Annotated in this window: 57 protein-coding genes, 1 pseudogene and 1 riboswitch (2 of these 59 running past the window's edge); of the genes and pseudogenes, 31 read left to right on the top strand and 27 right to left on the bottom strand. The window is 55.8% G+C overall.

The window, feature by feature from the left end; genetic code table 11:
• The 6 genes from rhtA to ybiO all read left to right on the top strand — a co-directional run.
• Positions 1–368: the final stretch of a threonine/homoserine exporter RhtA gene (gene rhtA, locus WM95_RS07935; RefSeq protein WP_023334998.1), read on the top strand. It extends 520 nt beyond the left edge of the window; the window shows 368 of its 888 coding nt (coding positions 521–888); the start codon falls outside the window, past its left edge; its stop codon occupies positions 366–368.
• A gap of 299 nt (positions 369–667) precedes the next feature.
• Positions 668–1,171, top strand: coding sequence for a DNA starvation/stationary phase protection protein Dps (dps, locus tag WM95_RS07930; RefSeq protein WP_063408106.1), 504 nt, complete (start codon positions 668–670; stop codon positions 1,169–1,171).
• Between the two features lie 362 nt (positions 1,172–1,533).
• Positions 1,534–2,277, top strand: a complete 744-nt coding sequence (glnH, locus tag WM95_RS07920; protein WP_013097464.1) for a glutamine ABC transporter substrate-binding protein GlnH — start codon at positions 1,534–1,536, stop codon at positions 2,275–2,277.
• Between the two features lie 84 nt (positions 2,278–2,361).
• Entirely contained in the window at positions 2,362–3,021 is a 660-nt protein-coding gene (glnP, locus tag WM95_RS07915) for a glutamine ABC transporter permease GlnP (protein WP_014169254.1), read from the top strand.
• Positions 3,018–3,740 carry a glutamine ABC transporter ATP-binding protein GlnQ gene (glnQ, locus tag WM95_RS07910; RefSeq protein ID WP_088544718.1) on the top strand — a complete coding sequence of 241 codons (723 nt, stop codon included), beginning with the start codon at positions 3,018–3,020 and terminating at the stop codon, positions 3,738–3,740. Before glnP ends, glnQ begins: the two co-directional genes overlap by 4 nt.
• 124 nt (positions 3,741–3,864) lie before the next feature.
• Positions 3,865–6,078 (top strand): mechanosensitive channel protein, encoded by a 2,214-nt coding sequence (ybiO, locus tag WM95_RS07905; protein ID WP_063408108.1) that lies wholly within the window; start codon positions 3,865–3,867, stop codon positions 6,076–6,078.
• Positions 6,079–6,126: 48 nt separating this feature from the next.
• On the opposite strand, the gene rlmF is transcribed toward ybiO, so the two are convergent.
• A complete protein-coding gene (rlmF, locus tag WM95_RS07900) occupies positions 6,127–7,038 on the bottom strand; it encodes a 23S rRNA (adenine(1618)-N(6))-methyltransferase RlmF (protein WP_029739808.1) in 912 nt (303 codons plus the stop codon).
• A 243-nt stretch (positions 7,039–7,281) separates the two neighbouring features.
• Here rlmF and mcbA point away from each other — a divergent pair, with 243 nt between their 5' ends.
• The 3 genes from mcbA (at position 7,282) to ybiJ (ending at position 8,483) form a co-directional block, all read left to right on the top strand.
• Complete coding sequence (gene mcbA / locus WM95_RS07890; RefSeq protein ID WP_023310876.1) at positions 7,282–7,548, top strand: DUF1471 family periplasmic protein McbA; 267 nt, start codon at positions 7,282–7,284, stop codon at positions 7,546–7,548.
• 122 nt (positions 7,549–7,670) lie between these two features.
• Positions 7,671–7,937 (top strand): DksA/TraR family C4-type zinc finger protein, encoded by a 267-nt coding sequence (locus WM95_RS07885; RefSeq protein ID WP_023310875.1) that lies wholly within the window; start codon positions 7,671–7,673, stop codon positions 7,935–7,937.
• A 285-nt stretch (positions 7,938–8,222) separates the two neighbouring features.
• Entirely contained in the window at positions 8,223–8,483 is a 261-nt protein-coding gene (gene ybiJ, locus WM95_RS07880; protein ID WP_023310874.1) for a DUF1471 family protein YbiJ, read from the top strand.
• Positions 8,484–8,598: 115 nt separating this feature from the next.
• Here ybiJ and ybiB read toward each other — a convergent pair whose 3' ends face one another.
• Positions 8,599–9,561: a DNA-binding protein YbiB gene (gene ybiB / locus WM95_RS07875; protein ID WP_023310873.1), complete on the bottom strand. Its 963-nt coding sequence runs from the start codon at positions 9,559–9,561 to the stop codon at positions 8,599–8,601.
• A gap of 266 nt (positions 9,562–9,827) precedes the next feature.
• Between ybiB and WM95_RS07870 the strand changes: the two genes are divergently transcribed.
• The 5 genes from WM95_RS07870 to WM95_RS07850 all read left to right on the top strand — a co-directional run bounded on the left by WM95_RS07870 (position 9,828) and on the right by WM95_RS07850 (position 15,189).
• On the top strand, positions 9,828–10,364 hold the full coding sequence (locus WM95_RS07870; protein ID WP_023310872.1) for a fimbrial protein: 537 nt from the start codon (positions 9,828–9,830) through the stop codon (positions 10,362–10,364).
• Positions 10,365–10,432: 68 nt separating this feature from the next.
• Positions 10,433–11,107: a fimbrial biogenesis chaperone gene (locus WM95_RS07865; protein ID WP_045355734.1), complete on the top strand. Its 675-nt coding sequence runs from the start codon at positions 10,433–10,435 to the stop codon at positions 11,105–11,107.
• Between the two features lie 25 nt (positions 11,108–11,132).
• A complete protein-coding gene (locus WM95_RS07860) occupies positions 11,133–13,676 on the top strand; it encodes a fimbria/pilus outer membrane usher protein (protein ID WP_081247921.1) in 2,544 nt (847 codons plus the stop codon).
• Positions 13,677–13,696: 20 nt separating this feature from the next.
• On the top strand, positions 13,697–14,689 hold the full coding sequence (locus WM95_RS07855) for a fimbrial protein (protein WP_063408113.1): 993 nt from the start codon (positions 13,697–13,699) through the stop codon (positions 14,687–14,689).
• Entirely contained in the window at positions 14,686–15,189 is a 504-nt protein-coding gene (locus WM95_RS07850) for a fimbrial protein (RefSeq protein WP_023310868.1), read from the top strand. Before WM95_RS07855 ends, WM95_RS07850 begins: the two co-directional genes overlap by 4 nt.
• On the opposite strand, the gene dinG is transcribed toward WM95_RS07850, so the two are convergent.
• Positions 15,176–17,353 (bottom strand): ATP-dependent DNA helicase DinG, encoded by a 2,178-nt coding sequence (gene dinG / locus WM95_RS07845; protein ID WP_063408110.1) that lies wholly within the window; start codon positions 17,351–17,353, stop codon positions 15,176–15,178. The two genes, WM95_RS07850 and dinG, sit on opposite strands and share 14 nt — an antisense overlap.
• A 97-nt stretch (positions 17,354–17,450) precedes the next feature.
• Positions 17,451–18,836: an ATP-dependent RNA helicase RhlE gene (rhlE, locus tag WM95_RS07840; protein WP_059446389.1), complete on the bottom strand. Its 1,386-nt coding sequence runs from the start codon at positions 18,834–18,836 to the stop codon at positions 17,451–17,453.
• 207 nt (positions 18,837–19,043) lie between these two features.
• On the opposite strand from rhlE, the gene cecR reads away from it, so the two are divergent.
• The 5 genes from cecR to WM95_RS07815 are packed head-to-tail and all read left to right on the top strand — an operon-like array spanning position 19,044 to position 24,684.
• Entirely contained in the window at positions 19,044–19,721 is a 678-nt protein-coding gene (gene cecR / locus WM95_RS07835) for a transcriptional regulator CecR (protein ID WP_088544717.1), read from the top strand.
• Entirely contained in the window at positions 19,718–20,713 is a 996-nt protein-coding gene (gene hlyD, locus WM95_RS07830; RefSeq protein WP_045355736.1) for a secretion protein HlyD, read from the top strand. Before cecR ends, hlyD begins: the two co-directional genes overlap by 4 nt.
• Positions 20,706–22,445, top strand: a complete 1,740-nt coding sequence (locus WM95_RS07825; protein ID WP_088544716.1) for an ATP-binding cassette domain-containing protein — start codon at positions 20,706–20,708, stop codon at positions 22,443–22,445. The genes hlyD and WM95_RS07825 overlap by 8 nt, the downstream gene beginning before the upstream one ends.
• Complete coding sequence (locus WM95_RS07820) at positions 22,435–23,568, top strand: ABC transporter permease (protein ID WP_088544715.1); 1,134 nt, start codon at positions 22,435–22,437, stop codon at positions 23,566–23,568. The genes WM95_RS07825 and WM95_RS07820 overlap by 11 nt, the downstream gene beginning before the upstream one ends.
• 9 nt (positions 23,569–23,577) lie before the next feature.
• Entirely contained in the window at positions 23,578–24,684 is a 1,107-nt protein-coding gene (locus WM95_RS07815) for an ABC transporter permease (RefSeq protein WP_023310860.1), read from the top strand.
• Here WM95_RS07815 and WM95_RS07810 read toward each other — a convergent pair.
• On the bottom strand, positions 24,646–25,056 hold the full coding sequence (locus tag WM95_RS07810) for a YbhQ family protein (protein ID WP_014883088.1): 411 nt from the start codon (positions 25,054–25,056) through the stop codon (positions 24,646–24,648). The genes WM95_RS07815 and WM95_RS07810 overlap by 39 nt on opposite strands.
• 133 nt (positions 25,057–25,189) lie before the next feature.
• On the opposite strand from WM95_RS07810, the gene WM95_RS07805 reads away from it, so the two are divergent.
• Genes WM95_RS07805 through WM95_RS07795 form a run of 3 tightly spaced genes read left to right on the top strand, consistent with a single transcriptional unit; the run spans position 25,190 to position 28,148 of the window.
• On the top strand, positions 25,190–25,951 hold the full coding sequence (locus WM95_RS07805; protein ID WP_063409436.1) for an endonuclease/exonuclease/phosphatase family protein: 762 nt from the start codon (positions 25,190–25,192) through the stop codon (positions 25,949–25,951).
• Positions 25,948–27,186 (top strand): cardiolipin synthase ClsB, encoded by a 1,239-nt coding sequence (gene clsB, locus WM95_RS07800; RefSeq protein WP_045355739.1) that lies wholly within the window; start codon positions 25,948–25,950, stop codon positions 27,184–27,186. Before WM95_RS07805 ends, clsB begins: the two co-directional genes overlap by 4 nt.
• Positions 27,186–28,148, top strand: a complete 963-nt coding sequence (locus WM95_RS07795) for a lysylphosphatidylglycerol synthase domain-containing protein (protein WP_033144983.1) — start codon at positions 27,186–27,188, stop codon at positions 28,146–28,148. Before clsB ends, WM95_RS07795 begins: the two co-directional genes overlap by 1 nt.
• 105 nt (positions 28,149–28,253) lie before the next feature.
• Here the strand turns inward: WM95_RS07795 and WM95_RS07790 are convergent, their stop codons facing one another.
• The 6 genes from WM95_RS07790 to moaA all read right to left on the bottom strand — a co-directional run bounded on the left by WM95_RS07790 (position 28,254) and on the right by moaA (position 31,733).
• Positions 28,254–28,961: a Bax inhibitor-1/YccA family protein gene (locus WM95_RS07790; protein WP_023310856.1), complete on the bottom strand. Its 708-nt coding sequence runs from the start codon at positions 28,959–28,961 to the stop codon at positions 28,254–28,256.
• A gap of 64 nt (positions 28,962–29,025) precedes the next feature.
• Positions 29,026–29,478, bottom strand: coding sequence for a molybdopterin synthase catalytic subunit MoaE (moaE, locus tag WM95_RS07785; RefSeq protein WP_023310855.1), 453 nt, complete (start codon positions 29,476–29,478; stop codon positions 29,026–29,028).
• A gap of 1 nt (position 29,479) precedes the next feature.
• On the bottom strand, positions 29,480–29,725 hold the full coding sequence (gene moaD, locus WM95_RS07780) for a molybdopterin synthase sulfur carrier subunit (RefSeq protein WP_023310854.1): 246 nt from the start codon (positions 29,723–29,725) through the stop codon (positions 29,480–29,482).
• Complete coding sequence (gene moaC / locus WM95_RS07775; protein WP_063409437.1) at positions 29,718–30,203, bottom strand: cyclic pyranopterin monophosphate synthase MoaC; 486 nt, start codon at positions 30,201–30,203, stop codon at positions 29,718–29,720. Before moaC ends, moaD begins: the two co-directional genes overlap by 8 nt.
• 3 nt (positions 30,204–30,206) lie before the next feature.
• On the bottom strand, positions 30,207–30,719 hold the full coding sequence (gene moaB / locus WM95_RS07770) for a molybdenum cofactor biosynthesis protein B (protein ID WP_024908761.1): 513 nt from the start codon (positions 30,717–30,719) through the stop codon (positions 30,207–30,209).
• A 24-nt stretch (positions 30,720–30,743) separates the two neighbouring features.
• Positions 30,744–31,733: a GTP 3',8-cyclase MoaA gene (moaA, locus tag WM95_RS07765; RefSeq protein ID WP_063409438.1), complete on the bottom strand. Its 990-nt coding sequence runs from the start codon at positions 31,731–31,733 to the stop codon at positions 30,744–30,746.
• Positions 31,721–31,854, bottom strand: a riboswitch (molybdenum cofactor riboswitch). It overlaps the preceding gene by 13 nt.
• Before the next feature lie 225 nt (positions 31,855–32,079).
• Here moaA and yvcK point away from each other — a divergent pair.
• Positions 32,080–32,988, top strand: a complete 909-nt coding sequence (yvcK, locus tag WM95_RS07760; RefSeq protein WP_023310851.1) for a uridine diphosphate-N-acetylglucosamine-binding protein YvcK — start codon at positions 32,080–32,082, stop codon at positions 32,986–32,988.
• Positions 32,989–33,454: 466 nt separating this feature from the next.
• Here yvcK and uvrB read toward each other — a convergent pair whose 3' ends face one another.
• Entirely contained in the window at positions 33,455–35,470 is a 2,016-nt protein-coding gene (gene uvrB, locus WM95_RS07755) for an excinuclease ABC subunit UvrB (protein WP_029742168.1), read from the bottom strand.
• Positions 35,471–36,222: 752 nt separating this feature from the next.
• Between uvrB and WM95_RS07745 the strand changes: the two genes are divergently transcribed.
• Entirely contained in the window at positions 36,223–36,945 is a 723-nt protein-coding gene (locus WM95_RS07745) for an ABC transporter ATP-binding protein (protein WP_063409439.1), read from the top strand.
• Here WM95_RS07745 and bioD read toward each other — a convergent pair.
• The 4 genes from bioD to bioB are packed head-to-tail and all read right to left on the bottom strand — an operon-like array spanning position 36,908 to position 40,535.
• Positions 36,908–37,609 (bottom strand): dethiobiotin synthase, encoded by a 702-nt coding sequence (gene bioD / locus WM95_RS07740; RefSeq protein WP_063409440.1) that lies wholly within the window; start codon positions 37,607–37,609, stop codon positions 36,908–36,910. The genes WM95_RS07745 and bioD overlap by 38 nt on opposite strands.
• Positions 37,602–38,357 (bottom strand): malonyl-ACP O-methyltransferase BioC, encoded by a 756-nt coding sequence (gene bioC / locus WM95_RS07735; RefSeq protein ID WP_063409441.1) that lies wholly within the window; start codon positions 38,355–38,357, stop codon positions 37,602–37,604. The genes bioD and bioC overlap by 8 nt, the downstream gene beginning before the upstream one ends.
• Positions 38,341–39,498 carry an 8-amino-7-oxononanoate synthase gene (bioF, locus tag WM95_RS07730; protein ID WP_063409442.1) on the bottom strand — a complete coding sequence of 386 codons (1,158 nt, stop codon included), beginning with the start codon at positions 39,496–39,498 and terminating at the stop codon, positions 38,341–38,343. The genes bioC and bioF overlap by 17 nt, the downstream gene beginning before the upstream one ends.
• The gene (bioB, locus tag WM95_RS07725; RefSeq protein WP_033144975.1) at positions 39,495–40,535 is read right to left on the bottom strand and encodes a biotin synthase BioB; all 1,041 of its coding nucleotides are present in this window, start codon (positions 40,533–40,535) and stop codon (positions 39,495–39,497) included. The genes bioF and bioB overlap by 4 nt, the downstream gene beginning before the upstream one ends.
• Before the next feature lie 86 nt (positions 40,536–40,621).
• Here bioB and bioA point away from each other — a divergent pair, with 86 nt between their 5' ends.
• Positions 40,622–41,911: an adenosylmethionine--8-amino-7-oxononanoate transaminase gene (gene bioA, locus WM95_RS07720; RefSeq protein ID WP_074166172.1), complete on the top strand. Its 1,290-nt coding sequence runs from the start codon at positions 40,622–40,624 to the stop codon at positions 41,909–41,911.
• A gap of 48 nt (positions 41,912–41,959) precedes the next feature.
• Positions 41,960–42,436, top strand: coding sequence for a kinase inhibitor (locus tag WM95_RS07715; RefSeq protein ID WP_063409444.1), 477 nt, complete (start codon positions 41,960–41,962; stop codon positions 42,434–42,436).
• A 110-nt stretch (positions 42,437–42,546) separates the two neighbouring features.
• Here WM95_RS07715 and hutH read toward each other — a convergent pair whose 3' ends face one another.
• The 5 genes from hutH to hutI all read right to left on the bottom strand — a co-directional run bounded on the left by hutH (position 42,547) and on the right by hutI (position 48,792).
• Complete coding sequence (gene hutH, locus WM95_RS07710) at positions 42,547–44,067, bottom strand: histidine ammonia-lyase (RefSeq protein ID WP_023310843.1); 1,521 nt, start codon at positions 44,065–44,067, stop codon at positions 42,547–42,549.
• Positions 44,067–45,752, bottom strand: a complete 1,686-nt coding sequence (gene hutU / locus WM95_RS07705; RefSeq protein WP_045355747.1) for a urocanate hydratase — start codon at positions 45,750–45,752, stop codon at positions 44,067–44,069. Before hutU ends, hutH begins: the two co-directional genes overlap by 1 nt.
• Before the next feature lie 127 nt (positions 45,753–45,879).
• Positions 45,880–46,614, bottom strand: a complete 735-nt coding sequence (locus WM95_RS07700; RefSeq protein WP_023310841.1) for a histidine utilization repressor — start codon at positions 46,612–46,614, stop codon at positions 45,880–45,882.
• A 19-nt stretch (positions 46,615–46,633) separates the two neighbouring features.
• On the bottom strand, positions 46,634–47,572 hold the full coding sequence (gene hutG, locus WM95_RS07695; protein WP_063409445.1) for a formimidoylglutamase: 939 nt from the start codon (positions 47,570–47,572) through the stop codon (positions 46,634–46,636).
• The gene (hutI, locus tag WM95_RS07690; RefSeq protein ID WP_063409446.1) at positions 47,569–48,792 is read right to left on the bottom strand and encodes an imidazolonepropionase; all 1,224 of its coding nucleotides are present in this window, start codon (positions 48,790–48,792) and stop codon (positions 47,569–47,571) included. The genes hutG and hutI overlap by 4 nt, the downstream gene beginning before the upstream one ends.
• A gap of 226 nt (positions 48,793–49,018) precedes the next feature.
• Between hutI and WM95_RS07685 the strand changes: the two genes are divergently transcribed.
• The gene (locus tag WM95_RS07685; RefSeq protein ID WP_033144970.1) at positions 49,019–50,302 is read left to right on the top strand and encodes a putative acyl-CoA thioester hydrolase; all 1,284 of its coding nucleotides are present in this window, start codon (positions 49,019–49,021) and stop codon (positions 50,300–50,302) included.
• A gap of 77 nt (positions 50,303–50,379) precedes the next feature.
• Here WM95_RS07685 and pgl read toward each other — a convergent pair whose 3' ends face one another.
• Positions 50,380–51,375 (bottom strand): 6-phosphogluconolactonase, encoded by a 996-nt coding sequence (gene pgl, locus WM95_RS07680; RefSeq protein ID WP_023310837.1) that lies wholly within the window; start codon positions 51,373–51,375, stop codon positions 50,380–50,382.
• Positions 51,376–51,515: 140 nt separating this feature from the next.
• On the opposite strand from pgl, the pseudogene WM95_RS07675 reads away from it, so the two are divergent.
• The 3 genes and pseudogenes from WM95_RS07675 to WM95_RS07665 all read left to right on the top strand — a co-directional run.
• Positions 51,516–51,728: pseudogene (locus WM95_RS07675) on the top strand (HAD-IIB family hydrolase); the annotation flags it as partial.
• A gap of 162 nt (positions 51,729–51,890) precedes the next feature.
• Positions 51,891–52,727 (top strand): pyridoxal phosphatase, encoded by an 837-nt coding sequence (locus tag WM95_RS07670; RefSeq protein ID WP_045331297.1) that lies wholly within the window; start codon positions 51,891–51,893, stop codon positions 52,725–52,727.
• Positions 52,728–52,749: 22 nt separating this feature from the next.
• Positions 52,750–53,610 carry a hypothetical protein gene (locus WM95_RS07665; protein WP_023292977.1) on the top strand — a complete coding sequence of 287 codons (861 nt, stop codon included), beginning with the start codon at positions 52,750–52,752 and terminating at the stop codon, positions 53,608–53,610.
• 29 nt (positions 53,611–53,639) lie between these two features.
• Here the strand turns inward: WM95_RS07665 and WM95_RS07660 are convergent, their stop codons facing one another.
• From WM95_RS07660 to WM95_RS07645, 5 genes are all read right to left on the bottom strand, one after another.
• On the bottom strand, positions 53,640–53,900 hold the full coding sequence (locus tag WM95_RS07660; RefSeq protein ID WP_023292978.1) for a hypothetical protein: 261 nt from the start codon (positions 53,898–53,900) through the stop codon (positions 53,640–53,642).
• 191 nt (positions 53,901–54,091) lie between these two features.
• Positions 54,092–54,394 carry a hypothetical protein gene (locus tag WM95_RS07655; protein WP_023292979.1) on the bottom strand — a complete coding sequence of 101 codons (303 nt, stop codon included), beginning with the start codon at positions 54,392–54,394 and terminating at the stop codon, positions 54,092–54,094.
• A 3-nt stretch (positions 54,395–54,397) separates the two neighbouring features.
• Positions 54,398–54,721, bottom strand: coding sequence for a hypothetical protein (locus tag WM95_RS27155; RefSeq protein ID WP_049222753.1), 324 nt, complete (start codon positions 54,719–54,721; stop codon positions 54,398–54,400).
• Position 54,722: 1 nt separating this feature from the next.
• Positions 54,723–55,331 (bottom strand): hypothetical protein, encoded by a 609-nt coding sequence (locus tag WM95_RS07650; protein WP_023292980.1) that lies wholly within the window; start codon positions 55,329–55,331, stop codon positions 54,723–54,725.
• A 1-nt stretch (position 55,332) separates the two neighbouring features.
• Positions 55,333–55,788, bottom strand: a complete 456-nt coding sequence (locus tag WM95_RS07645; RefSeq protein ID WP_023292981.1) for a hypothetical protein — start codon at positions 55,786–55,788, stop codon at positions 55,333–55,335.
• 42 nt (positions 55,789–55,830) lie between these two features.
• Between WM95_RS07645 and WM95_RS07640 the strand changes: the two genes are divergently transcribed.
• A protein-coding gene (locus WM95_RS07640) for a glycoside hydrolase family protein (protein WP_032668324.1) crosses the window boundary here: on the top strand, positions 55,831–56,112 show its 5' portion. 165 nt of this gene lie beyond the right edge of the window; only the first 282 of its 447 coding nucleotides appear in the window; it begins with the start codon at positions 55,831–55,833; its stop codon lies beyond the right edge, outside the window.

Here is a 56,112-nt window from a genome sequence, read left to right as displayed (position 1 = left end):
ACGGTCCGGCAACGGTGGCGTTGGGTTCTCTGATTGCGGCCATCGTCTTCGTGCCTATCGGCATGGCGCAGGCAACTGAATCTATCTGGCAATGGTCAGTCATGCCCATCGGACTGGCAGTCGCGATTCTCTCTACCGCACTCCCGTATTCTCTGGAGATGATTGCCCTTACGCGTCTGCCGACACGCATATTTGGCACCCTGATGAGCATGGAGCCTGCCCTTGCCGCCATTTCCGGAATGGTGTTTCTCGGCGAAACCCTCACGTTGACCCAGACGCTGGCGCTCTGCTCGATTATCGCGGCTTCAATGGGCTCTACGCTCACTATGCGCCCGGAACCTAAAGTTGAAAAGGTGGATATCAGCTAAGGCCATATATTCTGCATGGCTTCCACGCCATGCAGAATAAAGGCCAGAAAGGCAGACGTTATAATTTCTTACACACTTTGCTCTATTTTCGAAATATCCCTCTACGTTTCCGTCCCCATCCAGCAATTAAGATTGATCTGTATAAATTTAAAAATTATTCATTAATTTCAATAAATTAAATTCTCAACCCACTTCTCGCTATTAAACCGATAGGCACAGCCAAACCGCAGAGAAAAAATCCGGTGCTATACTTAGTTTCGTAATTACCTGGGACATAAACATCAAGAGGATATGAGATTATGAGTACCGCTAAACTGGTGAAAACGAAAGCGTCTAATCTGCTTTATACCCGTAACGATGTACCGGACAGCGACAAAAAAGCGACCATTGAGTTGCTGAATCGCCAGGTGATCCAGTTCATCGATCTTTCGCTGATCACCAAACAGGCCCACTGGAATATGCGCGGTGCAAACTTTATTGCCGTTCATGAAATGCTGGATGGCTTCCGCACAGCACTGGTTACCCACCTCGATACGATGGCTGAGCGTGCCGTTCAGCTAGGCGGCGTGGCGCTGGGAACCACACAGGTCATCAACAGCAAAACGCCTCTGAAGAGTTATCCGCTCGATATCCATACCGTTCAGGATCACCTGAAAGAGCTGGCGGACCGCTACGCGATTGTGGCAAACGATGTACGCAAAGCGATTGGCGAAGCCAAAGATGAAGATACTGCAGATATCTTTACCGCCGCGTCCCGCGACCTGGATCAATTCCTGTGGTTCATCGAATCTAACATCGAATAATTCATACGAAATTTCTATCCAACCCTCGCCTTCCGGTGAGGGTTTTGCACATCTATGGTGCACGTTTTTTGCCTGAGACAGTGCAAAAGTGAAAAAATTGTAATAATCACCTCACACAACCGTTAACGGAAGATTGTTTTTTCGTCAGAATTTACGCTAAATATCTCCCCGTCAGTTGAGCCAAACGAAGCGCACCAAAACAGTGCTCCACTTTGGTGCAATAAAACCTCATTGCCCCATTAATTGTGCAATGCATGACATCATCCCCTTTGCAAAACAATAGCTTGTAAAGTTGGCACGATTTTTTCATTGTGCCAGCTGTTCTCGCAGGGGATCGCCCCGTGGATATAAAAGGAAATGCTATGAAGTCTGTATTAAAAGTTTCACTGGCTGCACTTACCCTGGCTTTTGCAGTGTCCTCTCAGGCTGCCGACAAACTGGTTGTGGCGACCGACACGGCGTTCGTTCCGTTTGAATTCAAACAGGGTGATAAATACGTTGGTTTTGATGTGGATCTGTGGGCCGCTATCGCAAAAGAACTCAAACTGGATTACACCCTGAAGCCTATGGACTTCAGCGGCATTATCCCGGCACTGCAAACCAAGAACGTTGATCTGGCGCTGGCAGGTATCACCATTACCGATGAACGTAAAAAAGCGATCGACTTCTCTGACGGCTACTACAAAAGCGGCCTGCTGGTCATGGTCAAAGCCGATAATAACGACGTAAAAAGCGTGAAAGATCTCGACGGCAAAGTGGTTGCGGTGAAGAGCGGCACCGGTTCTGTTGATTACGCGAAAGCAAATATCAAAACCAAAGACCTGCGCCAGTTCCCGAACATCGACAACGCGTACATGGAACTCGGCACCAACCGTGCTGACGCTGTTCTGCACGACACGCCTAACATCCTGTACTTCATTAAGACAGCCGGTAACGGCAAGTTCAAAGCCGTTGGCGAGTCTCTGGAAGCGCAGCAGTACGGTATCGCGTTCCCGAAAGGCAGCGACGACCTGCGCACGAAAGTTAACGGCGCGCTGAAAACGCTGAAAGAGAACGGCACCTACAACGAAATCTACAAAAAATGGTTCGGTACCGAGCCTAAATAATAAGACGTAAAAATGACGTTCACTCGGGGGCGACCTTTCGCCCCTGCTATTTTTGAAACACGGTAACAGTAACAGGAAATTATCATGCAGTTTGACTGGAGCGCCATCTGGCCTGCCATTCCTATCTTGCTTGAAGGCGCTAAAATGACCCTCTGGATTTCGGTCCTGGGTCTGGTTGGTGGGTTGATTATCGGTCTTGTCGCCGGTTTCGCTCGCACCTACGGCGGCTGGATCGCAAACCACATCGCACTGGTTTTCATCGAAGTGATCCGCGGCACACCTATTGTCGTGCAGGTCATGTTCATCTACTTCGCCCTGCCAATGGCATTCACCGACCTGCGCATCGACCCGTTCAGCGCAGCCGTTGTCACCATTATGATCAACTCAGGTGCCTATATTGCGGAAATCACCCGCGGTGCGGTGCTGTCGATTCATAAAGGTTTCAGTGAAGCCGGTCTGGCGCTAGGTCTTTCTCGTCGCGAAACGATCCGCCACGTTATTCTGCCGCTGGCGCTGCGTCGCATGCTGCCGCCGCTCGGTAACCAGTGGATCATCAGCATTAAAGATACGTCGCTGTTCATTGTTATCGGCGTGGCCGAGCTGACCCGTCAGGGGCAGGAGATCATTGCTGGCAACTTCCGCGCGCTGGAAATCTGGAGTGCGGTAGCCGTTGTCTACCTGATCATTACTCTGGTTCTGAGCTTCGTTCTGCGTCGTCTTGAAAGAAGGATGAAAATCCTGTGATTGAATTTAAAAACGTTTCCAAGCACTTTGGCCCAACCCAGGTGCTGCACAATATCGATCTGAACATCAAGCAGGGTGAAGTGGTGGTGATTATTGGGCCATCCGGCTCCGGTAAATCCACCCTGCTGCGCTGCATCAACAAGCTGGAAGAGATCACCAGCGGCGATCTGATCGTCGACGGCCTGAAGGTAAACGACCCAAAAGTGGACGACCGTCTGATTCGTCAGGAAGCGGGCATGGTGTTCCAGCAGTTCTACCTGTTCCCGCACCTCACGGCGCTGGAAAACGTGATGTTTGGCCCACTGCGCGTGCGCGGTGCCAGCAAAGCGGCGGCGGAAGCGCTGGCAAAAGATCTGCTGGCGAAAGTCGGCCTAGCAGAACGTGCGCACCACTACCCTTCCGAGCTGTCAGGCGGCCAACAGCAGCGTGTGGCGATTGCTCGCGCCCTGGCGGTCAAACCGAAAATGATGCTGTTTGATGAGCCGACGTCCGCACTCGACCCGGAGCTGCGCCACGAGGTGCTGAAAGTCATGCAGGATCTGGCGAAAGAAGGGATGACGATGGTTATCGTGACCCACGAAATCGGCTTTGCTGAAAAAGTGGCGTCCCGCCTGATCTTTATTGATAAAGGCCGTATCGCGGAAGACGGTAACCCGCAGGAATTGATTGCGAACCCGCCGAACCAGCGTTTGCAGGAGTTCCTGCAGCACGTCTCCTGATCCATCGCTTTACGCTAAGCCGGGCATGCCCGGCTTTTTTACGCCAGATTGTTCCCAAAAATCCCCCTCCGCGTCCCGACTTCTATACTTATCATTTTGTTCGACATTTTCACCGGAGGACGCCGTGCCGTGGATCCTGTTGTTGTTGATTAGCCTGTTTAGTGCGCCATCGTTCGCCGTCGCGATCCCCGGCGTGACCACCGGAACAACCGCCAGTCAGCAAAGTACGCCCCCTCCTGAACCCAATGTCGAACAGAAAAAAGCCGCCTACAGCGCCCTCGCCGACGTCCTTGAGAACGACACCTCCCGGCAGGAACTCATCAGCCAGCTGCGGAAAGTGGCCGCCACGCCGCCGCAGGAGCCAGTGCCTGTCATCACCCCTCCCCAGGTGGAGGAACAAAAAACGGTGCTGGAAAACGTCACCGACGTGAGTCGTCACTATGGGGAAGCGCTCTCCTCGCGCTTCGCTCAGCTTTACCGCAACCTGATTGGCTCCCCGCATAAGCCATTTAACCCGCAAACGTTTACCGCCGCCGCCACGCAGTTCCTGATGCTGGCGGGGGCGGTGTTTCTTTTTTACTGGCTGGTGCGCCTGTGCGCGTGGCCGCTGTACCGCAAAATGGGGCAATGGGGACGCAGAAAGAATCAGCAGAAAAGCAGCTGGCTGCACCTGCCGTTGATGATAGCCTCAGCGTTTATCATTGATTTACTGCTGCTGGCGCTGACGCTGTTCTTAGGCCAGATGCTGGCCGACAGGCTGAATGCCGGCAACAAAACCATCGCCTTCCAGCAGTCGCTTTTCCTGAATGCCTTTGCCCTGATTGAGTTCTTCAAGGCGCTGCTGCGGTTACTCTTTTGTCCGCACGTGCCGGAGCTGCGCCCGTTTTCCATTCGGGATGAGAGCGCGAAGTACTGGGCGCTGCGTCTGAGCGTGCTCAGCGGGCTGATTGGCTACGGCCTGCTGGTTGCCGTGCCGATCATCTCCAACCAGGTGAACGTCCAGTTTGGCGCGCTGGCAAACGTTCTAATCATGATCTGCATTACCGTCTGGTCGCTGTACCTTATCTTCCATAATAAAAAAACCATTACCCAAAGCCTGCTGAATCTGGCCGATCGCTCCCTCTCGTTCTTTAGCCTCTTTATCCGCGCGTTCGCCCTGGTGTGGCACTGGCTGGCAAGCGCTTACTTCATCGTGCTGTGCTTCTTCTCGCTGTTCGACCCGGGCAATAGCCTGAAGTTTATGATGGGAGCGACGTTCAAAAGCCTGGCCATTATCGGCATCGCGGCGTTTGTGTCAGGGCTGCTGTCGCGCTGGATCTCGAAAACCATCACCCTGTCGCCGCAGGTGCAGCGTAATTACCCGGAACTGCAAAAGCGGGTAAACGGCTGGATGTCGGTATCGCTCAAAGTGGCGCGTATTCTCACCGTCTGCGTGGCGATTATGCTGCTCCTGAATGCATGGAGCCTGTTTGATTTCTGGAACTGGCTTCACAACGGTGCCGGTGAAAAAACGGTCGACATCCTGATTCGCATCGCGCTGATCCTCTTCTTCTCCGCCGTCGGCTGGACGCTGCTGGCGAGCCTTATTGAGAACCGTCTGGTATCGGATATTCACGGCAGGCCCCTGCCCAGCGCGCGGGCAAGAACACTGTTAACCCTGTTCCGCAACGCGCTGGCGGTCATTATCAGCACCATCACCATCATGATCGTGCTGTCGGAAATCGGCGTGAATATCGCCCCGCTGCTGGCGGGTGCCGGTGCCCTGGGGCTGGCGATTTCCTTCGGGTCGCAAACGCTGGTGAAGGATATTATTACCGGCATCTTTATCCAGTTTGAGAACGGAATGAACACGGGCGATCTGGTGACCATCGGGCCGTTAACCGGCACCGTGGAGAGGATGTCCATCCGCTCGGTGGGCGTGCGTCAGGACACCGGGGCGTACCACATCATTCCCTGGTCTTCGATCACCACCTTCGCCAACTTTGTGCGCGGCATTGGTTCCGTTGTGGCGAACTACGATGTGGATCGCCACGAGGATGCGGACAAAGCGAAGCAGGCGCTGCGCGATGCGGTAGAAGAACTGATGGAGATGGAGGATATTCGCGGGCTGGTGATCGGAGAGCCGTCATTTGCCGGCATCGTCGGGCTGACGAACACAGCCTTTACCCTGCGCGTGTCGTTCACCACCCAGCCGCTGAAGCAGTGGACGGTGCGCTTTGCGCTCGACAGCATGGTGAAAAAACACTTTGATCTGGCGAACGTGCGGATGCCCGTGCAGACGTATCAGGTATTGCCGCCGCCCGCATCGCCGCTCCCTCCGCAGGAGCCGACGCTGTGACCTGGTTGCCGGGTGGCGGCTTCGCCCCACCCGGCCTACGACGGAGTGCTATTTGCGACGTTTGTTGTTGTCCATAAACGTCCAGGCGATAAAGCGGCTCTGTTTCTGGCCCTGCGCCATCTCTTTTTTCACCACTTTTACGGCGCCCGCTTCGGTCAGCGCGCGGTAGAGCGGCGGCAGGTTATCCCCCCGGGAAACCAGCGTCGTGAACCACTTCACCTGACGACCAAACTGCTTGCTTTCCGCTATCATGCGCAGGATAAACGCCACTTCGCCCCCTTCGCACCAGAGCTCCTGCTGCTGTCCGCCGAAGTTCAGCGCCGCATCTTCAGCCTGACCCAGGTTACGGCGCTTGCGCTCGCTGCCCGCACGGGCCGATGCCGCCGAATCATGGAACGGCGGGTTGCACATCGTGGCGTCATAGCTTTCGTTTTTGTGAATAATGCCGTTGAAGATCGACGCCGCGTCTTTCTGACGACGCAGGCGAATGGCGCGGCTTAATCCCGGGTTAGCGCTGATAATCGCCTGGGCGCTGGCAAATGCCTCGTCACCGATTTCGCTTCCGGTAAAGCGCCACTGATATTCATGCGCGCCGATCAGCGGGTAAATCAGGTTCGCCCCGGTGCCAATATCCAGGATGGTGGCCTGCTGTGGAACGACACCCTCATTGCCTTCGGCAAGGAGGTCGGCAAGGTGATGTACGTAGTCAGCGCGGCCCGGAACAGGTGGACAGAGAAAGCCTTCCGGGATATCCCAGTGAGCTACACCGTAAAAATGCGCCAGCAGGGCTTTGTTCAGCATTTTCACCGCCTGCGGGTCAGCAAAGTTGACCGAGGGTTCACCCGCAGGGGTCTGAACAAGATAGTCCTGCAGCGGCGGGCAGCTCAGGCATAACGCGTTCATGTCGTAGCGGCTGCGGTGGCGATTTCGCGGGTGCAATCCCGGCTTTTGGGCAGTCATGGCATTCTCCTTTAAACAGCGGCGTAAGATACCCTTTGCTGGCCCAACGGTAAATCTTTCTCTGCTACGCTCAAAAACCCGCCATAAATCAAACACCTTTATGTCTATGATCCGTCAGCGAATTGTCAATTTACATTGTTCAAAAAATAAGCAGATCATCATCAAATATTTGCGCTAAGTCACACTCGTCAGGCTTCTAAACTTAAAGGGAATCACCTGTTGTTTCCTCATGAGGATGTGATTATGAAAAAGTACCTGACCCTTGCTGTTATCGCAGCCGCCCTGGCGACCGCGTCCTTCTCTGCCATGGCCGTTCAGTCACTGACCCAAAGTACCGATACGAGCCAGCTACGTGCTGCGGGCACCGTTTCGGTAAGCCGTGCCAGTAACCTTGACGATCTACAGGATAAGCTCGCCGAAAAAGCCCGTCAGGAAGGTGCAAAAGGATTCGTGGTGAACTCCGCTGGCGGAGATAACCATATGTACGGCACTGCGACCATTTATAAATAATCTGTCTCTTCCACAAGACTGCATCTGCTCAACGGGTGCAGTTCACTTCTCTCTTCGCCTTGACTGTTCATTTTTTAACCCCATAGTAAACATATGGCCTAAACCGATTTCAGGAGGACGCTATGGCTTCCGGCTGGGCAAATGACGACGCTGTTAACGAACAGATCAACAGTACTATTGAAGATGCGGTTGCGCGTGCCCGCGGTGAAATTCCGCGCGGTGAAAGCCTAACGGAATGCGAAGAATGCGGAGAACCCATTCCGGAGGCGCGCCGAAAAGCCATTCCCGGCGTACGGCTTTGCATCACGTGCCAGCAGCAGAAAGATTCAAAAAATGCATCACACTCAGGATATAATCGCAGAGGTTCGAAAGACAGCCAGTTACGTTGACTTTGCTTTACCAAAGCTAACCGAGCGCGCGCGTTCCTTTACGCTCACGGTTTTTAGCCAGACGCGTAGCAAAACGTGCCCTTCGTATCGCTTCTGTAAAGCGCATCCGCAAGAAGTGTAAAGTGGTGCTTTGAATTTATTAATATTCAATAAGTTATTTGTCATTCAATTTTTTTGATCAACCACGTCAATTCTCTTCGATTTTATCACTCGCAAAAAACCGTGATACTTATCACATCGACGGAACATCGTCCCCTTAACAGAAACACCTGCGAGAGATTAATTATGAAAACCATCAAATATGCTGTAGCTGCTGTTGCCCTGTCCGCTCTGTCTTTCGGCGCTTTCGCCGTCGAGCCTGTCTCTTCCACTCAGGCACAGAACATGAACAAAGTCGGTGTGGTGAGTGCTGATGGCGCAACCACCCTGGACGGTCTGGAAGCCAAACTGGCTGAGAAAGCCGCTGCTGCCGGTGCAAGCGGATACACCATTACCTCCGCTAACGGCAATAACAAGCTGAGCGGTACCGCGGTTATCTACAAATAATCGCCTGAACGAATGCTGTCCCCTCGCCATACCCTCTGGTGAGCTGCTCCACCCTCATTGACCCTGTTGTTGTTACCCTTGCTTGCCCGTCCGCCACTGGACGGGCTTTTTTTGTCTAAAACGCCTGCGCCACGCGTTCAAGGCCGGCCTGGACGGATTCCACTTCTCCGGTTGCCAGCAAACAGCAGGCCATCTGCAGCTTAATCGAATGCGGAACAGGAACATTTCCGGCAAGACACTGTTCAATCCAGTGGGCTGTAGTATGGGGATCTTTTGCCTCAGGCAATATCACACCGCTATTCTCTTCCCCGCGTTCCAGAACGGCGCGCGTTCCGGCAGAATCGATCAGCATCACCTGCGGACAGCGCTGCGGGTTCGCATAAACCTCGCCCTCCGTGCCGTGCATCAGTAACGCCCTTGCGCCAATTGCCTCAAAGAACTGCCCCACGCGCGCCACGTATTCCGGATGCGAAACGCTGGAGAGACGCAGGGCGGCATCTTCGCCAAACGGCGTGGCCAGTTTCGCCAGCGTGTGCGCGCTGTTGCGCACGCCCATGCGCCAGCGCATATCAAGCTGCTTTTCCAGCGGCGGGCAGAGCGTGCCGACCGGGATATAAACAGGCTGATGGCCATCCAGCTTCGCCTGCGCCTGACCGGCATGACGCGTTGGCTCGATGCCCAGCATCCCGAAAATGGTCTCCGTCAGCACGCGGGTGGGATCTTCGCTGACGCCGTGCACCACCACCGGGAACCCCAGCTTGTGTAATAAGATAGCGAGCAGCGGGGTTAAATTTGCCTGCTTGCGCGCGCCGTTGTAGCTCGGGATCACGATCGGCATCGGTTTTGCCACCGGCGGCGTTAAGCGCAGCGTTTGCGCCTGCATGGCTTCATAGAACCCGCGCATCTCCGCTTCACCTTCGCCTTTGATACGCAGCGCGATCAGAATGCCCCCCATCTCCAGGTCGGGGACGTCGCCCTCCAGCATGCGGGTATAAAGCGCACGCGCGGTTTCATGGTCCAGATCGCGGGCATGATTTTTCCCGCGCCCTACCTCTTTGATAATTTTGCGATAATCCACGACATTTCTCCTTACAGCAGGTTATCAACAATATAGCCCTGATGATGACTCCGCTGTTAGTTTTTTTGTCCGCCCTGCGGATTTTTATAATCAATTGTTTTAGTGAAAAAAATCATTTTGCAAGAATTAATTGAATTATTTGGAAGCCGCGCGGGATCTTTCCCGGCCTGAATTTTCTGATTAAATAGCCAGCGGTGAGTAGTTGAGACATAACTTCGAATAATGCGGGACGCAGAGGTCGAAAGGAGAAACATACAGGTTTAAATATGAAAAAAGTCATTTTAGGTTTATTCATTGCTGCCGCTTTGGGATGCTCTGCATCTTCTTTCGCGGCATCCACCGGCGAAGGGCAAATTAACTTCACGGGTGAAATTATCGATTCCGCCTGTCAGGTGGTGAACGGTTTAAGCAGTCCGCTGAATGTTGCGCTGGGCAAAGTATCCAAAACAACATTTACCGGCGCAGGCTCTACCAGCACCTTAACGAAATTTGATATTCAGTTAAAAGACTGCCCGGAAACGGTCACGTCTGCAGCCATCAACTTCGGTGGTACGCCCGATGCGGATAATAATACCACGCTGGCCTTAACCCCGGGTGCGACGACTGCAACCGGCGTGGCGATTCAGCTGGTTGATTCATCCGAACAGCCCGTCAGTCTGTATACGCCTTCAAAGCAGTATCCTTTAACTCCTGGAACGACGGTAACTAATCTGGAGTTTGGCGCACGTTATATTCAGACTCAGGCTGCGATCACGGCCGGGCAGGCTAACTCAGCCTCTACTTTTACCGTTATTTATAACTGATACGTTTAATGAGGAGATATTCGCCTTCACGCGAAGGTTACTATCTCCTCTTTCTTTGAGACATATTTATGCGACACAGTTATTTATTAAGCGCGCTTTTACTGACCGCAGTAACAGCCCATGCAGGTGTGATCATTAATGGCACACGACTGGTTTATCAGGGAGAGAAAAAAGAGTCTTCGATTGGGGTTTCCAATCCGGATGATATTAACTATCTGGTACAATCCTGGGTGGATACCGGCTTGAAAAAAGGCGGTAAAGCACCGTTTCTGATTACCCCGCCGCTGTTCCGTCTGAATGCTAAAGAAGATAACGTGCTGCGCGTGGTACGCACCGGCGGAAATATGCCGGAAGATCGCGAGTCGTTGTACTGGTTAAATATTAAAGCCATTCCTTCTTCAAGCCATGAAGAGGGCGTTAATACATTACAAATCGCCATTAATACCCGTATTAAATTGCTGTATCGCCCTGCTTCGATTAAAGGCAAACCCGAAGCGGTGGCTGATAAACTGGAATGGCACCGCGAAGGCAACGATCTGGTGGTCAACAACCCTACGCCTTTCTATATGAATTTCCAGAGCGTAACGCTGAACGGCCAAAAAGTAACAAAAGCGACCTGGGCTGTGCCAAATACCGCTACCCGCTTTGCCCTTCCGACAAATATGAGCGGTAACACCGTATCCTGGTCGGTCATTACCGATTACGGAAGCATCAGTAAAACCTGGTCTGCATCCGTTCGTTAATACTCTATTCGACGCCTGGATAATCATGTACAGCACAACTAAGCCGCTATTACGTCGACTGCGTGAAATGCTGCCCACTTTTTGTGGGATAGCGGTGACATGCTGCGCGCTGCAGGCCCACGCTGATGATTATTTTAACCCTGCCCTGCTGGATATTGATAATCCAGAGCAGGCAAAGACCGATCTCTCTGTTTATGAAAAAGGTCCCGGTCAGGCGCCAGGCAAATATCAGGTAACGATGTTCATCAATAACAATAAAATCGACACCCGTGACGTCCTTTTTACATTACAAAAAGATGCGCAGGGAGATGATTCCCTGCAGCCCTGCCTGAGTCTGGATGAATTAACGCATCTGGGCATCAAAACCAAAGATTATCCAAAGCTGGCGGCAAAAGGGGAATGCGCGGATCTCAGCGCGATCCCTTCGGCCTCGGCGACTTTCCGCATCAAAAACCAGCAGCTACTGCTGAGTATTCCCCAGTCGGCGCTGGGCCAGGTGCCCCGTGGCTATATCGATCCGAAAGAGTATGACGAAGGGATCACCGCGGGCATCCTGAACTATAGCGTTAACGCCAGCCAAAGCCGCGCCCGCCAGCAGGGGAAAGCGGACAACAGCAGCCAGTTTATTAATCTGCGCCCCGGCTTTAACGCCGGTGCCTGGCGCGTGCGTAATTACAGCACCTGGAACCACAATTCGGACGGGGGTCAGGACGACGGCAAGCTGACCCCGGTCTATACCTATGCCCAGCGCGATATCGTGGGGCTGAAGAGCGAATTGACCGTGGGGCAGAGCAGCACCCAGGCCGACGTTTTCGACAGCGTCTCTTACACTGGCGCACAGCTGGCTACCGAAAGCGACATGCTGCCGGACAGCGAGCGCGGTTATGCCCCGGTGGTACGCGGCACGGCGCACAGTAACGCCCAGGTGGTGGTTCGCCAGAATGGCTACGTTATCTATCAAAACACCGTGGCCCCCGGCGCGTTTGAGATTAACGATCTCTACCCCACCGGCAGCAGCGGCGATCTGAACGTCACGGTAAAAGAGACCGACGGCAGCGAGAGTCATTTCGTGGTACCGTTTGCCTCCGTGCCGGTGCTGCAGCGGGAAAAACACCTGAAATACAGCGTCGCGGCAGGGCGTTACCGTTCATACGATAAAGAGGTTGAGAAGACCCCTTTCGCCCAGGGCAGCGCCATCTATGGCCTGTCACACGGGGTCACCCTTTACGGCGGTACGCAGCAGAGTTCGCATTACCACTCCGCCGCGCTCGGCGCAGGGAAAAACGTTGGCGACCTCGGCGCGTTCTCCTTAGACGTTACCCGCGCCAAAGCGTTACTGAAAAAGCGCAAAACCAGCAAAGGGCAATCCCTTCGTCTGCGCTATAGCAAAAATTTTACCGCGACCGGCACTAGCTTCTCGCTGGCGGGTTATCGCTACAACAGTAAAGGCTTTTACACCCTGCAGGACACTATGGAGTCCTGGACTCGTGCAAACGACTGGTCCGCTCCACAGCAGCGCCGCGCACGAGCGGAGGCCACCATCGACCAGACGCTGGGCGATAAGTGGGGTTCGGTGACGCTAAGCCTGGTGAAAGAGCGTTACTGGAGCCAGAGTCAGGATATGACCTCCCTGAGCGTTAGCTACAACAACAGCTGGCACGGCGTGAGCTATAGCCTGAGCTACAGCGTCAATAAAAACAGCGACGACACGGACGAGGACGGTAAATCCATCAGCGATGACCAACAAATCGGCCTAAACGTGTCGGTTCCGCTCGACCGCTGGCTGCCTGACACCTGGGCAAACTACAGCCTGAACAACGGTAAAGACGGCACCACCCACAATCTGGGCCTGAATGGTACCGCGCTGGAGGGAGACAAGCTGAGCTGGAACGTTCAGCAGGGACTAGACAGCGCCAATAACAACACTTCTACCAGTATGAATGCGGATTACAAAGGTACCTACGGTGAAATACGCGGGGGCGTCAGCCAGGACAGCCATCAGCACACCGTGAGCGCCGGGATCCAGGGCGGCATCGTCGCCCACTCTGACGGCGTCACCTTCGGTCAGACCCTGGGCGAAACCGTGGTGCTGATTAAAGCGCCAGGCACACACGGTACGCACGTTGCCAACCAGACGGGCGTGGAAACGGACTCTCGCGGCTATACGCTGGTGCCGTTTGTCACGCCGTGGCGTCACAACCCCATTTCACTGGACACGGAGACACTGCCAGAAGATGCCGACGTCACGCACGCCTCGCAGACGGTAACACCATCACGCGGCGCGGTAGTTCGCGCCAGCTTCGATACTCGCGTGGGCAACCGCGTCTTAATGACGCTGGCCTGGAACGACAAGCCGCTGCCCTTCGGCGCAACGGTCACCACGGAAGACAAGAGCAGTGAATTTATCGTCGGTAACGACGGCCTGGTGTATCTCACCGGCCTGCCGCAGCACGGACGCCTTTTCGTTTCCTGGGGCAAGGAGGCGAGCGAGCATTGCGTCGCCGATTACGCCCTGATGCAGGAGAAGGATAACACCAACATTATTAACGCTGCCGCGCAGTGCCACTGATTAACACCGGACCGATCATAATGCAGATAGCAAAATCGTTTTTCTTACTTGTCGTTCTGACGACGGCAGCGCTCTTTGTGCCGCAGGCGAAGGCTTCTTGCCAATCGCCGAGTCTGCCCGCGCTGCTATCGTTAGCGTCTATTTCAGTGCCCACCAGCCTGCCCGTGGGGTCGACCATTCCGGGAACAGAACGTCCGGTTCATGTCTCAGGGAATTGCTATGTTGCCGAAGACGCAGGCCAGCCTGTCATTGCCTGCTATAACGGCTTTGGTAAAGAAATCCCCGGCATCCCTGGGGTCTATGAGTCGGGCGTTGCCGGAATCGGCGTGTCGCTCAGAAATGACAAAGGGCAACGTGTAACGGGAGCGGCAGATCAGATTTGTTCCGATACCACCCCCGTAGGCTTGGTGTCTGGCACGATGAGCAGCGATGGTTCGCTCCCGTTTAGCTTTGACGTCACGCTGGAACTGGTGAAAACCAGTGAGACTGTTGCCTCAGGCTCACTCACGACGAGTAATACGCAATTCAACCTTGGCGTTGAACGCATCGAAGCCTTAAATGAACCAAACACCCTCTCCTACTCAGGTGACGTGGTGGTAAAAGAAGTCACCTGCACCGTTTCACCCAAATCCCTGACTATCATACTGGGTGATTTTCCGGTGAGCCGCTTTACCGGGGCAGGAACCGTGGTTGCTCAGTCGACATTCAATATTGGCATGCTTTGCGATCAGGATGTACAGCCTGAAATGATGATCGCCAGCGCCAATGGCTATGAAACGAATTTTCCTGGCGTGATCAAATTAACGCCGGAAAACGGCGTGGCGACCGGCGTGGGGGTGAGAATGCTCTTTAACGGTCAGATACCTGCTTTCGGGCAATATATGAGCACATTTCCCACCTATGCCAATATGCAGTCGCAATATCCCTTCAGCGTCTCTTACGAACAAACCAGCGCGGAGGTGACCCCCGGAACGGCGAATACCGTCGCAACCATTACGGTGGCCTACAAATGAAAACGTTATTAGCCCTTTTACTCCTTGGAGTGGCGAGCCAGAGCCTGGCGGAAGAGATTCAGCTCGATATTCGCGGAAACATTTACGCCAACGCCTGCCAGGTGGACAGCGCCAGCCAGAACCTGACGGTCAATCTGGGCAAAGCGAATACCGGCGATTTTAAGGACGTGGGCGATACCGGACAATGGACATCATTCGACTTAACCCTGTCAAAATGCCCAACCACTGCCGTGCTGGCCACGGCCACCTTTCACGGTCAGCCGGACAGTATTCATCCGACTAAATTCGCCAGCAGCGGAACCGCGAAAGGACTGGCGCTGGAGCTTGCCGACCCGCAGGATCAGATCTCGCTTGCCCCGGACGCCAGCTTCAGCGTGTTGATCAATCAGGACAATCACACGGCGGATTTCCCGCTGGCCGCCCGCTATTACGCCACCTCATTGCCGGTCACGGCAGGAACATTCAGCAGCGTGGTGCAGGTAACCTTCATTTACCAGTAGGACCGCGCCCCTTAGCACGGAGGCTTTTCTTACGCCCGGAAGTCAGTTTGACCGGCTGTTTTTTTACCTCAGGCACCTCCGGCTGTTCAATCGGAAAGATCGGCAGCGCGTTCAGAAGCCGTTGGCCGTAATTTTTAGTGAGCAGGCGTTTGTCATAAATCACCACCTCCCCCCAGCAGCCGTGGCTACGAATCAGACGCCCGACCTGCTGAATCAGGTTAAACGACGCCGCAGGCAAACTTTGCACCTCAAACGGATAGCGGTTGAGGCTTTTCAGCCACTCCCCCTCGGTGATCACCACCGGGCTGTCGATAGGCGGGAAGGCGATTTTATGGATATGCACCTGCGTCAGGTAATCGCCTTTCAAATCCAGACCTTCAGCAAACGACTGCAGCCCCACCAGCACGCTGCGCTCGCCGCTATCAATGCGTTTACGGTGGGTTTCCACCAGCCGGTAGCGCGGCTGATCCCCCTGCACCAGCAGGAGTAAACGCAGATCGGTGACGTGTTCGAGGAAGCGCTGCATCGCCCGCCCGCTGGCAAACAGCACCAGCATACCGGGGTACTTTTTACTCTCGACCTGCTCGCGGAAGTAGGCCGCCATTTCAGCGATGTGCTGCTCTTCGTTATCAATAAGCGGCTCGAATTTCATGCGCGGAATGACCAGCTTGCCCTGCTCGCAGTGGTTAAACGGCGAGTCCAGCGCCACAAAGCGGTCGCCCGCTTTCTCTTTGAGCCCGCTCATTTCCTGCAGCCTTGAAAAACTGTTCAGGGAGCGCAGCGTGGCAGAGGTGACAACCACGTGCGGCACGCTGCGCCAGATCAGCTTTTCCAGCTGATCGGCCACGCGGATGCCCACGCAGTGGAAAAAGAGATGAACCTGCCCGTCCCGCACTTCGCGAGTGGCCCATTTGGTGACCGGCGCGCCGGACGCCTGCGCCATCGAGGCCAGCCGCCAGAGCTTGCTCTGCGCTTCGAACATCCCCAGCGCGCGGTTCATCTGCAGCAGAACGCGGTGCAGACGTACCACGTCATGCGAGCCGGTTTTCTCGCTGAGATCGTTTAAGAACATCTCCGCCAGCCCGCGCAGCTTTTCCAGATGCTTCGCCAGCTGCTGGCAAATCTCCATCACCTCTTCCGGCAGCTCACCCATCGCAAAGCGGTGTTCGGCTTCCTGGGTTGCCGGAAGATAAAGATTCAGGATGTTGTTCAGGGATGAGATGAGGCTATACACCTCTTCACAGTGGTCGCTCAGCCGCTCCGGCACCGCCAGCGGCGGCGTAGTTTTCGGGCGGAACTGCTCCATGCAGGTCGCCACCAGCTTGCAGAAGAGATCCAGCTGCAGGCGGAACCAGGGCGCGGTGATTTCGGCGCTCATCTCCAGCGCGTCACGCGCCACGTCCGGCAAATGATGGCCTTCATCAAGCACCAGCAGCAGGTTTTTCGGCTCCGGCAGCACCGCTTCGCTCTCCAGCGCCGCCATTACCAGGGCGTGGTTAGCCACCACCACTTCGGCTTCCTGAATTTCGCGCCGGGCGACAAAGAACGGGCATTCGCGGTAGTAGTGGCAGTTGCGGTTCAGGCAGCTGGCTTTGTCGGTGCTGAGCCTGCGCCACAGGTCATCGCTGATGGCCTGACTGGTGTGATCCCGCAGGCCGTCCCACTTATAGCCGTCGAGCTCGGCTTTGAGTTTTGCACACTGCTCCTGCTCGGCCTTATTGTTTGGCGTCAGCTCGTCATCCAGAAACGCGAGCAGATCCTGCTGATTCGGCTCGCTGCTGGCCAGCGCCGCCAGGTTACGCGGGCAGACGTAGCGACCGCGCCCAAAGGCTGCCGTAAACCGCAGGTCGGGGATAATTTTGCGCAGCAGGGGTAAATCCTTGCTGAAGATCTGGTCCTGCAGCGCCACGTTGGCGGTGCTGACCACCAGCGTTTTGTCCTCTTCCCGCGCAATCGCGATGCCGGGAATGAGATACGACAGGGTTTTCCCGACGCCGGTTGGGGCTTCAATCGCCAGATGTCGCCCGTCGTCCCCGGCGAGCGTTTTTGCCACGTCAGCAATCATCTGCCGCTGCGGCGCTCGGGGGATAAAATCGGGGATCTGCTGTTGTAGCGCCTTATACCATGCGCCAATTTGCGCCTTGAGCGCAGCGGTTAAAGCCATCGGAAAACCTGAAACACTGTATAAACAGCCACTATTGTGGCACTTTCTCTTCGCTGCCGCAAAAAGAAAAGCCCGGCTTTCCGACCGGGCTTCCTGATTACTGCGGGTTAGCGGGCTTGCGCGGGCGGCGTCGACGCTGCCCTTCTCCTGCCGGTTTCCCTTCGCCGCTGCGCCACGGGTTTTCACCCGCTGGTTTGCTGTCGTTGTTACGACGCGGCGGTTTGCCGGATGATTTCGGCGCGCCGCCTTCGGCACGACGCGGCTGCTGACCGCGACCGCCGCCGCCCTGGCCACGTCCACCGCCGCCCTGACGACCGTTCTGAATCGGCTCGGCTTTGATCGACGGATCCACTTCGTAACCCGGGGTTTCGATGCGCGGGATCTCTTTCTTCAGGAGGCGCTCGATGTCGCGCAGCAGCTTGTGTTCGTCCACGCAGACCAGAGAGAGCGCTTCACCGGTTGCCGCCGCGCGGCCGGTACGGCCGATACGGTGAACGTAATCTTCCGGCACGTTCGGCAGCTCGTAGTTCACCACGTGCGGCAGCTCTTCAATGTCGAGACCACGGGCAGCGATGTCGGTCGCCACCAGCACGCGGATGTCGCCGGATTTAAAGTCCGCCAGCGCACGGGTACGCGCGCCCTGGCTCTTGTTACCGTGAATGGCGGCGCTGCGGATGCCGTCTTTATTCAGCTGTTCCGCCAGGTGGTTTGCGCCGTGCTTGGTGCGGGTAAAGACCAGCACCTGCTGCCAGTTACCCTGACCGATCATCTGGGAGAGCAGTTCCCGCTTGCGCTTTTTATCCACAAAGTGAACGTGCTGCGTCACCTGCTCGGAGGCGGTGTTGCGGCGCGCGACTTCCACTTCCAGCGGGTTATGCAGCAGCTTTTCCGCCAGCGCTTTGATCTCGTCGGAGAAGGTCGCGGAGAAGAGCAGATTCTGACGACGCGCGGGTAGCTTGGCCAGCACGCGACGAATATCGTGGATGAAGCCCATGTCGAGCATGCGGTCGGCTTCGTCCAGCACCAGAATTTCGATGTTATCCAGCTTCACCGCGTTCTGGTGTTCGAGATCCAGCAGACGGCCCGGCGTTGCTATCAGCACGTCCACGCCGCCGCGCAGCTTCATCATCTGCGGGTTGATGCTGACCCCGCCGAAAACCACCAGCGAGCGGATGTTGAGATAGCGGCTATAGTCACGCACGTTCTCACCAATCTGCGCCGCCAGCTCGCGGGTTGGGGTCAGGATCAGGGCACGAACCGGACGACGGCCTTTGGCGTGCGGCTGGTTTTTTACCAGCAGCTCTAACAGCGGCAGGGTAAAGCCCGCGGTTTTGCCGGTACCGGTCTGGGCGCTCGCCATCAGGTCACGGCCCTGAAGAACGGCGGGGATCGCCTGCTGCTGGATTGGGGTTGGCTCAACGTAGCCCTGCTCTGCGATCGCGCGCAGAATTTCCGGGTTCAGGCCAAGGGAATCAAAAGACATAAAAACTCCGAACCGCCCCGACCATCACAGGTGTAGTTTTCAGGGAGATATAACGAATAGGGGAGGACAAAAACCACAATGTCGCGAAGGAGCGGAGTGTAGCAGCTTTTGTGACGTAGCGCATAAAATATCCCTCAGCGTTCCCTCGACGTTAGCGGGAATCAGGCATAATCTTAATCAATCGATTGATTAATTATTAATGCCGCCATGAATACGACACCCACAACAACCAAAGGTGAACAGGCCAAAAATCAGCTTATCGCCGCCGCGCTGGCGCAGTTTGGTGAGTACGGGCTGCATGCAACCACGCGCGATATTGCCGCGCTGGCCGGGCAGAACATTGCGGCGAGTACCTACTATTTTGGCTCAAAAGAGGATTTATACCTCGCCTGCGCCGAGTGGATCGCCGATTTTATCGGCACGCAGTTTCACCCGCACGTTGAGGAAGCCACCGCGCTGCTCGGCCAGCCGTCGCCGGATCGCGCCGCCGTTCGCCAGCTTATTCTCAATGCCTGTCACGATATGATCCGCCTGCTGACGCACGACGATACGCTCAACCTGAGCAAGTTTATCTCCCGGGAGCAGCTCTCCCCGACCGTCGCCTACCAGCGGGTACACGATCGGGTGATTGAGCCAATGCACTCGCACCTGACCCGGCTGATCGCCGCCTATACCGGGCGGGACGCCAGTGATACCGAGACAGTTTTGCATACCCACGCCCTGCTGGGTGAAATCCTTGCCTTCCGTCTGGGCAGGGAAACCATCCTGTTACGCACCGGCTGGACACAATTTGATGAGGATAAAGCCGCGCAGATTAGCAAGGTGATCGCCTGTCACGTCGATCTGATCCTGCAAGGCTTAACGCAAAGGAGCCTGAAGTCATGAAAAAACCTGTCGCCATCATTCTGGTGGTTGTTGTTTTGCTTGCCGCCGGAGTCGGTGGATGGCTGTGGTATCAGAGCCATCAGGATAAAGGCCTGACGCTGTACGGTAATGTGGATATTCGTACGGTGAACATGAGCTTCCGCGTGGGCGGACGTCTCGCCTCGCTGAGCGTGGACGAAGGCGATGCCATTAAAAGCGGGCAGACGCTGGGGATGCTGGATAAAGCGCCCTATGAAAATGCGCTGCTGCAGGCCAAAGCGGGCGTGTCCGTCGCCCAGGCGCAGTATGACCTGATGCTGGCAGGCTATCGCGACGAAGAGATCGCCCAGGCCGCCGCCGCCGTTAAGCAGGCGCAAGCCGCCTATGACTACGCGCAGAACTTCTACGCGCGCCAGCAGGGGCTGTGGAAAAGCCGCACCATTTCCGCCAACGATCTGGAAAATGCACGCTCGTCCCGCGACCAGGCGCAGGCCACGCTGAAATCCGCGCAGGATAAATTAAGCCAGTACCACACCGGTAACCGACCGCAGGATATCGCCCAGGCGAAGGCCAGCCTTGAACAGGCGCAGGCGCAGCTGGCTCAGGCAGAGCTGGATCTGCACGACACCACCTTAATCGCGCCGTCTGACGGCATGCTGATGACCCGCGCCGTGGAGCCGGGCAGCATGCTCAGCGCCGGCAGCACCGTCTTAACGCTCTCCCTGACCCGCCCGGTCTGGGTACGCGCCTACGTTGATGAGCCAAACCTCGGCCAGATGCAGCCGGGCCGCGAGCTGCTGCTCTATACCGACGGCCGCCCGGACAAGCCGTATCACGGCAAGGTGGGCTTTGTCTCCCCTACCGCCGAATTCACGCCGAAAACCGTTGAAACACCGGACCTGCGCACCGACCTCGTGTATCGCCTGCGCATCATCGTGACCGATGCGGACGACGCGCTGCGTCAGGGCATGCCCGTCACCGTAAAAGTAGACAACGGGGAACGACATGAATGACGCGGTTATTCTGCTCAATAATCTGGTTAAACGCTTCGCGGGAATGGACAAACCGGCCGTCGCGCCGCTGAACTGCACTATCCAGAAAGGCTATGTGACCGGGCTGGTCGGCCCGGACGGCGCGGGGAAAACCACGCTGATGCGGATGCTGGCCGGGCTGCTGAAGCCGGATGAAGGATCGGCCCGCGTGCTCGGCCTTGACCCGATCGAGGATGACGGAGCCCTTCACGCCATGCTCGGCTATATGCCGCAGAAGTTTGGCCTGTACGAAGATCTGACGGTGATGGAAAACCTGAACCTGTACGCCGACCTGCGCAGCGTCACCGGTGAAACCCGGGAGAAAACCTTCGCCCGACTGCTGGAGTTTACCTCCCTCGGCCCGTTCACCGACCGGCTGGCAGGCAAGCTCTCCGGCGGGATGAAGCAGAAGCTGGGGCTGGCATGCACGCTGGTCGGCGAGCCGAAAGTGCTGCTGCTGGACGAGCCCGGCGTCGGCGTAGATCCGATTTCGCGCCGCGAACTGTGGCAGATGGTGCACGAGCTGGCGGGCGACGGGATGCTGATCCTCTGGAGCACCTCCTACCTCGACGAAGCGGAACAGTGCCGGGACGTGCTGCTGATGAACGAAGGCGAACTGCTTTATCAGGGCGAGCCGACGACGCTGACGCAGAGCATGGCCGGGCGCAGCTTCCTGCTGCACAGCCCGCAGGAGTCCAACCGCAGGCTGCTGCAGCGGGTGCTCAGGCTGCCGCAGGTCAGCGACGGGATGATCCAGGGCCGCTCGGTACGGGTAATTTTCAAAAAAGAGGCCACCGTCGACGATATTCGCCGGGCGCCCGGCATGCCTGCGATCGAGATGGAAGAGACCGCGCCGCGCTTTGAGGACGCGTTTATCGACCTGCTGGGCGGCGCGGGGACGTCAGAGTCGCCGCTTGGCGCCATTCTGCATACGGTGGACGGCACGCCGGGCGAAACGGTCATTGAGGCCAAGTCCCTCACCAAGAAATTTGGGGATTTCGCCGCCACCGATAACGTCAATTTCGCGGTTAAACGCGGGGAGATTTTTGGCCTGCTCGGGCCGAACGGCGCGGGAAAATCGACCACCTTTAAGATGATGTGCGGCCTGCTGGTGCCGACGTCCGGCAAGGCGCTGGTGCTGGATATGGATCTGAAGGTCAGCTCCGGCAAGGCGCGCCAGCATCTCGGGTATATGGCGCAGAAGTTTTCGCTGTATGGCAACCTGACGGTCGAGCAGAATTTGCGCTTTTTCTCCGGCGTGTACGGCCTGCGCGGGCGGGCGCAGAACGAGAAAATCCGGCGCATGAGCGACGCCTTCGCCTTAACCAACATTGCCTCCCACGCCACCGACGAGCTGCCGCTCGGCTTTAAGCAGCGGCTGGCGCTGGCCTGCTCGCTGATGCACGAGCCGGATATTCTGTTTCTTGATGAGCCGACTTCAGGCGTTGACCCCATTACCCGCCGCGAGTTCTGGCTGCACATCAACAGCATGGTGGAAAAAGGGGTGACCGTGATGGTGACCACCCACTTCATGGACGAGGCGGAGTACTGCGACCGCATCGGGCTGGTGTATCGCGGCAAGCTGATTGCCCACGGCACCCCGGACGACCTGAAAAACCAGGCCGCCGATGATGAAGTTCCGGACCCGACCATGGAGCAGGCGTTTATCACCCTCATCCACGACTGGGATAAGGAGAATGCCCATGAGCAGTAGTGCCATTTCCTGGCGAAGGGTGCGCGCGCTGTGCATTAAAGAGACGCGGCAGATCGTGCGTGACCCCAGCAGCTGGCTGATTGCGGTGGTGATCCCCCTGCTGCTGCTGTTTATCTTTGGCTACGGCATTAACCTGGACTCCAGCAAGCTGCGGGTCGGGATTTTGCTGGAGCAGCAGAGTGAAGATGCGCTGGACTTTACTCACGCCATGACCGGATCGCCCTACATTGACGCCACCATCAGCGATAACAGGCAGGAGTTGATCCAGAAAATGCAGGCCGGGAAAATTCGCGGCCTGATCGTCATTCCGGTGGATTTTGCCGCCAATATGGCGCGGGCAAATACCGATGCGCCGATCCAGGTGATCACCGACGGCAGCGAGCCAAACACCGCCAACTTCGTGCAGGGCTACGCGGAGGGGATCAGGCAGCTCTGGCAGATGCAGCGGGCGGAAGATCGGGGTGAAGAATTTAAACCGCTCATCGACGTGCAGACGCGCTACTGGTTTAACCCCGCCGCCATCAGTCAGCACTTTATTATTCCGGGCGCGGTGACGATTATCATGACGGTGATTGGCGCGATCCTGACCTCGCTGGTGATCGCCCGCGAGTGGGAGCGCGGGACCATGGAGGCGCTGCTCTCTACCGAAGTCACGCGCGTCGAGCTGCTGCTGTGTAAGCTCATCCCCTACTATTTCCTCGGCATGCTGGCGATGCTGCTCTGCATGCTTGTCTCGGTCTTTATCCTCGGCGTGCCGTATCGCGGCTCGCTGGTGGTGCTGTTTTTTATCACCAGCCTGTTTTTACTCAGCACGCTGGGCATGGGGCTGCTCATCTCCACCATCACCCGCAACCAGTTCAACGCCGCGCAGGTGGCCCTCAATGCCGCCTTTTTACCGTCGATTATGCTGTCCGGGTTTATATTCCAGATAGATAGTATGCCTGCGGTGATCCGCGCCGTGACCTACATCATCCCGGCACGCTACTTTGTGAGCACGCTGCAAAGCCTGTTCCTGGCGGGGAATATTCCGGTGGTGCTGATCGTCAACACGCTGTTTTTAATGGCGTCAGCGGCGATGTTTATTGGGTTGACGTGGATGAAAACCAAACGGCGACTGGATTAAGGAGCGAACATGTTTCACCGATTATGGACGTTGATACGCAAAGAGCTGCAATCCCTGCTGCGCGAGCCGCAAACCCGCGCCATTCTGGTCTTGCCGGTACTGATCCAGGTTTTACTGTTCCCGTTTGCCGCCACCCTTGAGGTGACCAACGCCACTATTGCCATTTACAACGAAGATAACGGCAAACATTCCGTCGAGCTGACGCAGCGCTTTGCCCGTGCGAAAGCCTTTACCCACATCCTGCTGCTGAAAAGCCCGCAGGAGATCCAGCCCACCATCGACACGCAAAAAGCGCTACTGCTGGTGCGGTTCCCGGCGGATTTCTCCCGCAATCTGGATACCTTCCAGACCGCGCCGATGCAGCTGATCCTCGACGGGCGTAACTCCAACAGCGCCCAGATTGCCGCCAACTACCTGCAGCAGGTGGTGAAGGATTACCAGCAGGAGCTGATGGAGGGCAAACCGAAGCCCAACAACAGCGAGCTGGTGGTGCGTAACTGGTACAACCCGAACCTGGACTACAAGTGGTTCGTGGTGCCGTCGCTGATCGCCATGATTACCACTATTGGGGTGATGATCGTGACTTCCCTTTCCGTCGCCCGCGAGCGCGAACAGGGCACGCTGGACCAGCTGCTGGTCTCCCCGCTCGCCACCTGGCAAATTTTCGTCGGCAAAGCGGTCCCGGCACTGATCGTCGCGACGTTCCAGGCCACCATCGTGCTGGGGGTGGGAATTTGGGCCTATCAGATCCCGTTCGCCGGTTCGCTGGCGCTGTTTTACTTCACTATGGTGATTTACGGGCTGTCGCTGGTGGGGTTTGGACTGCTGATCTCGGCGCTCTGCTCGACACAGCAGCAGGCGTTTATCGGGGTGTTCGTCTTTATGATGCCCGCGATTTTGCTCTCGGGTTATGTTTCACCCGTCGAGAACATGCCGGTGTGGCTACAGGATCTGACGTGGGTAAACCCGATTCGGCACTTTACGGACATCACCAAGCAAATCTATCTGAAGGATGCGAGTCTGGATATTGTCTGGGGAAGTTTGTGGCCGCTACTGGTCATAGCGGCCACGACGGGCTCAGTGGCGTACGCGATGTTTAGACGCAACATTGCGTAGCTTTTTCTCTTTGGTCAGCAGCGAGACCACCGCAGGCCCAGCGAGGATAGCCAGACCCGCCAGGGCCAGCAGCAGGTTGTTTTGCAGCACGCGCGACAGCAGCCAAAGCACGATCATCGCCGCGCCAAAATACCAGGTGGTGGTGAGCTCTTCGAGCACATCACCCACCTCGCGCCAGCGCGCTTCATGGTGGCGCTGTAGGAACAGCATCGACAGCACGGTGACGCCATAAAGGACGCATAGCCCCAGGCCAACACGCACCAGCGTGCCGCTCATCCAGCCCATTACCAGTACGGCCACGACCAGTAAATGCAACATTATCTGCCAGCAACTCAGGCCAGTTGCGACACGAACACGTTGTTGCCACTTCATGGCTTCTCTCCTGAAGGATTTTTCTCTGCTTAATCAGACTACCGCACTTTACGGAAAATTCCGTAACGCCGCATCTTTTTGTGACGACGACTACACTTTATTTTCATTGGGATAGTCACTCAGGAAGGAGCTTATGACTCAAAAAATGCAGCATTTCTCGCTTAAGGTGCTGACGATAAACATTCATAAGGGCTTCACAGCATTTAATCGCCGCTTCATTTTACCGGAGCTGCGCGACGCGGTACGCACCGTCAGCGCGGATATTGTCTGCCTGCAGGAGGTGATGGGCGCACACGAAGTGCATCCGCTCCACTTTGAGAACTGGCCCGACACGCCGCACTATGAATTTCTGGCCGACACCATGTGGAGTGACTACGCCTACGGCCGCAACGCGGTCTATCCGGAAGGACATCACGGAAACGCGGTACTGTCCCGTTACCCCATTGAACATTACGAAAACCGCGACGTTTCCGTCGGGGAAAGCGAAAAACGCGGCCTGCTTTACTGCCGCATTACGCCGCCAGACCTCGAGCGACCAGTCCATGTCGGCTGTGTTCATCTGGGCCTTCGCGAATCCCATCGTCAGGCGCAGCTGAAAATGCTGGCCGAATGGGCCAACGCGCTTCCCGAAGGTGAACCGGTAGTGGTGGCGGGCGATTTCAACGACTGGCGACAGCGGGCAAACCATCCGCTGAAGGTGGATGCCGGGCTGGAAGAGATTTTTACTCGCGCCAACGGCAGGCCTGCGCGCACCTTCCCGGTCCGTTTCCCGCTGCTTCGGCTTGACCGCATCTACGTGAAAAATGCCCACGCCAGCAGCCCGACCGCCCTGGCGCCCCTTAACTGGCGACATCTTTCCGACCATGCCCCGCTCAGCGCGGAGATCCACCTATGAAATGTTCCTGGCAGGAAGGCAACCGAATCACGCTGCTGGTCAACGGGGACGAGTATTATCCGGCCGTATTTAAAGCGATTGACCATGCACAGCAGAAGGTGATCCTCGAAACCTTTATCTGGTTCGAAGACGACGTGGGCAAGCAGTTGCATAGCGTGCTGCTGCGCGCCGCCCGGCGCGGCGTCAAAATTGAAGTGCTGCTTGATGGCTATGGCTCGCCGGATCTCAGCGATGCGTTTGTGAATGAATTGACCTCCGCGGGCGTGGTGTTTCGCTACTACGATCCCGGCCCTCGCCTGTTCGGCATGCGTACCAATCTTTTCCGCCGGATGCACCGCAAAATTGTGGTGGTGGATGAGACGGTGGCGTTTGTCGGCGGCATTAACTACTCCGCTGAGCATATGTCCGACTACGGCCCGGAGGCGAAGCAGGACTACGCCATTCGCATTGAAGGCCCGGTGGTGCAGGACATCTTACTGTTTGAGCTGGAGAACCTGCCGGGTAAAGAGGCCGTTCGCCGCTGGTGGAGACGCCGCCATCGCCCGGAAGAGAACCGGAAGCCCGGCGAAGCGCAGGCCCTTTTCGTCTGGCGGGATAACGGCGAGCACCGGGACGACATTGAACGTCATTATCTCAAGATGCTCGCCAACGCGAAGCGCGAAGTGATTATTGCTAACGCCTACTTTTTCCCAGGCTATCGCCTGCTGCACGCCATGCGCAATGCGGCCCGACGCGGGGTTCGCGTGAAGCTGATTGTGCAGGGCGAGCCGGATATGCCGATCGTGAAGGTTGGCGCGCGTTTACTCTATCGCTATCTGGTTAAAAGCGGCGTGCAGATATATGAATATCGCCGCCGTCCGCTGCACGGCAAAGTCGCTGTAATGGATGACCACTGGGCAACCGTCGGTTCCAGTAACCTCGATCCGCTGAGCTTATCGCTTAATCTGGAAGCGAACCTGATCATCCACGATCGTCAGTTTAATCAGACCCTGCGCGATAACCTTCAGGGGCTTATCGACAAAGACTGCGTGCGTGTCGATGAATCCATGGTGCCGAAACGCAGCTGGTGGAACGTTGGCATCGGCGTGGTGGTGTTCCACTTCCTGCGCCACTTCCCGGCGATGGTCGGCTGGCTGCCGGCGCATACGCCGAAGCTGGCGCAGGTGGATCCGCCGGTACAACCCGAAATGGAAACCCAGGACCGCGTTGAAGCGGAAGATGGAGGCAAACCCTGATGTCGAAATCGCATCCGCGCTGGCGGCTGGCAAAAAAGATCCTGACCTGGCTGTTTTTTATTGCGGTCGCGGTTCTGCTGGTGGTCTACGCGCAGAAAGTTGACTGGGAAGAGGTATGGAAAGTCATCCGCAACTATAACCGGATGGTGCTGCTGGGCGCTGTGGGGCTGGTTATTGTCAGCTACCTGATGTACGGCTGCTATGACCTGCTGGGCCGCGCCTACTGCGGCCACAAGCTGGCCAAACGTCAGGTTATGCTGGTGTCATTTATCTGCTACGCCTTTAACCTGACGCTGAGCACCTGGGTCGGCGGCATTGGCATGCGCTATCGCCTTTACTCGCGGCTCGGCTTGCCGGGCGGGACCATCACGCGCATTTTCTCGTTAAGCATCACCACCAACTGGCTGGGCTATATTCTGCTCGGCGGGGTGATCTTCACCATCGGCGTGGTGCAACTGCCCGCGCACTGGTATATCGATGAGGCCACGCTGCGCATTCTGGGCATCGTACTGCTACTGATTATCGCCGTTTATCTGTGGGCCTGCGCGTTTGCCAGACGCCGCCATATGACCATCAAGGGGCAAAAGCTGGTTCTGCCCTCGTGGAAGTTTGCGGTGCTGCAGATGGCGGTCTCCAGCGCCAACTGGATGGCAATGGGGGCCATTATCTGGCTGCTGATTGGCGAGGACGTGAACTACTTCTTCGTTCTGGGCGTGCTGCTGGTGAGCAGTATTGCGGGCGTAATTGTGCATATTCCTGCCGGGATCGGCGTGCTGGAGGCGGTCTTTATCGCGTTGCTGGCCGGGGAGCATGTCTCTCAGGGAACGATTATCGCCGCCTTGCTGGCGTACCGCATGCTGTATTATTTCCTGCCGCTGGCGCTGGCAACGGTCTGTTATCTGGTGCTGGAGAGTCGGGCGAAGAAGCTGAGAGCGAAGAACGAGAAGGCGTTGGCGAAATAAAAGCAAAACGGCAACCTTGTTGCCGTTTTTGGTGTTTGTTCCCTCTCCCGTGGGAGAGGGTCAGGGTGAGGGCACCAGACCGCACCGCCACCCGGCAAAACAACCTTAACGACGGTTGCCTAAAATCCGCAGCAGCATCAGGAACAGGTTGATGAAGTCCAGATACAGCGTCAGCGCGCCCAGGATTGAGTATTTGCGCAGGTTTGAACTGTCGCGTACGTCGATCTGCTCGCCGATGTTTTTCAGCTTCTGGGTGTCATACGCCGTCAACCCAACGAAGATCACCACCCCGATGTAGGTCACGGCCCACATCAGCGCGTCGCTCTTCAGCCACAGGTTCACCAGTGACGCCAGCACAATCCCAATCAGCCCCATAAACAGCATGCTGCCGAAGCCGCTCAGATCGCGCTTCGTGGTGTAACCATAGAGACTCATCGCACCGAACATTCCGCCCGCAACCACGAAGGTGCTGGCGATGGAGGAGTAGGTGTAAACGATGAAGATACTGGAAAGCGTCAGCCCCGTTAGCGCCGAATAGAGCATAAACAGCGTGGTCGCCATTCCGGCACTCAGCTTTTGCACCAGACCAGAAAGCACAAACACCAGCGCCAGCTGCGCGATAATCAGCCCAAAGAAGGTGATTTTGCTGGAGAAGATAAACATCATCAGTTCAGGCGTGTTCGCCGCATACCACGCGATAAACGCGGTAAGCAGCAGGCCAACCGTCATCCAGCCGTACACCTGAGCCATATACGTCTGCAGGCCGCTACGGGTCTGCTGTACTATTGAATCGGAACGCGGAAATCGGTCCATGATTCACTCCTGATTAAGATTAAGTAGACACACACGTTAAGATTAACACATCCACGTAAACCGACTACCAACGGCTGGCGGCTTGTTTATCGCTGTCGCGAGATTCTACCCAGCGGTCACCTTCCGGTGTGGCTTCGCGCTTCCAGAACGGCGCTTTGGTTTTGAGGTAATCCATAATGAACTCCCCTGCCGCAAACGCGCTGCTGCGGTGCGCGCTGGTCACCCCGACGAAGACAATCTCCTCGCCAGGCCACATCTCGCCGATGCGGTGAATAACCGTGACGCGCCCGAGCGGCCACCGGCCCCGTGCCTCGTCAACAATCTCCGTCAGCGATTTCTCGGTCATCCCCGGATAGTGCTCCAGCGTCAGTGCCTTCACGCTGTCACCGAGATTGTGGTTGCGCACCTTGCCGGTGAAGGTGACGACCGCGCCGTCTTCATCGCGTTCCGCCAGCCAGCTGTATTCGGTCCCCACGTTAAAACGCTCGGGACTCACCAGAATTCGGGTTTCAGCCATCTTAGCCCCCCGTAACCGGCGGGAAGAAGGCCACTTCATCCCCTGCGTTCAGCGGATGGGTGAATTCCACCAGCGTCTGGTTAACGGCGGCCAGCAGCTTGCCTTCGTCGAGCGCCAGCGCCCAGCGGTCGCTTTGCGCCGCCAGATGCGCGCGCAGGGCCGCGACGTTTTCGAAGGACGCGTCCAGCGTCAGGCTATCGGTATTCACCAGCTCGCGCACCTGCGCAAAAAAGAGCACCTTAATCATGGCTATCCACCTTAAAATCACCGGATTTGCCGCCGCTTTTTGCCAGCAGGCGAACCGGGCCAATCACCATATCTTTCTGCACCGCTTTGCACATGTCGTAGATGGTCAGCGCGGCAACTGAGGCCGCCGTCAGCGCCTCCATCTCCACGCCGGTTTTGCCGGTTAAGCGGCAAAGTGACTCAATGCGCACGCGATTATGCTCCGGCTGTGCCTGCAGGTTCACTTCCACATTGCTCAGCATCAGCGGATGGCACAGCGGAATTAAGTCCCAGGTGCGCTTGGCGGCCTGAATCCCCGCGATGCGCGCGGTGGCAAAGACGTCGCCCTTATGGTGGCTGCCGTCGATAATCATCGCCAGCGTTTCCGGCAGCATAGTGACAAACGCTTCCGCGCGCGCCTCGCGCACCGTTTCGGCTTTGGCGGAGACGTCCACCATATGCGCTTCGCCAGCGGCGTTAATGTGGGTCAGTTGTGACATAGCTTATTTCTTTAAATGGGGATGGAAATTACACGGACGGGTACGGGCGTCCAGCTGCGGGGCGATGATGTTTTCCCACGCGGTGCGGCAGGCTTTGGTCGAGCCCGGCATAGCGAAAATCAGGGTTTTGTTCGCCACCCCGGCAACGGCGCGCGACTGGAGCGTGGAGGTACCAATCTCTTCAAAGGAGAGCATGCGGAACACTTCGCCGAAGCCTTCTACCTCGCGGTCGAAAAGCGGGATCAGCGCTTCGGGGGCCTGATCGCCTGCGGTAAAACCGGTGCCGCCGGTGATCAGCACCACCTGCACCTCATCGCTGGCAATCCACTGCGAAACCTGAGCACGAATGGCGTAGCGGTTCTCCTTCACGATCGCTTTATCGACGATGTGATGCCCCGCGTCATGGGCCGCCTCGCGCAACCAGTGGCCAGAGGTATCATCCTCTTCGCCCCGGCGGTCGGAAACGGTAAGGATAGCAATGCGTGTCGGGATAAATTCTGCGCTTACCTGACTCATATTCTGATTCCTTCTTAAGCCTGATTACCCGCCGATATAAGACAGGTTCTGAGTAATACCGGTATTGCCCTGATGCAGGAAGTGGGTCTGTTTTTTATGCGTCAGCGCGTCAGAAATGCGTGCTTCAAGCGCGCCCTGCTGCGCATCATCTTCCAGCAGATCGCGAAGGTCCACGCCGCCGTCGCCGAACAGGCAAAGATGGAGCTTGCCAACGGAGGAGACGCGCAGGCGGTTGCAGCTGGCGCAGAAGTCTTTCTCATAGGGCATGATAAGCCCGATCTCACCTTCGTAATCCGGGTGGCAGAAGACCTGCGCCGGGCCGTCGCTGCGCTGGCGGATCTGGTGGATCCAGCCGCGTTTCAGCAGCTCGTCGCGCAGCACCATGCCGGAGATGTGATGGCGACGGAACAGCTCGCTGCCCTCGCCGGTTTCCATCAGCTCGATAAAACGCAGCTGAATGGGGCGGGATTGGATCCACGCCAGGAAGGTATCGAGCTGATGATGGTTCACATCACGCATCAGCACCGTGTTGACTTTGACCTTCTCGAACCCGGCCGCAAATGCCGCGTCGATGCCGTCCATGACCTGCTGAAATTTATCCTGGCCGGTAATGGCGTGGAACTGACGGGCGTCCAGGCTATCGACGCTGACGTTGATCGCCGTCAGCCCCGCATCGCGCCAGTTCGCCACGTCGCGCGCCATGCGGTAACCGTTGGTGGTCACCGCAATCTGGCGGATACGTTCGTTTTCATGCACGGCGGCAATGATGTCGGGGAAATCGCGGCGCAGAGAGGGTTCGCCGCCGGTCAGACGCACTTTTTCGGTGCCGAGCTCAGAGAAGGCGCGCGTGACGCGGCGCACTTCATCCACGGAGAGAAAGCCGTTATTGGTGACGCTGCCCGGTTTGTAGCCATCGGGCAGGCAGTAGGTGCAACGGAAGTTGCACACATCGGTAATCGACAGACGTAAGTAATAAAACTTACGCGCGAAAGCATCAGTAAGTTGTGAAGCCATGTACACCTTTCCAGATCGGGAGGCACAGTCATTTCTTTCTGTACCCTGGTGGCAAATTCGCCACGGCCAGAGCGCCATATCTTTCGACACAGGCACAAGGGCTAGAGTGTATGTTTTCAATTTTGAAAACGTGGTTAGGGCGATAGTAGCGCGTAAATTCTCACGGCGCCATTATCGCCTTTCGCTATATAGTTACGTATATAGCGAATCAATCCTGCATTTTCGCTACAGAATACCTAAAAACCGCATTTTCACATTGATATACGTCATTTTGCATCGGGTGAGGCATCGTCTTTTAGGGGTAGTTAGGTTACTGTTACGCGATCGAACGTGATAAGGAATACGTATGCGCAATCGCACTTTTGCGGATCTTGACCGAGTGGTCGCTCTTGGCGGAGGACACGGCTTAGGCCGGGTTATGTCCTCTTTGTCGTCACTCGGCTCAAGGCTGACAGGGATAGTGACCACCACCGACAACGGCGGCTCAACCGGGCGCATTCGACGTGCCGAAGGCGGCATTGCCTGGGGAGATATGCGCAACTGCCTGAACCAGTTAATTACCGAGCCGAGCGTCGCATCGGCGATGTTTGAGTACCGTTTTGGCGGTAATGGCGAACTTTCCGGGCATAACCTTGGAAATCTGATGTTAAAGGCATTGGATCACCTGAGCGTAAGGCCTCTGGAAGCCATTAATTTAATCCGTAATCTGCTGAAAGTTGACGCATTCCTGATCCCCATGTCAGAACAACCGGTAGACTTGATGGCCATCGACGCCGAAGGGCATGAAGTTTATGGCGAAGTGAATATTGACCAGCTCATCCTGCCGCCCACGGAGTTAATGACCTATCCGAGCGTACCCGCCACGCGAGAAGCGGTGGAGGCCATCGGAGAAGCGGATCTTATCCTGATCGGTCCGGGCAGTTTTTATACCAGCCTGATGCCCATTCTGCTGGTGAAAGAGCTGGCGCAGGCGCTGCGCCGCACCCCTGCCCCGATGGTTTACATCGGTAACCTGGGACGTGAACTGAGCCCGGCGGCAGCGAGCCTGTCGCTGGCAGATAAGCTTGAATTAATGGAGCAGTACGTCGGTAAAAAAATTATCGACGGCGTCGTGGTCGGGCCGAAGGTGGATGTGTCGGGTATTGGCGACCGCGTGGTGGTGCAGGAGCCACTGGAAGCGAGTGATATTAAATATCGCCATGACCGTCACCTGCTGCGCGAGGCGCTGGAGAAGGCGATTCAGGCGCTGGGTTAGGTTCGTTTTGTGCGGCCTGATGCCCTCATAATAATGCCCGCACGGACGCCCCCCTACCTTGAGGGAGAGGGCTGAGGTGAAGGGGAACATACGACTCTGGTGGTCATTCCGTTCACTTTATGTTCCTTGCTACTCTGTAACGATATGGCCTGTGAACGTGCCAGGGTGGCTCAATCGCCACCACCCTGGCGACCCGGGCTCCCGGCGGTAAATCGCCGCTTCGCGGTGCCCTCGTCTTATTCCTTTCGGCTTATCGGGTACGGGCGGAGGTAACGTCCCTGTAAAGCCCGCCCTCTCGGCGCCTCCCTGCGCCTCGCCCCGGCCTGCAGGAAACACCTCAGCGATTTACAGCCGGACCAGAGCATCGCTGATAGCCTTCAATCGCTCTGAAACAACGTTATTGCTTCTGTTCAAAAATTACTGGGGATCCCTCTCCCACGGGGAGAGGGAGAAAACAACGCTTTACTCACGATGCCGCGATGAAAAGATCCCGCAGCTGATGAAGCTGGTCGCGGATTTGCGCCGCCTCTTCGAACTCCAGATTCTGCGCGTGCTGCATCATCTGCCCTTCCAGCTCGTGGATTTTCTGCTGCAGCGCTTTCGGCGTCAGCACGACGGTATCCTCTTCCACCACTGAACGCGCCTTGCCGCGACCTTTCGCTTTGGTTTTAGCAATGTTCTGACCCAGCGCCAGAATATCCACCACCTTCTTGTTCAGCCCCTGCGGGGTAATGCCGTGCTCTTCGTTGTAGCGCTGCTGTTTCTCGCGGCGGCGCTCCGTTTCGCCAATCGCTTTCGCCATCGACGGGGTGATTTTGTCACCGTACAGAATCGCTTTCCCGTTGACGTTACGCGCGGCGCGGCCGATGGTCTGGATCAGCGAACGCTCGGAACGCAGGAAACCCTCTTTGTCCGCATCCAGAATCGCCACCAGCGAGACTTCAGGCATGTCCAGACCTTCTCGCAGCAGGTTGATCCCCACCAGCACGTCAAACTCGCCCAGACGCAGATCGCGGATAATCTCCATGCGCTCCACGGTGTCGATATCCGAATGCAGATAGCGCACCTTCTCGCCGTGCTCTTCGAGATACTCGGTGAGGTCTTCCGCCATACGCTTGGTGAGCGTGGTCACCAGCACGCGCTCGTTGATGGCGGAACGGGCGCGGATCTCTGAGAGCAGATCGTCCACCTGCGTAGCCACTGGACGAACTTCAATAATCGGGTCGAGCAACCCGGTCGGACGCACAACCTGATCGACAACGTCTTCACCGGATTTCTCCAGCTCGTAGTTGCCCGGCGTGGCCGAGACGTAAATGGTTTGCGGCGCTAATGCCTCAAATTCTTCAAACTTCATCGGACGGTTATCCAGCGCTGACGGCAGGCGGAACCCGTACTCTACCAGCGTCTCTTTACGCGCCCGATCACCGCGGTACATCCCGCCGATCTGCGGGATCGTGACGTGGGATTCGTCGATCACCAGCAAACCGTCTGCCGGAAGGTAGTCAAACAGCGTCGGCGGCGGCTCGCCCGGCCCGCGCCCGGAGAGGAAGCGCGAGTAGTTTTCAATGCCGGAGCAATAGCCCAGCTCGTTCATCATCTCAAGGTCAAACTGGGTACGCTGGCTCAGGCGCTGCTCTTCGAGCAGCTTATTGTTCGCCAGCAGCACCTTACGGCGCTCGGCCAGCTCCACTTTGATCTCTTCCATCGCCTGCACGATACGCTCGCGCGGCGTCACGTAGTGCGTTTTCGGGTAGATGGTAAAGCGCTGGATCACCGACTCAACGTGCCCGGTCAGCGGGTCGAAGAGCGACAGGCGTTCAACCTCTTCGTCAAACAGCTCGACGCGCAGCGCCATATCGTCCGATTCCGCCGGGAAGATGTCGATCACCTCACCGCGTACGCGGAAAGTGCCGCGCTGGAACGCCTGATCGTTACGGGCATACTGCAGCTCCGCCAGACGGCGAACGATGGCGCGCTGGTCGATAATCATCCCCTGCGTCAGGTGCAGCATCATCTTGAGATAGAGATCCGGATCGCCCAGACCGTAGATCGCGGAAACCGACGCGACGACGACCACATCGCGACGCTCCAGAAGCGCCTTCGTGGCCGACAGACGCATCTGCTCGATGTGTTCGTTCACCGAGGCATCCTTCTCGATGAAGGTGTCAGAGCTCGGTACGTAGGCTTCAGGCTGGTAGTAATCGTAGTAGGAGACGAAATACTCCACCGCGTTTTCCGGGAAGAACTCTTTCATCTCGCCGTAAAGCTGCGCGGCCAGGGTTTTGTTGGGTGCCAGCACCATCGTTGGGCGCTGGAGATCCGCAATCACGTTGGCGATGGTGAACGTTTTACCCGAGCCGGTTACCCCCAGCAGCGTCTGGTGCGCCAGCCCGTCTTCCAGCCCCTCTTCCAGACGACGGATCGCCTCAGGCTGATCGCCAGATGGACGGAAAGCAGAATTCAATTTGAACGGTTTACTCATGGGCGACAACCTGATGACGTTATAAGCGGCAGGTGAGTAATTTTACTCGTTGTTGCCAGGAATGCCAGTAAAAAACACTGGATGAAAAACCAGTAGCATGTCAGGATATTTAGCATAGCGCCTGAATGATTAGCGCGATAGCGGCCAAAATTTGGACTGTGACAATATAAAACACCAGTCAGGTCAGGTTATCCCCAGAACTTTTTCTTTTTTAACATTTGTCAAGCCAGGTAATGATAGTTTTGTGGCAACGGGTGACACTTTCATGACGGGAATTGCTTTTATCTAAGCAATTAAATAATAAACGATATTTTCTAAAGCCGCGTTTCGCGCCAATTTGGGCGTAAGCCGCGTCTTCTCTCGCTTATCGCGTGTTTTCTAACTCTAATGCACATGGTTATCCACAGGAATAGTGGATAACTGCTTCCAGCCCATGCAGACTGGCGCTCGGCAAATTCCCGGTTTTTCCCACGAGACGGCAGTAAAAAAATTTTATAGCTATTTTTTGATGATTAACAGTTGCGTCATTCATAACCAACCGATGGGATCTTGCTCACATTTTCATCATTTCGGGTTCTGCACCACAACTCACCACCACCAGCACCGTCGATGTGCAATTCCCTTTTTTCTCAGCCCCTCTCTGGTGACTTATTCCTAAAAAAGCCGTTTTTTTGAACACTTTTCGGTTTCTGGCAGGGGTTTTGCAGATTCAAACGCGAGCCTCACCTACACACATTTTTAAGGAGAAAAAGATGTTGAGTCTGCGTGCTGTGAATCAGTTTTACGGAAGCCAACATACGCTATGGAACGTGAATTTGGATTTTCCGCAAGGGATGTGTACAGGCGTCGTTGGCCTGCCGGGGATGGGGAAAACCACCCTCATGAATTGCATAGCCGGGAGAGTGCCCGTTGAAAGCGGCAGCATCATCTGGCACGAGGCGGGCGCGCCGCCGCGCGACTTGCTTAACCTGCCGCCAGAACAGCGCTCAGGACCGGGGATAGGCTATGTCCCGCAGGACAGGCGGATCTTCTCCCAGTTAACGATTGAGGAGAATCTGCATATCGCCATGCGGGCGATGGGGAAACCCAACCCGGAGGCGAAAAATGACGTTTACGACCTGTTTCCGGCGCTCTACGCATTGCGTCAGGCCCGCGCCAACACGCTCTCTCCGGACGACCAGTACCAGCTGGCGCTGGCTAATGCGCTGGTGAACCGTCCGCACCTGCTGATCCTCGATGAGCCCCTGCACGGCGCAGGACACAGCTTCGCCCAGAAGCTGGGGCAGCTGCTGGTGCGCTTAAACCGGGAGTTTGGTATGACGGTGCTATTAGCGGAGCAGCAGCTGTCGTTTATCCGCCGGGTTGCGGACCGCTTCTGCATGCTCTATCGCGGGCGTAACGTGGCGCAGGGCCACGTTAACGAGCTGGATGACGAGCTTATCGCGCACTGGATGTCGCGGGAAGCAAGACGCTGAGATCGAGATAACGCCCGGTGTCGGCATTTTCCACGCCGTCAGCAAGCCAGGGAATTTCCCCGAGGCACGGGGCGGGAAGTACGCGCCTGAGCGTCGCCAGATATTCCTGGTGTCGTTTCCCCGGCGCAACCACGTCGTTGGCTATCCAGCCCGCCAGACGCAGCCCGGCCTGCTGGACGGCCTGCGCGGTCAACATGGCGTGATTGATGCAGCCCAGCCTGACGCCGACGACCAGAATGACGGGAAGCTGCTCGGCCTGCACCCAGTCAGCAAACGTCTGCGTGTCCGAAAGCGGCGTAAACCAGCCGCCTGCGCCTTCCACCAGCACCCAGTCGGCCTGGCTTTCCAGCGTCCGTAACCCGGCTGACAGCACGGTGAAATCAATCGGACGACCTTCGTCAGCGCTGATGATGTGCGGCGAGGTCGGCTCGGCAAAGGTGTACGGATTCACCGCTGAATAGGCAAGCTCACGCGTGCTGTTACGCTGGAGCGCCAGCGCGTCGGTATTGCGTAACCCTTCCGCCGTCATCTCGCTGCCGGAAGCAACCGGCTTATATCCGGCGGTGTTTTTCCCAAGCTTTCGCGCCGCCTGCAGCAGCGCCGAGCTGGCCACCGTTTTTCCCACTTCCGTATCCGTTCCGGTGACAAAATAACGTTCACTCACGTTCGATAATCCCATGAAAAAGTTGATAAGAGAGCGGGAAATGTCCCCGCTGCTGCGGCCAGGCCAGCTCCAGACGCTGCAGCTGTCCCCGGGTCAACGGTTTTTTCTCGCGTCCGGTATGCAGGTGCGTGGCGCCGATGCCCTTCAGCGAACGCATGGCACTGAACGCATCGCTAAAATTAAGCGTGATGGTCTGCACCACGCTGCGGTAGCGCCAGCCTGCCAGCGCCTGCGTCACCTGCTCATGCGATAAAAAACGGTTAGCGTGCGGCTGCTCATCCACCGCTTTCCACGCCTGATTTAGCTCCGGCAGAGAGCTTTCCAGCAGGGTGGTAAAGGCCACCTTCCCGCCCGGTCGCGCGACGCGATAAAGCTCGCGCAAGGCCTGCGGCAGGCTGCTGCACCACTGGACCGCCAGATGACTCCAGACCAGATCGAACTGCGCATCCGCCAGCGGGATCGCCTCGATATCCGCCAGCAGATAGCGATCCGCTGCCTGTCGCTGACGCGCCTCGTCGAGCATCTGCTCTGAGAGGTCGATAGCCGTGACCAGGCTTCCCGCCCCGCGCCAGTAGCGGCTGTTGCCGCCGGGACCACAGCCGGCGTCCAGCACCTGCGGAAAACGGTTCTCGCCAAGCGCGGCCAGAAGCCCCTGCGCGCTCTGACGCTGCAGCTCATCGTGCTGCGAATAGCTCTGCGCGGCCCGGCCAAATGCCGCCGCGACGGCCTGCTTATTCACCGGCGTCATGGAGCGCCTCCAGCAGCGTCTGGATATCCCGAGCGTCATGCGCCGCCGTCAGGGTTAAACGCAGCCGCGCGGTACCCGGCGGGACCGTTGGCGGCCGAATGGCTGTAACCCACATGCCGCGCTCGCGCAGCGCCTGTGCCAGCGCCAGCGCGCGGCCGTTTTCGCCGACAATCACCGGCTGGATGGCGCTCTGCGAATCGGGGCTGTGGAAGGGCAGCGCCGCTAGCCCCTTGCGGAAGCGGGAGATATGCTCTGCCAGCCGCTGACGACGTTCATCCCCTTCCGCGCTGCGGATCACCGCCAGCGACGCAGACAGCGCCACGGCCTGCGCCGGAGGCATGCTGGTGCTGTAGATCAGGTGCCGGGCAAACTGCAGCAGATAGTCGGCGACGGACTCGCTGCACAGCACGGCGGCGCCGCTGGCGCCAAAGCCTTTGCCGAAGGTGACAATCAGCAGCTCCGGCTTTACGTTTTGCTGATGCGCGCTGCCGCGACCTTCGCCACCCATTACGCCAATGCCGTGGGCATCGTCAACCAGCAGCCAGGCGTTTTGCCGCTTTGCGGCTTCGTGCAGCGCGGCAAGCGGCGCGCTGTCGCCGTCCATGCTGAACACCCCTTCGGTGACCGCCAGCTGCTGTCCGTCGCAGGGTTTATCCAGCAGCGCGGCGAGCTGCCCCGCATCGTTATGGGCAAAGCGGCGCAGCTGCGCCGGGCTTAAATTTGCCGCCTCCAGCAGCGAGGCGTGGCTCAGGCGGTCAGCGACAATACGGTCCTCTTTTCCCATCAGGGCGGTAATGACCGCCTGGTTGGCGGCAAAGCCGGAGATGAACAGCAGCGCGCGCGGGTAGCCGAGCCAGTCGGCAAGCGCCTCTTCCAGCGCCTGATGCGCCGTGGTGTAGCCGCTGACGTGTCCCGAGCCGCCGCTGCCCACGCCAAACCGCTCCGCACCCTGCTGCCAGGCGCGGATGATGGCAGGATGCTGGCTCAGCCCGAGATAGTCGTTGCTGGAGAAATTACAAAACTGCCGCCCCTCGCGGGTAAGAAAACGGCCCGCGCCGTTTTCCACCACCCTGCGAACGCGAAACGCCTCTGCCGCCCGGCGTTCGTCCAGCGCGGTATTAATGCGTGCCTGCCAGGTCATACGGCTGCCGCGTTGTAGAACTGGTCGGTGTCGGCGTTGAAAATCTGCTGCTCCAGCTGCTGCTGTTGCTCGTTATCGCCCGTCAGCACCTCGGTCTGATGCGGGTTAAGCCCCAGTTTGCGGAACAGCTGAACGTCTTTGTCCTCTTCCGGGTTCGGCGTGGTCAGCAGCTTGCAGCCGTAGAAGATGGAGTTGGCTCCGGCCATAAAGCACATCGCCTGGGTCTGCTCGTTCATCTGCTCGCGACCGGCAGAGAGGCGCACGAAAGAGGTCGGCATCATGATGCGCGCCACCGCGATGGTGCGAATAAAATCAAACGCATCCACGTCGTCGTTGTCCGCCAGCGGCGTTCCCTTAACCTTCACCAGCATGTTGATCGGCACGCTTTCCGGCGGGGTCGGCAGGTTTGCCAGTTGAAGCAGCAGGCCCGCGCGGTCTTTCACCGTTTCGCCTAAGCCCACAATACCGCCCGAGCAGACCTTGATCCCCGCGTCACGCACTTTATCCAGCGTGTCCAGACGCTCCTGATAGGTCCTCGTGGTGATGATGTTGCCGTAAAACTCCGGCGAGGTGTCGAGGTTGTGGTTGTAGTAGTCCAGCCCTGCGGCGGAGAGGCGCTGCGCCTGCTCCTCGTTTAATGTGCCGAGCGTCATACAGGCTTCGAGGCCCATCTCCTTCACGCCCTTCACCATCTGCTCCAGATACGGCATGTCGCGGTCGTGCGGGTTCTTCCACGCCGCGCCCATGCAGAAGCGGGTCGAGCCGGCGTTTTTCGCCTTGCGAGCGGAGTCGAGCACCTGCTCCACTTCCATCAGCCGTTCGGATTCGAGACCGGTTTTGTAGCGCGCGCTCTGCGGGCAATATTTGCAGTCTTCAGGACAGGCACCGGTTTTGATCGACAGCAGCGTGCTGACCTGAACATGGCGCGGATCGAAGTGCTGACGATGCACCTGTTGGGCTTCGAACATCAGCTCAAGGAAAGGTTTGTTGAATAATTCAGTGACTTGCGACATCGTCCAGCGTGCGTGGTGAGCCATCGGGCTTCTCCAAAGGGTTTTGTTAATTTTCGGTTCGGTTTATACTCGTAAACCTAAAACTTTTCAAAATGGTTTACAAGTCGATTATGACCCAGGACGATCTCGCCTTCGACAAGCAGCATATCTGGCACCCTTACACTTCCACTACCCGCCCTCTTCCCGTTTATCCGGTGGCCTCGGCCCACGGCTGCGAGCTGCACCTCGCCAGCGGCGAACAGCTCGTTGACGGGATGTCTTCGTGGTGGGCGGCCATTCACGGGTACAACCACCCGCGTCTGAATGCGGCGATGAAGGCGCAGATTGACCAGATGTCGCACGTGATGTTTGGCGGAATCACCCATCAGCCCGCGGTGGATTTATGCCGTCGCCTGGTGGCGATGACGCCTGAATCGCTGGAGTGCGTGTTCCTGGCCGATTCCGGCTCCGTGGCGGTGGAAGTGGCGATGAAAATGGCGCTGCAGTACTGGCACGCGAAGGGTGAAACGCGCCAGCGCTTCCTCACCTTCCGCAACGGCTATCATGGGGATACCTTCGGGGCGATGTCGGTGTGCGATCCGGACAACTCCATGCACAGCCTGTGGAAGGGCTATCTGCCGGAAAACCTGTTTGCCCCTGCCCCGCAGAGCCGTTTCGACGGCGAGTGGAACGAGATGGACATGGTCGGCTTCGCGCGGCTGATGGCGGCGCATCGCCATGAAATCGCCGCCGTGATCCTGGAGCCGATTGTGCAGGGCGCAGGCGGAATGCGGATGTACCATCCGGAATGGCTGAGGCGTATTCGCAAGATGTGCGACCGCGAGGGCATTCTGCTGATTGCCGATGAGATCGCCACCGGCTTTGGCCGCACCGGCAGGCTGTTTGCCTGCGAACATGCGGGCATTGCGCCGGATATACTGTGTCTGGGCAAGGCGCTGACCGGCGGCACCATGACGCTCTCCGCTACGCTCACGACCCGCCAGGTGGCCGACACCATCAGCGACGGCGAGGCGGGCTGCTTTATGCACGGCCCGACGTTTATGGGCAACCCGCTGGCCTGCGCCGTCGCAAGCGAAAGCCTCGCCATTCTGGAGAGCGGCGAGTGGCAGACGCAGGTGGCGGCGATTGAGGCGCAGCTGAAAGAGGAGCTGAGCGCCGCCTCTGGCGCAAATTTCGTGGCAGACGTGCGCGTGCTGGGCGCCATCGGCGTGATTGAAACCACCCATCCGGTGAATATGGCGGCGCTGCAGCGCTTCTTCGTTGAGCAGGGCGTCTGGGTGCGGCCTTTCGGCAAGCTTATCTACCTGATGCCGCCGTACAGCATTACGCCGGTGCAGCTGCGTAAATTAACCGACGCGGTTGTAACAGCCGTTAACATTCCCGCGCATTTCACGATGTAACCCTATGCATTACACTTGCTGAACGAGCGATCAACGAGGGTAAACTGTATGAAAATCATCAGTAAAGATCTGCGCGACGGTGAAAAACTACCGGAACGCCACGTATTCAACGGCATGGGCTATCAGGGAGACAATATCTCCCCGCACCTGGCGTGGGACGACGTTCCAGCCGGAACCAAAAGCTTTGTCGTGACCTGCTACGACCCGGATGCACCTACCGGCTCCGGCTGGTGGCACTGGATTGTGGCGAACCTGCCTGCCGACACGCGCGTCCTGCAGCAGGGTTCAGGTTCAGACCTGGTTGCCCTGCCTGAAGGTGCCATTCAGACGCGCACCGATTTTGGTAAAGCGGGCTACGGCGGCGCGGCGCCGCCAAAAGGGGAAACCCACCGCTATATCTTCACGGTGCACGCGCTGGATGTGGAGAAGATTGAGGTCGATGAAGGGGCGAGCGGCGCAATGGTAGGGTTTAACGTGCATTTCCATTCGCTGGGCAGCGCGTCGATTACGGCGATGTATTCATAATAGTGCGGGCTGATGCCCTCACCCCGGCCCTCTCCCACAGGGATAGGGAGAGGGAGAGGGAGAAAACCGGGCAATTCCCTCTCCCTGTGGGAGAGGGTGAGGGCAAAAAATCACAGCACCGAAGGTAACAGTCCTACAAGGCTTCCCTCTTCCAGAAGCTGCATCGCCTTATCAATATCCGGCGCAAAGAAGCGGTCATCATCGTAGTGCGATACGTGCTCGCGCAGCACATGACGCGCCTGCTCCAGCAGCGGGCTGGATTTTAGCCCTTCACGCAGATCGACACCCTGACATGCCGCCAGCCACTCCACCGCCAGCACGCCGCGGGTGTTGGAGGCCATTTCCCACAGACGACGCCCGGCAGCCGGCGCCATCGAAACGTGATCTTCCTGGTTCGCTGACGTTGGCAGGCTGTCCACGCTGTGCGGGTGCGACAGGGCTTTGTTCTCGCTCGCCAGCGCCGCCGCGGTCACCTGGGCAATCATAAAGCCCGAGTTGACCCCGCCGTTACGCACCAGGAACGGCGGCAGCTGGGACATATGTTTATCCATCATCAGCGCGATGCGGCGCTCGGACAACGCGCCGACTTCGGCAATCGCCAGGGCGATATTATCCGCCGCCATTGCCACCGGCTCGGCGTGGAAGTTGCCTCCGGAAACCACCTCGTTTTCCTGGGCGAAGACCAGCGGATTATCGGACACCGCGTTGGCCTCCACCAGCAGCACTTCTGCCGCCTGGCGCAGCTGCGTCAGGCACGCGCCCATCACCTGCGGCTGGCAGCGCAGGGAATAGGGATCCTGAACCTTCTCGCAGTTATGGTGTGAATCGGCAATTTCGCTGGTGTCGGTAAGCACGTGACGGTACATCGCGGCGACATCAATCTGCCCGCGCTGACCGCGCACCTCGTGGATGCGGGCATCGAACGGGCGACGCGAGCCCAGCACGGCTTCGGTGGTCAGCGCACCGCACACCACCGCCGAGGCAAACAGATCTTCCGCTTCAAACAGGCCGCGCAGCGCGAAAGCGGTCGATGCCTGCGTGCCGTTCAGCAGCGCCAGCCCCTCTTTCGCCGCCAGGGTGATCGGGTTTAACCCGGCTTTTTTCAGCGCCTCTTTCGCAGGAAGCCACTCGCCCTGCCAGCGCGCTTTGCCTTCCCCCAGCAGCAGCAGCGACATGTGCGCCAGCGGCGCAAGATCGCCGGAGGCACCGACGGAACCTTTTGCCGGGATCCACGGATAGACTTCCGCATTGACCAGCGCCATCAGCGCCTGAATCACGCTCAGTCGAATGCCGGAGAAGCCGCGGGCCAGGCTGTTGATTTTGAGCACCATCATCAGACGGACAATCTCATCATCCAGCGGCTGACCCACGCCCGCCGCGTGTGACAGCACCAGCGAACGCTGTAAGTTTTCCAGATCGTGTGTCGCGATGCGGGTCTGCGCCAGCAGGCCAAAGCCGGTGTTAATCCCGTAGGCGGTACGCCCTTCGGCAACGATGGCTTCGACGCAGGCGACGCTGTCGTTAATGGCGGCATGAGCACTTGCATCCAGCGAAAGGGTGACCGGCTTGCGCCAGACGTTACGCAGCTGCTTGAGCGTCAGCGAGCCGGGAGTGAGTGTTAATGCGTTCATTAATGCTTTCCTTGTGTGGCAGGGATCATCGGCAGGTTAAGACCCTGCTCTTTGGCACAGTCAATGGCAATTTCGTAACCCGCATCCGCGTGACGCATCACGCCGGTTGCCGGGTCGTTGTGCAGTACGCGAGCGATACGCGCGGCGGCTTCATCGGTTCCGTCGCAGACGATGACCATCCCGGAATGCTGGGAGAAGCCCATCCCCACGCCGCCGCCGTGGTGCAGCGACACCCAGGTCGCGCCGCTGGCGGTATTCAGCAGAGCGTTCAGCAACGGCCAGTCGGAGACCGCATCCGAGCCGTCGCGCATGGCTTCGGTTTCGCGGTTCGGGCTGGCGACGGAGCCGGAGTCCAGGTGGTCGCGGCCGATGACGATCGGCGCGGAGACTTCACCGCTGCGCACCATTTCGTTGAAGGCGAGGCCGAGTTTTTGACGCCACTCCAGCCCTACCCAGCAGATACGCGCCGGCAGGCCCTGGAAGTTAATGCGCTCGCGGGCCATGTCCAGCCAGTGGTGAAGATGTTCGTCATCAGCGACGATCTCCTTCACTTTGGCGTCGGTTTTGTAGATATCCTCCGGGTCACCGGACAGGGCAACCCAGCGGAACGGACCGATGCCGCGGCAGAACAGCGGACGAATATAGGCAGGAACGAATCCAGGGAAGTCAAAGGCGTTATTCACGCCCATCTCTTTCGCCATCTGGCGGATGTTGTTGCCGTAGTCAAAGGTCGGAATGCCCATCTGGCTGAAGGCCAGCATGGCGGAGACGTGCTCGGCCATGGAGCGTTTCGCGGCAAGCACCGTGCCTTCCGGGTCGGTTTCCGCTTTTTGCTGATATTCTTCCCACGTCCAGCCTTTTGGCAGATAGCCGTGCAGCGGGTCATGGGCGCTGGTCTGGTCGGTGACCAGATCCGGGCGCACGCCGCGGGCGACGAGTTCAGGAAGAATGTCCGCCGCGTTGCCGCACAGGGCAATCGACACCGCTTTACCTTCGGAGGTGTATTTTTTTATGCGCGCCAGCGCATCGTCCAGATCGGTTGCCTGCTCATCGACGTAGCGGGTGCGCAGACGGAAATCAATGCGGCTCTGCTGGCACTCAATGTTGAGCGAGCATGCGCCGGCAAGCGTGGCGGCCAGCGGCTGCGCGCCGCCCATGCCGCCGAGACCCGCGGTCAATACCCAGCGGCCTTTCAGCGAGCCGTTATAGTGCTGGCGACCGGCTTCCACGAAGGTTTCGTAGGTGCCCTGCACGATCCCCTGGCTGCCGATGTAGATCCAGCTCCCCGCGGTCATCTGGCCATACATCGCCAGCCCTTTTGCGTCCAGTTCGTTGAAGTGTTCCCAGGTGGCCCAGTGCGGTACGAGGTTAGAGTTGGCGATCAGCACGCGCGGGGCGTTTTTGTGCGTTTTGAACACGCCAACCGGCTTGCCGGACTGTACCAGCAGGGTTTCGTCGTGTTCGAGTTCGGTCAGGGATTTTACAATTGCGTCATAGCATTCCCAGTTGCGCGCGGCGCGGCCTATGCCGCCGTAGACCACCAGCTCGTGGGGGTTCTCCGCCACCTCAGGGTCGAGGTTGTTCATCAACATGCGCAGCGGGGCTTCGGTGAGCCAGCTTTTGGCGGTAAGCGTGGTGCCGCGCGCGGCGCGGACGTCCTGCTGGCGGTATTTACCTGACGACATTGTGTGCTCCTCATAGGGGACAGATGATGCATTTAGATATACTTGTATAGACAAGCACACACAAGGTCAGATTTAACAAAAAAGATACAATTTTGTTATATTGCGTTAGCGATCACGCTTATAAAACTTATGACATGAAGTGGCCCTGCAGCCGGTAGCGATTCCCCGGGAAAAGCAGCCGGGCATGCGACACAATGTGCGACGAGGACCAGGTACGGCGGCGGATCAGCAGGCACGGATCGTGCTCTTTAATGCGCAGCCTTTCGCACTCCTGCGGCGTGGCGCGCACGGCCTCCACAATGTGCTCCCCTTCCGTCAGCGGTGCGACGAGCGAGAGATAGGCATGCGGCGTGGTCTGGGTGTAATCCTGGTTCAGATAGTCCGGTATCCGCTCAGCGTTAACGCAGCGATCTTCAATCTGCACCGGAATGTCGTTTTCGAAATGCACCATCACGGAGTGGAAGATGCGGCTTCCCTCCTTGACGTTAAGCTCTGTGGCCTGCTCGGCGCTGGCCTGGGTCTCTTCGAGCACCAGCACCTCACAGCGGTGCTGATGATTACGCGCGGCTATCTCGTCCGCAATGCTGCGGATTTCAAACAGGGCCGACTGTCCTTTCGGTTCCGCCACAAACGTCCCCACGCCCTGCAGGCGCACCAGAAGCCCTTCGTCGGTCAGCTCGCGCAGCGCCCGGTTGACGGTCATCCGGCTAAAACCAAACTGTGCCACCAGCTCGGCCTCCGAAGGAATGCGATCGTGCGGGCGCCAGACGCCGGTAGCGATTTTTTCGCTAATTGCCTGCTTCACCTTTTCATAGAAAGGCGCGGGAGGGCTCGACTGCGGCAGAGGTGAGCGTGAAAACATCGTGACTCCTTGAATAGTGTTATGCCCACCAGTGAGCAATTTGCCAGGCCAGGCGGGCGGCGAGCTTAGCGCCCTGCCCGTCCCGATCGTACTGCGGGTTAAACTCTACCAGATCGGCGGCCTGTAGCTTACCGCTGCGGCAGATTTGTTCGATAACCGGGAGAAGATCCAGCGCCGGTATGCCTAACGCAGCCGGTGCGGACACGGCAGGCATTTCGCTGGCGGGCAGGACGTCCAGGTCGATTGTCAGATAGATACGATCTGCCTGCGCCAGTACCTTTTCCAGGGCGGATAGCGCATCGCGCCTGAAATGGAGATCTTCCACCAGCGTGACGTTCAGGCGTTCGGCCTCATCCCACAAAGCCTGCGTGTTCGCCGCCCGGCTCACGCCAAGGCAGGCGTAGTGAAATTCCCGCCCGCGCTCATCGCAGTAGCGCGCCAGCTGGCGAAACGGGGTGCCGGACGTCGCCCGGTCGGCCTTGCGCAGATCGAGATGGGCATCAAGGTTGATAATAACAACCCGCTCGTTCGGAAAGGCGTCCAGCACGCCGCGACCGTGCGCCCACGCGGTTTCGTGCCCGCCGCCAAACACCAGCGTCCGCATCCCGGACTGCTGACAGGCCGTGACGGCATCGCTTAACGCCTGCTGTGCCGCTTCCAGCTCGCCGCCTTCAACGTACACCGAGCCCATATCCGCCAGCCGGTCATGTCCCTGATGGCTTGCCATATTTGCCAGCGCTTTTCGCAGCATATCCGGTGCCTGCACGGCGCCGGGCCTGCCCTGATTGCGTTTTACCCCTTCATCACATTCAAAGCCTATCAGCGCGATGCCGGATGAAAGCGGCGTGAACTGGCCCTGCTGCTTTATCGTCTGGAAAATGCGCTTTGCGCTGCTGGCCTCGGCGCTGTCATCGCGCCCCTGCCAGACGGTTTCGGCTACAGGCCGCCATAACCTCATACTGCCTCCCCACGGAAAATACGTTGATACAGCGGATTGCGTCCCGGCTCGTAGACCATCTCTACCGGATGGTGTGCATCCCAGACGATAAAATCGGCGACAAACCCGGCCCGCAGCTGTCCGTGGGTTTCCCCGCGGCCCAGTGCCTGCGCGGCATGGCGCGTGACGCCAGCCCAGGCTTCCTCGGGCGTCAGGCCAAACTGGACGCAGGCCATATTCATCGCCAGGTGCAGGCTCGCAAACGGGCTGGTGCCGGGGTTATAGTCGGTGGCGACCGCCATCGGCACGCCCTGTTTTCTGAGCTGTTCAACCGGCGGACGCTGGCGCTCCTGTAGAAAATAGAACGCCCCCGGCAACAGGACGGCAACCGTGCCGCTTTGCGCCATCGCCTGAACGCCTGCGTCGTCGAGATACTCAATATGATCGGCGGAAAGGCCCTTATACTGGCTGACCAGCGCCGCACCGCCCTGATTCGACAGCTGCTCGACGTGCCCTTTCACCGGGATACCCAGCGCGGCGGCGGCCTTGAAGAGGCGCTCGGTTTGCGACGGGGTAAAGCCGACGTTTTCACAAAACACGTCGACTGCTTCATATAACTCTTTTTGCCACAGCGTGGGCAGTATCTGCTCACAGACCAGCGTGAGGTACGCATCAGGATCCTGCCGGTATTCCGGCGGAACCGCATGGGCCGCCAGCAGCGTTGGGCTGATATCGATCGGATTATTGAGGCCCAGCTGGCGGGCAACCTGCAGCATCTTCTCTTCGGCCTCGGCGTTGAGGCCGTATCCCGATTTGATTTCAACGGTCGTCACGCCTTCATTCATGAGACGCTGGAGCCGCTGCTGCGCCAGTTTCAGCAAGGTTTCGGCTGAACTGCTGCGCGTCGCCGTCACGGTCGCGTTAATCCCGCCCCCCTGGGCGCTAATGGTTTGATAAGAGACGCCGTTCAGACGCTGCTCCCACTCCGCCGCGCGGTCGCCGCCAAATACCAGGTGGGTATGGCAGTCAATCAGGCCAGGCGTGACCAGACGTCCCTGAAGATCGACACAGTGACGGTGTCCGGAAGGAATGTCAGATTCAGGGATCGCGGCCAGAATAGTGTGGCCGCGCACGACCAGGGCGTGTTGCTCTTTCAGTCCATAAGGCGCAGGTACGTCCGGAGCCATCGTAGCCAGTCGCGCATTTCGCCATATTACATCGTCGGGATGAATCTGCTGCATGGGGCATTCCACTTGTCTTAGGTTGTATAGACATTTATTTGCATCCACCGTCTACTGTCAACCGCCCTGGCGGAAAATGTTATTTATTTGTGATCACTTACCTGCCGCTCCGGGGCTAAAAATGCAACTTTTACCCTTTTTATCTTCCCGTTTCGCTCAACTTAGTATAAAAAAGCAGGCTATTTCGTCTATCCCGTTTAAGATTTGCATACCCAGGAGCTCTACCTTGAACATTTCCAGGATTTCCCGTCTGGCGTTAGCACTCGCCTTTGGCGTGACCTTATCCGCATGCAGTTCAACACCACCGGATCAGCGCCCTTCTGAGCAGGTTGCGCCCGGTACCGCCTCCCGCCCGATTTTGTCCGCTGATGAAGCGAAGAACTTCGATCGTGCGCACTACTTCTCGGCGATGGATCCTAACGCTGCGCCGTGGACACCGTCTTCTATCAACCTGCCTAAACAGCCTGACTTCGTGGTTGGCCCGGCGGGTGCGCAGGGCGTAACGCATACCTCTATTCAGGCTGCGGTTGATGCTGCCATCACTAAACACAGCGCGTCTCGCCAGTACATCGCGATCCTGCCGGGTGAATATGAAGGCACCGTGTATGTTCCGGCGGCACCGGGCAGCATTACACTTTACGGTCTGGGCGAAAAAGCGATCGACGTAAAAATTGGCCTGGCGATTGATTCCGAAATCGACAGCAACACCTGGCGTCACCTGGTGAACCCGGCCGGTAAATATATGCCGGGCAAACCGGCGTGGTATATGTTTGATAACTGCCAGAGCAAGCGTTCCGCCACCATTGGCGTGATGTGCTCGGCGGTGTTCTGGTCTCAGAATAACGGTCTGCAGCTGCAGAACCTGACCATTCAGAATACCCTGGGCGACAGCGTTGATGCCGGCAGCCACCAGGCCGTTGCGCTGCGTAGCGATGGCGATAAGGTGCAGATTAACAACGTCAACATTCTTGGCCGTCAGAACACCTTCTTCGTGACCAACAGCGGCGTGCAGAACACCCTGCAGAATAACCGCCTGACCCGTACCCTGGTGACCAACAGCTACGTTGAAGGTGACGTGGATCTGGTGTCCGGTCGCGGCGCGGTGGTGTTTGATAATACCGATTTCCGCGTGGTGAACTCACGTACTCAGCAGGAAGGTTACGTGTTTGCTCCGGCAACCCAGTCTAACCTCTTCTACGGCTTCCTGGCCGTGAACAGCCGCTTTAATGCTGCCGGTGACGGCGTGGCGCAGCTGGGACGCTCCCTGGATGTGGACTCTGCGACCAACGGTCAGGTCGTGATCCGCGACAGCGTGATCAACGAAGGCTTCAACATGGCGAAGCCGTGGGCTGATGCCGCGATCTCCAAACGTCCATTCTCCGGTAATACCGGTGCGGTGGATGATAAAGGGAACGTGCAGCGCAACCTGAACGACGCTAACTTCAACCGCATGTGGGAATACAACAACCGCGGTCTGGGTAGCAAAGTGGTGGCTGAGCCGAAACAGTAAGCTGTTTTGCCGGGTGGCGCCGCGTTTACCGGGCATAAAAAAACCTCGCATTCGCGAGGTTTTTTGTTTGTAGCCGCTTAGTGAGCGTTTACCACGACCCACATTGGCCCCTGGCCTACGGCGTAACGTCCTTTCTCTTCCAATAGCCCCTGCTCGCCTTTAATTTCATACAGCGCGATGTGGTGGGATTTCTGCCCCGCCGCAATCAGGTATTTACCGCTGTGATCGATATTAAAGCCGCGCGGCTGGGTTTCCGTTGGCTGGAACCCTTCAATCGCCAGCACGCTGCCGTCTTCAGAGACGCTAAAGACGGTAATCAGGCTGGAGGTACGGTCACAGGCGTACAGATGGCGACCATTTGGCGTAATGTGGATATCCGCCGCCCAGCGGGTATCGGAGAAATCAGACGGCATCATGTCCAGCGTCTGCACGCACTCGATCTGGCCGTTAGGATCTTTCAGCTCCCATACGTCCACCGAGCTGTTCAGTTCATTAACCACATAGGCGTACTGCTGGTTCGGATGGAAGACCATATGGCGCGGGCCGGCGCCTTCAACGGTAGTCACTTCGGCAGGATTCTGCGCCACCAGGTGACCATCGTCGCTCAGGGTGAACAGGCAGATACGATCCTGCTTCAGCGCAGGCACCCACAGCGTGCGGTTATCCGGAGAGATATTCGCCGAGTGGCAGCCTTCAAGCCCTTCCACCACATCCACGGTTTCGACCGGAATGCCCTCTTCCAGACGCGTTACGCTGACGCAGCCCGCATTATAAGAGCCGCTGAAGACAAAGTTGCCTTTACGATCGGTCGAGATATGGGTTGGGCTGCCCGGCAACGGGGCTTCGGCAGTGTACGTCAGCGCGCCATCGTCCGGAGAAATGCGATAGGCCAGCACGCGGAACTCCGGGCGCACACCCACGTACAAGAAACGTTTATCCGGGCTGATGACCATCGGCTGTACCTGGCCTGGCACATCTACAACCTGAACCAGCGTGAGTGTCCCTTCGGTATTTAAACGCCAGACGTGGATCTGCTGGCTTTCAGGACTGGCGGTATAAACGGTTTGTTTCATGAATATTCACTCCTCACTGCGCATGAAAGTAGTTAACTTTTGACGGTGAATGCTGAATTGTCGACAGGAGTTTTGAAGCGTTCGCCTCTCGGTGTACCATCCCATCAAAACGTAAATTCAATATTAACCCGGGAAAACAGATGACCTCGCGTGTGATTGCTCTGGATTTAGACGGTACCTTACTGACGCCGCAAAAAACCCTTCTCCCCTCCTCCCTTGAGGCGCTAAAACGCGCGCAGGAAGCGGGATATCAACTCCTTATCGTAACGGGTCGACATCACGTTGCCATTCACCCTTTTTATCAGGCACTGGCGTTAGATACACCTGCAATTTGTTGTAATGGCACTTATTTGAGTGTGTGACGCTTATTACAACATTTTCACCAATCCAGGGCAATACGCCAGTATCCAACGTTGTTCCAGTGCTCAACAAGACTCTCTTCACCTTGTTTCGTCGTAGCCGCAAAGCGGTGTACTATCGGAAAAACTACATACCAAAATCAGGTGAATCACTACATGGACTATCAGGTAATCGCCCTTGATCTGGACGGCACTTTATTGACGCCAGAAAAAACTATTTTACCAGCCTCATTAACTGCCCTACAGAATGCCCGTAAATCAGGGGCAAAGGTTGTCATAGTTACCGGACGGCACTTTGTAGCCATCCATCCTTTTTATCAGGCATTAGCACTGAATACACCAGCTATATGTTGTAACGGTGCTTTATTGTACGATTACGCCGAAAAAAGAGTTATTGCCTCAGACCCATTACAACCAGAACAAGCTACTCAATTAGTAAACCTACTTGATAGTTACAATGTTCATAGTCTGATGTATGCCGATGATGCCATGTTTTATCAAAATCCAACGGGGCATATTATCCGTACAGGAAATTGGGCTAAATCTCTTCCAGAGTCACAACGTCCAGTATTCAAACAAGTACCCTCTCTGAGTGAAGCCTCTCAAAATGTTGATGCTATATGGAAATTCGCCCTTACTGATTCTGATACTGAAAAACTACATAGCTTTGGTCAGATCGTAGAGCGTGAGCTTGGCCTTGCTTGTGAATGGTCTTGGCACGACCAAGTAGACATAGCACAAGCCGGAAACAGTAAGGGTAAACGCCTGGCACAATGGGTAGAATCACAAGGTTTATCTATGAGCCAGGTAATAGCCTTTGGCGATAATTTCAACGATCTAAGTATGTTGGAGACTGCTGGCTTGGGTGTTGCTATGGGTAACGCTGTTGATGAAGTGAAAGCGTGTGCTGATTTAGTAATAGGTAACAATACGGAAAATGGAATTGCTGATGTAGTAAACCAGTACTTTTCAGTAGAAAAAATTACAGCGTGAAACTGAAACAGAGATGTTCGATATGATAAAATTCACACCTGAAAATGGAATGAGAACTTATATTGATGAACAGTTAGCTCAGTTTAGTTTTCAATATGATGATAGCTTAACAACAATTGAAAATTTAAAAGCTGTTTTCGCCTTACAAAGAAGAATACCAAGCGATAAAAGAAGATTAGTAATCGAACTACCAGGAATTCAAGTACCTGAAGGAACAGAAAAGGCATATGAATCCATCAAGAGGAAACTTACCCTTGGGTTAACAATAAATCCGCATCTTTCATTGAGTACAACAAAATATATTTACAACGACCTACTATTAAACTCTTGGAATATTCATCACATACATCTTTCTGAAGAACCTTTTAAAAATGGATTCTTTAAGCGAACAGGTCCTGTTTTATTTTGTATGTTTTTTGAAAACGCCGTCATTTTCATAGACATTATGCCTCATGGAAGAGGATATTCTGATGTTTGGGTAAATGAAAATCTGATAAAAAAAATTCATAAGTATCTTCCTGAATCTATAGAGCACTTTAGAGTGAAAGGTATCACAGGACATAATTTAGATACTAAACAACGCATGGCATTACGAAATGCTCATTGTAACTATGCTATGCAAATGGAAGATGGAACTGTTTATCAACTATTTGGAACTATGACTAATGGTGATAGTTTCCATGACGTAAGTAGATTAATGTATATTCAAAGAATGGTAGACTATTACTCTGAGATAGTCCAAACCAATCAGAAAGAAATCAGGCAGTCATTAAATTTAAAAGAAACAGAAAGTTTAGAATTGACGATAGCTTTTCATGATAACGATATAAAACTTTATGCTAATCAGCAAAACGTCATGATTAATATAAATACTCCCAAATGAAAATGGCCTCGGTTAAGAGGCCTACATAATCACTTCCCTAAATCAAGAAAAGACTTTGGAGGCTTACTGATAATCATTTGTACACCATCTTTCGTAGACTTAAGTGATTTCATTAACTTTCTAGCCGCATCAGGTAGTTTACTATGCTTGACAACCAGATAACCTCCCCTAACTTTTTTAATGACACCATCTCTTTCAAGTTGTTCAAAGTCGATCGCTGCGTACTCTTTTGCTTGTGCCACTATTGTACTTAATATCTCTTCTTTGGATACATCATTTTCATTTTTCATAATAGCCTCGAAGCTCATTTATACTTTTTTAGATTATCAGCATAGTCTATGTGTTATCAAGAGACATACTGAAAAATGGCAATATACATATCAAAAGCATTACCGACTATCAATGTTTAATAATTAGATTGTAATCATTATGAATTTTACTCCACTTAATTTAAAAAAAATCCCCATAAAGGGCTTTCTAATTAGTTACCACTAAGTAACAAAATGATGATTCTGATAATGTCAGATAGTGGGAATGAGAATAAAACGATACCAAAGTAATCTAAGATAGGTACTAAGATATAGTTATAAACAAGAATACCAGTACACGCATAACCTAAAAATGATCTCCAGCCTTTTCCAGCCTTGATCTCTTCACGGTTTGTTTCCTGTGCTTCACTTGTTTTTTCTGTTTCAAGTTCGTCTTTTGACTTAGCAACTTCGGTTTTGTTCTTACTGATAAGACTTATACCGCTTTTGATAAGGTCAATGATAATACTTAACATATGTTATCCTTGTATTTGGCAAACACAAGAAACTACGCGATGACCTTTAAAGATGTGGTTGTAAGATAATAGTACCTTTACTTCTACTTGTTCTTTCATTAGTTCAACCATCAATACATCATCCTCATTTACTTTAGGTGTTGTATGATGATGAAAACTATATACGACTAAATCACCTTTTGTTTTATCTACTTTCTTTTTTATGAGCTTACTACCAGATAGTGCTTTATCATATGGTAATGTTACACTTACTGGTTGGATTGTCTGAAAAGAAAAATCTGTTAGTACAGAATGATCATAACATGGGAAATTTTCTAAGTTATCCATCTTACTTCCTCCAACGGTAATCAAACGTACCGCGTAATGTTCTTAATTGTTCTATTACTTGCTTCTCGGTTTCATCATAGAAATCAAACAATGGTTTTCTACCAACGGAACCATAATAACCAATCACCCTTTGTTCACGTGCCAGTTTAGGATTACGTTTAGAGGATTTCTTGGTAGTGTCGATTAAGTACGTGTTACCGTTCCTACTCTTCACCTTTTTGTATTTATCACTCTTGGTTCTTGAACGTAGTTGTGTAATGTTACCTTGCTTAGTTAACTTAGCATTCTGATACGGTATGATCTTCCCTTCATTAACATTCTTATATGCCGGATCAAGAACGTACTTTAGATATGATGCTTGATTAGGTAGTAGGATGATCTGGTTAACTGACTTGAACTCACTTATCTTTCTAAAGTTAAAGTACATACTCTTTCCAGTAAACGCGACACCACCACCCGCTACATCATTATCAATTTTTCTTTGAATGTGCTGTGTAACTATACGCATACGGCTACTTAATTCTTTTTTAAATTCTTGTCCTATCTTTGGGCTGTTCTTGTTTATGAATCGCTTCATATCATTAGGACTATTGCCACCCTTCCATGCCATATTACCTATTCCCCAACATCGCTACTAAATCTTGTAATACATTGAATAAATCACGTCTGTTCTTTGGTAAACGTGCTTTGCATAGAATTGCTTTGTTTAGGTTGTCTGGATGTAAACCAAAGTACGAAATCAACGCCGTTTCAATAATGCTTGCTTCTGCGTCTGATTTAACACAATACAAAATCTTCTTTGTATAATCCATGCCAGCATCAATCATAGCATTCACTGTCTTACTACTACCTGTGTAGTTTTTCCAGTTAGATTCTACAGAATTAACTTTTAGTTTATCTATGCTTTTAACTTTTTGATAAATCATTTTCTTTCCATAATAGAATTCACCTGTTTCTGGAAACTCTATGATGTAAACAAAAGATGTATAGTTGCCGTCTGTTACGTCTGAAATATTCCATTGGTCTTTATCGAACATTTCCCAATTCTTATTAATGCGTCCTGCCATTAGTAAATACCTTTTTAAAATTAACTAAAGGTATTTATGAAGATGGATTTAAAAACACGATTAATAGAATATGAGGGTTCACGAGCATATCAAACACGTATGGGATACTTTCGCAATGACAAGTACTACCCGTATAAAGATACAGAAGGATTCTTAACTGTAGGATTCGGGCATAAAGTACTACCAAATGAAAACTTCACTAACGGTATTACTGAGATTGAAGCACTTCGACTACTTGATAAAGATATAGCCATAGCAACAAGCCAGCTAAGTAAACTAAACCTAACCATGCCTAAAGATTGGCAAGACTTCATGATCATCATG

The organism is Enterobacter cloacae complex sp. ECNIH7 (assembly GCF_002208095.1).
Lineage (GTDB): Bacteria > Pseudomonadota > Gammaproteobacteria > Enterobacterales > Enterobacteriaceae > Enterobacter > Enterobacter cloacae_M.
Note: the sequence above shows the minus strand (reverse complement) of the source record. Positions and strands in the feature narration are given on the sequence as shown.

Coding starts and splice junctions, on each gene's coding strand:
- WM95_RS07670 (WP_045331297.1), top strand. CDS start 51,891: ATGGACTATCAGGTAATCGCCCTTGATCTGGACGGCACTTTATTGACG.
- moaA (WP_063409438.1), bottom strand. CDS start 31,733: ATGGCTTCACAACTTACTGATGCTTTCGCGCGTAAGTTTTATTACTTA.
- dps (WP_063408106.1), top strand. CDS start 668: ATGAGTACCGCTAAACTGGTGAAAACGAAAGCGTCTAATCTGCTTTAT.
- cecR (WP_088544717.1), top strand. CDS start 19,044: ATGAATACGACACCCACAACAACCAAAGGTGAACAGGCCAAAAATCAG.
- WM95_RS07655 (WP_023292979.1), bottom strand. CDS start 54,394: ATGTTAAGTATTATCATTGACCTTATCAAAAGCGGTATAAGTCTTATC.
- WM95_RS07810 (WP_014883088.1), bottom strand. CDS start 25,056: ATGAAGTGGCAACAACGTGTTCGTGTCGCAACTGGCCTGAGTTGCTGG.
- WM95_RS07870 (WP_023310872.1), top strand. CDS start 9,828: ATGAAAAAAGTCATTTTAGGTTTATTCATTGCTGCCGCTTTGGGATGC.
- bioB (WP_033144975.1), bottom strand. CDS start 40,535: ATGGCTCACCACGCACGCTGGACGATGTCGCAAGTCACTGAATTATTC.
- rlmF (WP_029739808.1), bottom strand. CDS start 7,038: ATGACTGCCCAAAAGCCGGGATTGCACCCGCGAAATCGCCACCGCAGC.
- bioA (WP_074166172.1), top strand. CDS start 40,622: ATGACCCAGGACGATCTCGCCTTCGACAAGCAGCATATCTGGCACCCT.
- glnP (WP_014169254.1), top strand. CDS start 2,362: ATGCAGTTTGACTGGAGCGCCATCTGGCCTGCCATTCCTATCTTGCTT.
- moaC (WP_063409437.1), bottom strand. CDS start 30,203: ATGTCACAACTGACCCACATTAACGCCGCTGGCGAAGCGCATATGGTG.
- hutG (WP_063409445.1), bottom strand. CDS start 47,572: ATGAGGTTATGGCGGCCTGTAGCCGAAACCGTCTGGCAGGGGCGCGAT.
- bioF (WP_063409442.1), bottom strand. CDS start 39,498: ATGACCTGGCAGGCACGCATTAATACCGCGCTGGACGAACGCCGGGCG.
- WM95_RS07805 (WP_063409436.1), top strand. CDS start 25,190: ATGACTCAAAAAATGCAGCATTTCTCGCTTAAGGTGCTGACGATAAAC.
- WM95_RS07700 (WP_023310841.1), bottom strand. CDS start 46,614: ATGTTTTCACGCTCACCTCTGCCGCAGTCGAGCCCTCCCGCGCCTTTC.
- yvcK (WP_023310851.1), top strand. CDS start 32,080: ATGCGCAATCGCACTTTTGCGGATCTTGACCGAGTGGTCGCTCTTGGC.
- hutH (WP_023310843.1), bottom strand. CDS start 44,067: ATGAACGCATTAACACTCACTCCCGGCTCGCTGACGCTCAAGCAGCTG.
- WM95_RS07865 (WP_045355734.1), top strand. CDS start 10,433: ATGCGACACAGTTATTTATTAAGCGCGCTTTTACTGACCGCAGTAACA.
- hutU (WP_045355747.1), bottom strand. CDS start 45,752: ATGTCGTCAGGTAAATACCGCCAGCAGGACGTCCGCGCCGCGCGCGGC.
- rhlE (WP_059446389.1), bottom strand. CDS start 18,836: ATGTCTTTTGATTCCCTTGGCCTGAACCCGGAAATTCTGCGCGCGATC.
- WM95_RS27155 (WP_049222753.1), bottom strand. CDS start 54,721: ATGGATAACTTAGAAAATTTCCCATGTTATGATCATTCTGTACTAACA.
- uvrB (WP_029742168.1), bottom strand. CDS start 35,470: ATGAGTAAACCGTTCAAATTGAATTCTGCTTTCCGTCCATCTGGCGAT.
- mcbA (WP_023310876.1), top strand. CDS start 7,282: ATGAAAAAGTACCTGACCCTTGCTGTTATCGCAGCCGCCCTGGCGACC.
- clsB (WP_045355739.1), top strand. CDS start 25,948: ATGAAATGTTCCTGGCAGGAAGGCAACCGAATCACGCTGCTGGTCAAC.
- glnH (WP_013097464.1), top strand. CDS start 1,534: ATGAAGTCTGTATTAAAAGTTTCACTGGCTGCACTTACCCTGGCTTTT.
- WM95_RS07715 (WP_063409444.1), top strand. CDS start 41,960: ATGAAAATCATCAGTAAAGATCTGCGCGACGGTGAAAAACTACCGGAA.
- hlyD (WP_045355736.1), top strand. CDS start 19,718: ATGAAAAAACCTGTCGCCATCATTCTGGTGGTTGTTGTTTTGCTTGCC.
- WM95_RS07645 (WP_023292981.1), bottom strand. CDS start 55,788: ATGGCAGGACGCATTAATAAGAATTGGGAAATGTTCGATAAAGACCAA.
- WM95_RS07855 (WP_063408113.1), top strand. CDS start 13,697: ATGCAGATAGCAAAATCGTTTTTCTTACTTGTCGTTCTGACGACGGCA.
- WM95_RS07745 (WP_063409439.1), top strand. CDS start 36,223: ATGTTGAGTCTGCGTGCTGTGAATCAGTTTTACGGAAGCCAACATACG.
- WM95_RS07885 (WP_023310875.1), top strand. CDS start 7,671: ATGGCTTCCGGCTGGGCAAATGACGACGCTGTTAACGAACAGATCAAC.
- WM95_RS07790 (WP_023310856.1), bottom strand. CDS start 28,961: ATGGACCGATTTCCGCGTTCCGATTCAATAGTACAGCAGACCCGTAGC.
- WM95_RS07795 (WP_033144983.1), top strand. CDS start 27,186: ATGTCGAAATCGCATCCGCGCTGGCGGCTGGCAAAAAAGATCCTGACC.
- moaD (WP_023310854.1), bottom strand. CDS start 29,725: ATGATTAAGGTGCTCTTTTTTGCGCAGGTGCGCGAGCTGGTGAATACC.
- WM95_RS07815 (WP_023310860.1), top strand. CDS start 23,578: ATGTTTCACCGATTATGGACGTTGATACGCAAAGAGCTGCAATCCCTG.
- pgl (WP_023310837.1), bottom strand. CDS start 51,375: ATGAAACAAACCGTTTATACCGCCAGTCCTGAAAGCCAGCAGATCCAC.
- WM95_RS07660 (WP_023292978.1), bottom strand. CDS start 53,900: ATGAAAAATGAAAATGATGTATCCAAAGAAGAGATATTAAGTACAATA.
- WM95_RS07850 (WP_023310868.1), top strand. CDS start 14,686: ATGAAAACGTTATTAGCCCTTTTACTCCTTGGAGTGGCGAGCCAGAGC.
- WM95_RS07860 (WP_081247921.1), top strand. CDS start 11,133: ATGTACAGCACAACTAAGCCGCTATTACGTCGACTGCGTGAAATGCTG.
- WM95_RS07665 (WP_023292977.1), top strand. CDS start 52,750: ATGATAAAATTCACACCTGAAAATGGAATGAGAACTTATATTGATGAA.
- WM95_RS07820 (WP_088544715.1), top strand. CDS start 22,435: ATGAGCAGTAGTGCCATTTCCTGGCGAAGGGTGCGCGCGCTGTGCATT.
- ybiJ (WP_023310874.1), top strand. CDS start 8,223: ATGAAAACCATCAAATATGCTGTAGCTGCTGTTGCCCTGTCCGCTCTG.
- dinG (WP_063408110.1), bottom strand. CDS start 17,353: ATGGCTTTAACCGCTGCGCTCAAGGCGCAAATTGGCGCATGGTATAAG.
- WM95_RS07650 (WP_023292980.1), bottom strand. CDS start 55,331: ATGGCATGGAAGGGTGGCAATAGTCCTAATGATATGAAGCGATTCATA.
- hutI (WP_063409446.1), bottom strand. CDS start 48,792: ATGCAGCAGATTCATCCCGACGATGTAATATGGCGAAATGCGCGACTG.
- moaE (WP_023310855.1), bottom strand. CDS start 29,478: ATGGCTGAAACCCGAATTCTGGTGAGTCCCGAGCGTTTTAACGTGGGG.
- moaB (WP_024908761.1), bottom strand. CDS start 30,719: ATGAGTCAGGTAAGCGCAGAATTTATCCCGACACGCATTGCTATCCTT.
- WM95_RS07825 (WP_088544716.1), top strand. CDS start 20,706: ATGAATGACGCGGTTATTCTGCTCAATAATCTGGTTAAACGCTTCGCG.
- bioC (WP_063409441.1), bottom strand. CDS start 38,357: ATGACGCCGGTGAATAAGCAGGCCGTCGCGGCGGCATTTGGCCGGGCC.